Below are 50,586 nucleotides of genomic sequence, written 5' to 3'. Positions count from 1 at the left end.
GGCGGGACCGGCGGCGGCTCGGGGCGGGGTGCCTCGGCGGGGGGCTCCGTCGCGGCCTCGGCCGGGGCGGGCGCGGCGGCCAGCGGCTCCGCCGGGGCGGGGGGATCGGCCGGTGCCGCGGCGGGCGCCTCGGGCGGCGGCTCGGGCGGGGCCTCGGCCGGGGGCGCGTCGGTCCTGGGCGGGGGGGTGCTCGCCTCGGTCGCCGGGGCGGCCTGCTCGGCGAGCTCGGGCGCCCCTTCGGCGGCGCCGACCGGGCCTTCCCAGACCAGCGGGGTTCCCTCGACCACCGGGGGCTCGGGCAGGCGGGGCGGCGAGAGGTTCACGAGGATGGCGGCCAGCGCCGCGCCGTGCAGGGCGGCCGCCAGCCACCAGGGCCAGGTCCGGGCGCGCTGCCGGCGGCGGCGGGGGCGCCAGGCGGGCGTGGCGCGGGGCACGGCCGGGCCCCCGGCGGCGGCGCTCAAGGCCGGGGCCTCAGGGGCGGTTCACAGGACGACGACCCCGCTGTGCTTCGCCTTCCCCTCGGGCTCGACGTGGATGGTGATGACGGCGCTGCCGAGCGCCTCCTTCAGCGCCGCCTCGATCCGGTCGCAGATGACGTGCGCCTCGGCCACCGGCATGGCGCCGGGGACGACGAGGTGGAACTCGACGAAGGTGATGCGCCCGGCGCGGCGGGTGCGGAGGTCGTGGGCCTCGATCGCGCCCTCGGCCTGGGTGGAGACGAGGCCGCGGATGTTGGTGAGGTCGTCGGCCTGCACCGCCTCGTCCATCAGCCCGCCCACGCTCTCCCGCAAGAGGCGGGCGCCGGAGAAGAGGATCATCACGGCCGTTGCCGCGGCCAGCAGGGGGTCGAGCCAGAGGATCCCGGTGACGGTGACCAGCCCGACGCCGATGATCACCCCCGCCGAGGTCACCACGTCCGACATGAGGTAGTGGGAATCGGCCACCAGCGCCGGCGAGCCGAGGCGCTTGCCCCGCCGGCGGAGGATGGTGGCCCAGCTCGCGTTGATGGCCGTCGCCACCGCCGAGAGGGCGAGGCCGAGCGCCGGCTGGTCGGGCGGGCGCAGCTGGAACCAAGCCTGGTAGGCCTCCTGCAGGATCATCGAGGCCGCGACGAGGATCAGCGCCCCCTCCAGCACCGCCGAGAAGTACTCGACCTTGGCGTGGCCGTAGGGGTGGTTGTCGTCGGCCGGCATGGCGGAGTAGCGCACGGCGGCCAACGCGGCCGTGGCGGCGGCGACGTTCACCACCGTCTCCAGCATGTCCGCGAAGAGCGCCGTGCTGCCGGTCAGCCACCAGGCCGCGCCCTTGAGGGCGAGCACGGTGAGGCCGACGCCGAGGCTCGTCCAGGCGGTGCGTTCGGCCGACTTCATCGGGAGGGGGTCATCGGGGCGGGCTCATCCGCCCCGACATAGCCCGCCCGCCCCTAGACCGAGAAGTACTTCGCCCGCGGGTGGTGCAGCACGATCGCGGAGGTGGATTGCTCCGGGTGGAGTTGCCATTCGTCGGAGATCGTGACTCCCACCCGTTCCGCCTTCAACAGGCGGAGCAGCGGCTCCTGGTCCTCCAGCTTCGGGCAGGCCGGGTAACCGAACGAATACCGGCCGCCGCGGTAGCCCTGGGAGAGCATCTTCTCCATGTCCCGGGCGTCCTCGCCGGCGAAGCCCCATTCGGCACGAATCCGCTTGTGGACGTACTCCGCCATGCCCTCGGCCATCTCCACCGAGAGGCCGTGGAGGTAGAGGTAGTCCTGGTAGCGGTTATCCTCGAACCACTCGCGCGCCATGTCGCTCGCCTTCTGGCCGACGGTGACGACCTGCAGGCCGATGACGTCTCGTGCCGCCGGCCCGTCGTCGATGTCACGCACGAAATCGGCGATGCAATCGCCATCGGCCTTGGGCTGGCGCGGCAGGGTGAAGCGGGCGGCCTCGGTCGCGCCGTCCTCCTCGAAGAGCACGAGGTCGTTTCCCTGCCCCGCGCATTTCCAGTAGCCGTAGATGGCCTGGGGCCGGAGGATCTCGCCCTCCTCCGCGATCGCCAGCATCCGCCGCAGCACGGGACGCAGCTCCTGCTTCGCCCAGCCGATGAAGTCCTCGAGGCTCCGCCCCTGCTTCCGGAAGCCCCACTGGAATTGGTAGAGGCTGCGCTCGTTGATGAAGGGAACGATGGCCTTGGGCGGGGCCTCGATCACCTTGGCGCCCCAGAAGGGCGGCACGGGGACGGGCTCGCTGGCGGTCTCGCGCCGGCGGCGGGTCTGCGCGTAGCCGATCTCGACGGGGGCGAAGCCGCGGGCGTCGGCCACGCCGAGCGTGCGGCGCTCGCTGCGGCCCTTGCCGGAGCGCTTGGCCTGGAGGGCGGCCAGGTAGTCGTCGAAGCCGTTGCCCATGACGCGGTCCATCAGGTGCAGCCCGTCGAAGGCGTCCCGCGCGTAGGCCACGCGCCCGCAGGCATAGGCCTTCACGCAGTCGTCCTCGACGTAGTTCCGCGTCAGCGCCGCGCCGCCGAGCATGACGGGGATGTCGACGCCCTGGCGCGACATCTCCTCCAGGTTCTCGCGCATCACCACCGTGGACTTCACCAGCAGGCCGGACATGCCGATGGCGTGCGCCTTGTGCTCGCGGGCGGCGGTGACGATGTCGGCCAGCGGCACCTTGATGCCGAGGTTGACGACCTTGTAGCCGTTGTTCGTCAGGATGATGTCGACGAGGTTCTTGCCGATGTCATGCACGTCGCCCTTGACCGTGCCGAGCACGATCGTGCCCTTCTCCTGGCCCTCCACCTTGACCATGTGCGGCTCGAGATAGGCGACGGCCGCCTTCATCGTCTCGGCGGACTGCAGCACGAAGGGAAGCTGCATCTTGCCGGCGCCGAAGAGCTCGCCCACGACCTTCATGCCGTCGAGCAGGATGTCGTTGATGATGGTTAAGGGCTCGATCCCCCGCGCCAGCGCGTCCGCTAGCTCGTCGTCCAGCCCCTTGCGGTCGCCGTCCACGATGCGGTCCTTGAGGCGCCCCTCCACCGTCTCGGCCTTGGCGCGCTTGGCGGTGTCGGCGGCCTTCCGGCCGGAGAAGATCTCGAGCAGCTTCTGGAGGGGGTCGTAGCCCTCCGCGCGGCGGTCGAAGATGAGGTCCTCGGCGACGCGCACCTCCTCCTCGGGGATGAGGTGAAGCGGCTTGATCTTGGAGACGTGGACGATCGCCCCCGTCATGCCCGCGCGGACCGCGTGGTCGAGGAAGACGCTGTTCAGGACGTGCCGCGCGGCGGGGTTGAGGCCGAAGGAGATGTTGGACAGGCCGAGGATGATCTGGATGTCCGGGAAGCGCTCCCGGATCATCCGGATGCCCTCCAGCGTCCAGAGGCCGAGCTTGCGGTCGTCCTCGTTGCCGGTCGCGATGGTGAAGGTCAGCGGGTCGATCATGAGGTCGGACTGCGGCAGGCCGTGCTTGTCGCAGGCGAAGCTCACCAGGCGCTCGGCGATGCGGAGCTTGTCCTCCGCGGTCTTGGCCATGCCGACCTCGTCGATGGTCAGCGCGATGACGGCCGCGCCGAACTTCTTCGCCAGCACCAGGCGGTCCCGCGCGTGGCCCTCCCCGTCCTCGAAGTTGATCGAGTTGATGATGGGCTTGCCGCCGTGCAGCTTCAGCGCCGCCTCGATCACCGGCGTCTCGGTGGAATCGATGACGAGGGGGGCGTTCACGCTGCTCGTGAAGCGCGTGACGACCTCGTTCATCTCCGCCACCTCGTCGCGCCCGACGAAGGCGGTGCAGATGTCGAGCGAGTTGGAGCCTTCCGAGACCTGCTCGCGCCCGATGGCCACGCAGCCGTCCCAGTCATGCGCCTCCTGACGCTGCCGCCACACCTTCGACCCGTTGGCGTTGCAGCGCTCGCCGATGGAGAAGTAGGCGTTCTCCTGGCGGAGCGCCGTCGCGCCGTAGAGGCTGGCGACGGAGGGCACCCAGACGGGCTTGCGCGCGACCGGCGCCGGGCGGGCCTTCGCGCCGCCGAGGCGCCGCAGCATCGCGTCCAGCGCCTGGATGTGCGGGATGGAGGTGCCGCAGCACCCGCCGATGAGGTTCAGCCCGTCCTCGGTGACGAAGCGCTCCATCCAGCTCGCCATCTCGGCGGCGCCGAGCGGGTAGTGGGTGTGGCCGTCCACCAGTTCCGGCAGGCCGGCGTTGGGCTGGACCGAAAGAAGGCCGCGCCAGTTCTGCGAGAGCCAGCGGACGTGCTCGGCCATCTCCTGCGGCCCCGTCGCGCAGTTGAGGCCGATCAGCGGCACGTCGAGCGCGTCCACCACCGTGGCCGCCGCCGCGATGTCGGGGCCGACGAGCAGCGTGCCGGTCGTCTCCACCGTCACCTGCACGAAGATGGGGATGTCGGCGCCGGCCTCGGCGATCGCGCGCTTGGCGGCGTTGACCGCGGCCTTGATGAAGAGCGTGTCCTGGTTCGTCTCGGTCAGGATGGCGTCGCAGCCGCCCGCGATCAGCCCCTGGCACTGCCCGAACAGCGCGGCCTCCAGCGTGTCGTAGGCGATGTGGCCGAGGCTCGGCAGGCGCGTGCCCGGGCCGATGTCGCCGATCACCCAGCGCGGGCGCCCGTCCGAGAAGCCCTCGGCGGCCTCGCGCGCGAGCTCCACCGCGCGCTTGTTGATCTCGTGCGTGCGCGCCGTCAGGTCGAACTCGCCGAGCGTGACGGGGCTGCCGCCGAAGGTGTTCGTCAGCACCATGTCGGCGCCGGCCTCGAAGTAGCCGCGGTGGATGTCGCGCACCATGTCGGGGCGGGACAGGTTGAGGATCTCGGTGCAGTTCTCCTGCCCCCAGTAGTCCTTCTCGATATCGAGGGTGAGCGCCTGGACGCGGCTGCCCATCGCGCCGTCGCAGAGGAGGACACGGTCGCGCAGCGCGTCGAGGAGGTGCGGTCGGGGCATGGGGCGTTCTCTCAGGCGGGCTGGGCCGCGGTCGCGCGATGCGCGGACCAGAGGCGGACGTTCAGGGGGCCGGGCACGTCAACGGGAGGCGAGAGGGAGCAGCCGGCGGCGCCGAGCCAGCCCGCGAGCTGGGCGTCGTCGAAGCCGGGCCAGCGGTGGGCGTGGCGCTCCATGAGGTCGGCCCTGGCGTGGGGGGCGAGGTCCACGACCAGCAGCGCGCCCTCGGGCGAGAGGACGCGGGCGGCCTCGGCGAGGGCGGCGGCGGGGTCCTCGGCGTAGTGGAGCACCATCTGGAGCGTCACGGCGTCGAAGGAGGCGTCGGCGAAGGGGAGCCGGTACATGTCGGCCTGGCGGACGGCGCAGCGGGACGCGAGGCCGCGCTCGGCCAGGCGGCCGCGGGCCAGCGCCAGCATGTCGCGGCTGGCATCGACGCCGAGCGCGTTGTCGCAGCGGTCCGCCACGAGCTCGAGGAGCTGCCCGGTGCCGGCGCCGATGTCGAGCAGGCGGGCGATGCGGGGCGGCAGGGCGTCGCGGAGCGCCGCCTCGACGGCGGGGGCGGGCAGGCCGAGGGCGCGCATCTCGTCCCAGTCGGCGCCGGCGTTCTGGAAGGCTTCCGACGCCGCGCGCGCGCGCTCGGCGCCGAGGCGCGCGGCGAGGCGGCGGTCGGCGGCCAGCAGGGGGTCGTCCTCGGGCAGGCGGGCGAGGATGGCGTGGGCCAGGCCGCCGCGGGGCGAGAGGGAGAAGTAGACGTTCGGCCCCTCCGGCATGCGGTCCAGCAACCCCGCCTCCACCAGCAGCTTGAGATGGCGGGACAGCCGGGGCTGGGACTGGCCGAGGGCCGCGCAGAGGTCGGTCACGCAGAGCGCCCCCCGCGCGCAGAGGGCGAGGAGGCGGAGGCGCGTGGGCTCGGCGGCGGCGCGGAGCTGGGCCAGGATGTCGTCCATAGCCTTGATCATGACATAACGATATCTTTATGTCTATCTTGAAGGAGCAACCCGCCATGCCTGTCTTCGCCGATGGCCGCATTCCCGTCCTGCCGGTGGCCGACGAGGCGGCGATGCGCGCTGCCCTGGCCGCGCGCCCCGGCGCCGCGGTGCTGGCGGAGGCGCCGCCGCCGGAGATGCCGGCGGGCGCAGTCGCGGTGGCGAGCTTTGACCTCTACCTTTCCTCTCATCCCCAGGCCTGCACCTGCTGCGGCGGGCGCCCGCCGCTGGCCGCGGCGCTCGACCGGCTGTTCCTGGCGCGGGTGAAGGGCCAGGCGCCCTGGTTCGACCGTGTGGTGGCCCTGGTTCCCGGCGAGGACGCCCGCGCGGCCCTGGCCCGGACGCTCAAGGAGGACCCCATGGCCTCCAGCCGCTACCGCCCGGAGGCCCCGGGCGGGCGGCCCGGGAGCGTGTGCTAGAATCCCGATTTCGCGCCGCGCAAAATCTGATACTGTATTGAATCTCCGCTTTCATGCCTGTTTGATGCGGAAAGAGATGGTTTCATGCTCGAATCCGCGGCTCCTGAGACCGTTCCCACGGTCGTCCTGTTCACGTCCCATCTCGTCACCCCCGGCATCGTCCGGCAGTTCCAGGCCCTTCGCCGTGCCTGCCCGCCGCACATCACGGCCGTCTGGCTCATGCACGCGCCCCCGGGGGCGAAGCGGCCCCGGTTCCTGCGCAACACCCCCCTGCACTTCGTGACCACGACGGAGATCCGCACGCCCGAATACCCCGCGAAGTCGGCGGGCGGACCGGAGTGGATCTTCCACTCGGGGGGCCATACCGACCTCCCGGTGCTGCATTTCTACCGGCAGCACCCGAACTACGAGCGCTACTGGTACATCGAGTACGACGTGCGCTTCAGCGGCCGCTGGGAAACCTTCTTCGCGGCCTTCGAGAACAGCAAGGCCGACCTTCTCACGACCACGATCCGCAGCGCGGCGGCCGATCCGGACTGGTGGATCTGGTTCAAGTTCGGCACCCCCGAGGGCCCGAGCGCGGTGGTGCCGGGATTCCGCTGGGAGCAGCGCATGGGCGCCTTCATGCCGGTCTTCCGCGCGAGCCGGCGGGCGATGGAGACCATGGACGCGGCCTATCGCGAGGGGTGGTCCGGGCACCTGGAGGTGACCTGGCCGACGATCCTGCACAATGCCGGCCTCCTCCTGGAGGACATCGGCGGCGCCGGCGCCTTCACGCCGCGCTACCGGCGGACCCACTTCTACAGCAACACCCTTCTCGAGCCCTCCTACTACCCCGGCAGCTTCGTCTACCGCCCCCTGAAGTGGCCCGTGTTCCGGCTCAAGCGGAACTACCTCTGGCACCCCGTGAAGACCTTCAAGGACAGCCTGAAGGAGAGCTACTGGGCCATGCGCAGCGCCCTCACCCGGTGGCGGTACGGCGACGTCGTGGCCTACAAGGCCCTGCCGGAGAGCCTCAACCCCTACTACCTCGAGTTCATGGAGGAGACGGACGACCACCTCGCCTACCGCGAGGGCCGCAACCCCACCGGCCCGCTCTCGGTGCTGGGCGAGCACGTCATGTGCAGCCTTCTCCGCGCGGGCATGACGGACGAGCAGGTCGGCGCCCAGATGAGCGTTCCCGTCGAGGACGTCGCCCGCCGGCGCGCCCGCTGGGGACGGGAACAGGCGGCGCTGGGGTGAGCGCGGGCGGGGCCCGCCCCGCCGCTAGGCCGGCAGGGTGCGCTCGCCCTCGCCGAGGGCCTTCTGCATGTAGACCACGTCCACCCAGCGGCCGAACTTCAGCCCGACGGCGCGCAGCAGGCCGGTCTGCTTGAAGCCGAGCGAGAGGTGCAGGCCGATCGAGCCGACATTCTCCGAATCGCCGATCACCGCCACCATCTGGCGGAAGCCTGCGGCCTCCGCGCGCGTGAGCAGCTCCGCCACCAGCGCCTTGCCCACGCCCTGCCCGCGCACGTCGTCGCGCACGTAGATCGAGTTCTCGACCGTGTGCCGGTAGGCGGAGCGGGGATGGAAATTGGCGTAGTACCCATAGCCGAGGACCGTCCCGCCCTCCTCGACGACCAGCCAGGCGTGGCCGGCGGCCTGGATGCGGGCGAGGCGGGCCGCAACCTCCTCCGGGGCGGGCGGGGCCTCCTCGAAGGTGCCGGTGCCGTGCAGCACGTGGTGGGCGTAGATCGCGGCGATGGCGGGGGCGTCGTCGGGCGTGGCGTCGCGGATGGGCATGCGTCGTGCCTAGAGCAGATCGGGCGAGGAAGGGAACACCCCGCCGGAAAAATGTTGCCTACGTGGAAAGTTCGAGGGCCGCGGCAAGCCGCTCGGCCAGGGCCAGCAGCGCCCGGTCCCGTCCCGGTGCCGCGAGGATCGAGAGTCCGACCGGGGCGCCCTCCGCCTGCGCCGCGGGGATGGAGACCTCGGGCAGCCCCGCGAGGCCGGAGATGGCGGTGACGCCGATCGTCCGCTCGCGCACGCGAAGCTGCTCGGCCTGGCTGGCCTCGAGCGGCGGGGAGATGAGGGGCGAGGTCGGGTAGGCGAGGACGGCGCCTCCCCCGAGCAGTCCCAGGAGGCGGCGGCGGAAGCCCTGGCGGAAGGCGCGGCCGGCGGCGCCGAGGCCGGGCGGCAGGTCGCGCGACATCGCGAATCGCTCGCCGACGCCCGGGCCGAAGGCGGGGGAGGTCGCGGTGATCCAGTCGCCGAGCGTGGCCCAGGCCTCCTCCGCCTGGGCGCGGCGATAGGCCTCGTAGAGGGCCGGCAGCCCCTCCGGCACGAGGGAGACGGACAGGGCGGGGCCGAGCAGCGATTCCAGCGCGCCGGCCGCCGGGCGGAGCGCCGCGGCCACGGCGGGGTCGGCGTTGTCCCAGGCCTCGCCGACCAGGAGGAGGGGGCCGAGGGGCCCCTCCCCGCCCTCGGGCAGCAGCGCCTCGCCCGCGCGCCGGAGGACGGAGGCGCGGGCGGCGAACCAGCCGGCCGTGTCGTAGGAGGGCGCGAGCGCCCGCGCGCCGACGAGCGACACCGCGCCCCAGGTGGGCCGGATGCCGAAGATGCCGCAGTAGGAGGCGGGGATGCGGACCGAGCCGCCCGTGTCGGAGCCGAGCGCGATGTCAGCCTCGCCCAAGGCCACCGCCGAGGCGCTGCCGCAGGAGGAGCCGCCGGGAAAGCGGCCGGGCGCGCGGGGGTTAAGGGGCGTGCCGTACCAGATGTTCTCGCCGGCCATGCCGAAGGCGAGCTCCACGGTCTTCGTCTTGCCGACGAAGCGCGCCCCGGCCTCGGCGAGGGCGAGCACGGCGGTCGCGGTCGCGGCCGGCACGGGGTGGGTGCGGGCCCAGTCGGGGTTGCCGTAGGTGGTGGGCGCGCCGGCGACGTCGTAGAGGTCCTTGGCGGCGAAGGTGAGGCCGTCCAGCGGCCCCGTGCCGGAGGCGAGCGCGGCGCGGGGGCCGGGCATGAAGCCGCTGAGGCGCTCCGCCTCCGTCAAACCCTCGGCCGCCATGCGGACTCCCCCTTGCTGCGCGGGCGGATGCTGCGGCAGCGGCGGCGTCCTGTCCAACCGGGGGCGGTCAGGCCAGCGCGGCGCCGACCAGCAGGCAGGCGCCGGCGCCGAGGCTGAGGACCCAGCGCAGGCGGAGATAGGCGGCGGGAAGCAGGCCGCGCCGGGTGGCCAGGGTCTCGACCGCGGCCGTCGCCACGAGGATCGCGGCCAGCGAGACCAGCCCCGACCGCAGCGGAACCAGCAGCGCGACCCAGGCGAGGAGGGAGGGCACCACCCCGAGCCCGATCCGCCCCCAGGCCGCCCCCTCCTCGCCGGGCGCGGGGCGCAGGGCCAAGCCCCAGTGCACCGCGCCCAGGAAGGCCGCGATGGTGGCGCCGTAGGCGAGCAGCGCCACAAGCAGCAGCGGCCGCCATGACGGCGAGAGGGCGGCGAGCAGGGCCAGGCCGGCGAAGGGGATGAGCCCGGCCGGGCCGAGGATCCGGGCCGGGCTGGGCAGGGGAAGGTTCGGCGTGTCGGGCATGGCGGGCAGATCGTGCGCGGTGGCCGAGGGGCAAGGCCGCGCCGCCCGGGACGCGGCCCCGACCCTCCATCACGCCGCCCGGCGGAACCCCGCCGGGCGACGCCCCGTTCAGCCCCCGAAGATGAAGTCCGCGCTCGAGAGCGAGGCCTTCGTGATGCCGACCAGCGTGAGGGTGTCGGTGCCGGAGAAGGTGATCACGACGTTCCCGCCCACGTCCTGGCTCGCGTTCTGGACGGCCAACAAGTTGGCGAAGGTCCCGGTCTGAAACTGGATCTGGTCGCGGTTGCCCGCCGCGCGGCCGAAGTCGGTGATCACGTCCGCCCCGAAGCCGGTCCCGAAGATGAACAGGTCGTTGCCGACGCCGCCGGTGAGCTGGTCGTTGCCCGCGCCGCCGACGAGGCGGTCGATGCCCTCGTCGCCGAAGAGGGCGTCGTTGCCGATTCCGCCGAAGAGGATGTCGTCGCCCGAGCCGCCGGACAGGGAGTCGTTGCCGGCGTCGCCGTTCAGCGTGTCGGCCTCGCTGCCGCCGAAGAGCGTGTCGTTGCCGTTGCCGCCGGTGAGGTTGTCGGCGCCGGCGTCGCCGGAGAGATCGTCGTCGCCGTCGTCGCCGCTGAGGAAGTCGTCCTCGGTGCCGCCGGAGAGGATGTCGTTGTCGGCGCCGCCGTAGAGGCTGTCCCGGCCCGCCCCGCCGGTGAGGCGGTCGATGCCATCCTCGCCGTAGAGGACGTCGTCGCCGTTCTCGCCAAAGAGAGCGTCGCCCCCCGTGCCGCCCGCGAGGGTGTCGTTGCCGTCCTGGGCGTAGACGACGTCGTTCCCCTCCTCGCCGAAGACGAGGTCGTCGTCGTAGCCGGCGATCACGAGGTCGTCGCCGATGCCGCCCGTGATGGAGTCGTTGCCCGCGCCGCCGAGCAGCGTGTCGTTCCCGGCCGCGCCGCTGAGGTTGTCCGCGCCGTCCTCGCCGTCGAGGTAGTCGTTGCCGTCCTCACCCAGGATGATGTCGTTGCCGGCCCCGCCGGCGAGGGTGTCGTTGCCCTCCCGCCCGTAGAGGATGTCGATCCCGTCCTGCCCGTAGATGAGGTCGTCGCCGCCCTCGCCGACGAGGAGGTCGTCGTCCGCGCCGCCGGTAATGGAGTCGTTGCCGGCGCCGCCGAAGATCGAGTCCCGCCCGGCCACGCCGTTGAGGTTGTCGTCGCCGTCCTCACCGATAAGGAGGTCGTCGCCGTTCTCGCCGAAGAGGACGTCGTTGCCGATGCCGCCGGCCAGGGTGTCGTTGCCGTCCTGCCCGAAGAGGAGGTCGCGGCCGGCCTCGCCGTAGACGACATCGTTGCCGAAGCCCGCCACGACGATGTCGTCGCCGTCGCCAAGCGCGATCGTGTCGTCGCCGGCGCCGCCGTCGATCCCGTCGTCGCCGGCGCCGCCGCCGATGTTGTCGTTGCCGTCCTGGCCGTTGATCTGGTCGTTCCCGTCGCCGCCGGCGATCGTGTCGTTGCCCAGTCCCGCGAGCACGTTGTCGTTGCCCGCGCCGGCGAGGATGAGGTCGTCCCCGCCCAGGGAGAAGATCACGTCGTCCCCGTCCCCGCCCTCGATGCGGTTCGCCCCGTCGTTGCCCTGCAGCAGGTCGGCGAAGGCCGAGCCGCGGACGTGGTCGATGTTGACGAGGGTGTCCATGCCGCCGAACCAGCCGTCGTCGCTGGTGAGGCCGATGTTGAGGCGGACCGCCACCCCGGAGAGGCTGTTCGCGTAGTCCGCCGTGACCAGCGTGCCCGCCACCGGCGCGCGGAGGGTGTCCGTCCCGCCGGCCCCCTCGATGTAGGAGACGAGCGACCCGTTCACGGCGCCGATGATCGTGTCCGCGAACTGGGTGCCGCGGGCGTGCTCGATCGAGATGAGGGTGTCGGTCCCGCCCCAGGCGTTGGTGGCGGCGCCGTTGATCCCGTTGCCGAGGTTGATGAAGGCGCCCGCGGTCGGCGCGGTCCCGCTGTAGGAGCCGGCGCGGTAGGTGTCCTGCCCGTCGCGCCCGTCGATCCGGTTGTTGCCCTGGCCGCCGCTCAGCTGGTCGTCGCTGGGCGTTCCGTAGATCGTGTCGTTGCCGGCGCCGCCGGTGGCGCCGTTGAGGTTGTAGAGGCTGTCGGACCCGGCCGCCTTGAACAGCCCGCCGCCGTAGCCCTGCCCGGGCCCGATCGGCGTGGTGCCGAGGTCGATGGTGACGGACTCCGTCCCGCTGAACACGACTGTGTTCAGCCCGCCGCGCCCGTCGATGAAGTGCTGCCCGGCGCTGCCCACGCGGAAGACGTCGCCGCTCGCGCCGCCGAGGAGGGTGTCGTTGAAGTCGGAGGCGCCGAGGCTGCGGACGTTCACCAGCGTGTCGGTCCCGCCGTCGCCGTCCGAGGCGACGCCCGTGGCGAGGTCGGCGTAGACGGCGGAGGAGGCGCCCGCGTAGTCGGCGCGGTTGAGGATGCTGCCCTGGCCGTTGATCGTGTCGTTCCCGGCGCCGCCGCGAAGGTTGACGCTGTACCAGCTGTAGGCGGCGTTCGTGCCGATCAGGACGTCGTTGAAGTCGGTCCCGCGGATGCTGTTGACGTCCCAGATGAGGTCCTGGGTAGTGTTGGGCTTGAGGACGATGAGCTCGGGCAGCTCGAAGAGGCCGGTCTCGATGCTCGAGACGTAGCCGATGATCCCCGCGGAGGTGGTGGTGTAGGAGACGGTGTTGAAGCCGGGGCCGCCGAAGTAGATGTCGTTGCCGGTCGTGGCGTCGAAGAAGTCGTCCCCGCTGCCGCCAGAGACGAGGTCATCGAAGGAGGAGCCGGCCACGCGGCGCACGCCGACGAGGGTATCGTTGCCGCGCCCGCCGCCGGACGCCGTGCCGGCCGTGAGGTTGATGGTGACGCCGCCGGTGGCATCCCGGTAGGAGACGAGGTTCAGGAGGCTGCTCCGGCCGTCGATCCGGTCGTCGCCGGGGCCACCGATGAGGGTGACGGCATAGGGCAGACCGGCGGTGGTGTCGGCGGTGCCCGTGAGGATGTCGTTGCCCGAGCCGCCGATGATACGCTGAATGTCGACGTAGGTGTCGGTCCCGATGCCGGCCTTCACGACGGTGCCGCTGTAGGCCGAGGCGGAGACGGTCAGCTGGATGGCGTAGGTCTGCCCGGCGTAGCTGATCTCGTTGTAGCCGCCGCCGCCGTCGATCGTGTCGCTTCCGTTCGACGCCAGGAAGGTGTCGTCGGCGATCGTCCCCGTCAACGCGTTGTTGGCGCTTGTTCCAACGATCTGTGCCATTTGCAGAACCCTAATGATCGACGCGCGGGAGCAGCCCACCGGATGGATCAGTTATGCAACTGATACGATACGATTGCGAAGCGCTTAACGGCGCGGGATCCTTCAAGCTACTGTGAAAAAACGAAGAAACGGCGAAGTATTCACGGGAACTTGTGGCGCCCGCCCGGCTGCTGGCGGCGAAGTGCCGTTGACACGGGTTCGAATCGACCGGCTGGCGCCCGCGCGGCCGGGTTGGCCGCCTTTGGGCGCTCCCCCCGGCAGCCTCGGGACGGCGGCTGCGGCCCCAGGCGGACCGGCGTCCAGGCCGCGCGCATGCCCTGGCCACCGCCTGGGGCGGAGGCCTTCACGGAGGGCCGTTGCCTGGCCTTGCCGCGCTCCGCGCCCCGGTGGGGGCGCGGGCGGGGCGCCTCAGCCCTCGTGGACGTACCAGTCGTCCCACTGGCTGAGCTCCTCCAGCTTCCGGCCGTAGCCGGCCGCCGCCAGGTGCCGCCGAAGCTCCTCGCGCTGGCCCTCGTTGTGGTTGTGCTCGACGGTGATGACCTTCGGGCGGTAGGCGCCGAAGTCCAGGCCGCGCAGGATTTCGAGCTCGCTCCCCTCCGTGTCCACGGAGAGGTAGTCGAAGTCCGGGGGGGCGCCGTGCTCCCGCAGGAGATCGTTCAGCGAGACGGTCTCCACCTCGAAGGTCGCCCCGGCGCTCTCGCGGATCTCCTTGTGCATGTCGGCGTCCTTGAAGGCCGCGATGGTGGCGTATTCCGGGAACTCCGCGGCACCGGCGAAGGGCAGGCGCTCGCCCGTGGCGGACCAGACGCAGCGGTGCTCGATGATGCAGCCCCGGTTCCGTGCCAGCGCCTCGTGCCAGAAGGGGAAGGGCTCGGCGAGGATGCCCCGCCAACCATAGGCCTTCTCCAGCATGTGGGTGTTGCTGATGGTCAGCCCGTCGGTCGCCCCGAACTCGACGAAGAAGCCGTCGCGCCGCCAGCCGAGGGACTGGAGGACGAACACGTCCTGGAAGAGCTGCGCCTTCGATTCGTTGAAGTGGCGGGCGCAGGCGTTCAGGAAGGCCCGGGACGGCGTCTCCACCGGGTTGACCTTCAGGTCGGCCATCTTCAGCAGGAGCCCGGCCTCCTCCGCCGTTCCCGGGGGCGGCGGGGCGGCCTCCGCGGGCGGGGGCGGCGCGGCGCCGGCATGGGACCGGGCGTAGAGGCCCGCCCAGGCCTCGAAGACCGCCCGCTGGCCGGCCGGCTCGGCCTCCGGCCAGGCGATGCCGTGGTGCGAGAGGACGGCGGGATGGACCGGGAGCGCCGGCCCCATGACCTCGCCCTCCCCGAAGATCCGCCGGGAGGCGTGGGCCGTCTCCTCGCCGAGGTCGAAGGCCTGGATGAGGGCGTCGACGATCGGCCGGAGAAGAAGGTTCGCCGGCGCGTAGACGGAGTGGAAGAGACGGCGGGACGAGAGGTTGGCCTCGACGAGCGCGGCCAGGGGCACGTCGGTCAGGCGGTCGAGCTCCCGCCAGGCCTCGGCCTCCGCCGCGCGGCGCGCGTCGAGGTCGACCATTTCCGGGACCTCGGCCGCCAGGTAGGCCGCGGCTGCCCCGCCGGGCTCGCCGCCCCCCAGGAGGTAGTCCCGCAGGAAGGCGTCGCCGCGCAGCCGCGACGGGCCGGGGATCAGCCCGGGGTCGGCGGCGTCGAGGGGCCACAGCAGGGTCGAGGCCGCCATGGGGATCACGACGAGCCGCTTCGCGCGGACCTGGCGGAGAAGACGGATCGCGCCCCGTCCGGTCAGGGGACCGTCGAGGCCCACCTGGAGCACGAGGCCGTCCATAGCGCCGAGCCGCCCAAGCAGGGTTTCCTCGCCGTCCGGGGCGTTGACGTCGCAGAAGTGGAATTCCGCCTGGGGCTGCCCGCCACGCTGCTGGGCCTCGGCGAGGTGACCGCAAATGGCGTTCGCTTGGCTCTCTCCGTAGATAAGAACTTGAGCAAGCATGCGGGTTACCTCGCCAATCACGTCGCGGTAAGAGAGGGATGAAAAAGGAAATCTATTTATATAATATAACACATTCTCAAATTTGCGTAAAGTTGCGGCAATCTGGAAGCATCGTTCAAAAACCGGGACGAACGCTGCCTCGTCTTTCCCGCTGCCCGTTGCGGGCCAAGCGGTCCCGCCGCCCTCGATCCGCGGTCACGGCCTGTCCGCGCCTCCCCCCTGCCCGTTCCGCCCGGGCCTGGCTATCCCTGCTACCGCGTAGCGGCCGGCCTTGTGCCGGGGCCCTCCTCCTTTGCCACGACCTAGGGTGACCGGTCGCCGGCTCAGGGCCGGGCCAAGATCGCGGTTTCCAGACACGGAAAGTTGCACTAAGAGCCCGCGGCAGGTCGGGCGGCCGCCGGCCGCAAGCACTCCGCATTGATTATGGAAAAACTCTCGATGATTCAGCGCGCCTTTGCTCTGCTTCGGAAAGAACTCGAGCAGGCCATTGATCAGGTCGACGTCGTGTCCTTCGATATCTTCGAGACGCTGATCTGGCGCGTTTACGAGAAGCCGACCGATCTGTTCAAGCATATCGAGCTCGGCGCGAAGGCGAAGAACTTCGCCGCCCTCCGCTCGCAGGCGGAGTTCAAGGCACGCGACGAGGGGCGCCTGCAGGGCCGCCAGGAAGTCACGCTGGACGACATCTACGCGCATCTCCCGGCCGACATGCAGCGGCTGAAGGAGGTGGAGATCCGGCAGGAGCTTCTCACCTGCCGCCGCGACGACTTCATGTTTGGCCTCTACCAGCACGCGCTCGAGTGCGGAAAGAGGATCGTCCTTGCCTCCGACATGTATCTTCCCCTCGCCGTCATCGAGAAGATCGTCGGGAACGCGGGCTACCAGGGCTACGAGAAGCTCTTCCTGTCCTCGCACACGCATAACCCGAAGGCGACGGGCGCGATGTTCGCCGACATCTCTGCCTTCACCGGCGCGGCGTCGGACCGCATCCTCCATGTCGGCGACAACCACCACTCCGACTACCTCATGCCGCTCAAGGCGGGGCTGCGGGCCTTTCACTACGTCTCCGCGCTCGAGGTCGCCGGGGGCATGGCGGAGGCGCCCCTCTTCGAGCGCCTCGCGCGCGAGCCCTACGCGAGCTCGCCGGCCACCTCCCTGCTGAAGGGGCTGGTGGCGCACGAGAACATGGCGAACCCCGGGGCCGACTACTGGGAGCGGTTCGGCTTCACCTATGGCGGCCTCATCGCCTGCGGCTTCGCCGCCTGGATCAAGGAGCGATGCGACGAGAAGGGCCTCGAGGGGGTCTTCTTCCTCGCGCGCGACGGCTTCCTGTTCCGGGAGGTGTTCGAGCGCCTGTACCCGGGCATGTCGGCCCGCTACCTCTTCGCGTCCCGCCGCTGCTACCTGCTGGCGGCCCTGAAGGAGGTGGACGGGGACTTCCTCTCCCTCGTCGCGAACGACCTCTTCATCTCCGGCCACCACGCGCCATGGACCTACCGGGACTTCCTCCAGCAGCTCGCCCTCGACGCGCCCGCGCTCGAGGAGGCCTTCGCGGCGGAGTTCCCGAACCAGGACGAGCCGGTGACGACCGCCGAGCAGCTCGACGACATCCGGTTCTTCTTCAAGGCGCACCGCAAGCTGCTCCTGGTCGAGGGCGCGAAGGAGCGCGACGTCCTCCTCCGCTACTTCGGGAGCGAGGGCCTGCTCGGGCGCAAGGTGGGCGTGGTCGACCTCGGCTGGAAGGGCACGCTGCTCCGGAGCCTCGCCCGCGTCTGCAAGCTGGCGGGGGCCGAGCTGAACGCCCTCGGCCTCTACTTCGGCACGCACAAGCACGAGGCGACCGGCGTCGAGATCCTCAGCTACGCCCTCAACCGGGGAATGCCCGAGGAGAGCGTGCTGAACGGCAACCTGGCCATCGTCCTCCTCGAGATGATGTTCTCGGCGCCCCATGGCAGCGTCCTGAAGGTCGTCGAGCGCGACGGCGGCTTCTCCGCCCTCCACCAGGACGACGACGGGAGCGAGGCCGAGCGGATCGCGGTCTTCGAGAAGCTGCGCCGCGGCGTGCTCCGCTTCGCCGAGCAATACGCCGGCGTCACGGCCGACCTGCCGCTGCCCGTGCCCGGCCCCGTCTCGGTCGGGCCGCTCGACGCCTTCTGCCACAACATCGGCCCCGCGGACCACGAGCGCTTCGCGCGCCTGAGCTACGTGCCGGGCGTCGGCAACGTGCAGCGGCACGAGCCGGTGCTTCCCGGCGCCGGGAAGAAGCGCTTCGCGATCGTCTCCCCCTGGCCCGGCAGCAAGTGCGCGGAGTTCGAGCTCGTCCTGCGCATGGTGCGGGCGGCAGAGAACATCGGCGCCGAGCCGGTGCTGATCTCGCGCAACGGCTACCTCCTCACGCGGATGCAGGAGCAGACGGGCAACGTGGTGGACCCGCGGACGCTCGAGTTCGCCATCTCCATCCACTACGACCTGCCGAAGCTGCTCGACACCTTCTACTACTTCACGCTCTGGAACCCGCCGGAGATCCCGACGGGCGTGCCGACCTACGCGCGCTCGGCCGAGAACTACGTCTCCTTCGACGACTACCTGACCGCCGGCTCGGGCCGCATCGAAAGCCACCTGCGCTCGGTCCTCGACAACAGCCCGCGCCGGCTGGAGGGGATGTCGGAGCTCTACACCTCCTTCCCGCTCGACGCGATGATGCCGCCGAACCTGGCGAAGCCGACGCTGTTCTACTGCGGCATGAATTGGGAGAAGGTCGTCTACCAGGGCGGGCACCGGCATGAGGGGCTGCTGCACCTCCTCGACAAGACCGGCAAGATCAAGTTCTTCGGCCCCGACAAGGTGGCGGAGTGGGGCGGCATCCGCGCCTGGGAGGGCTTCGAGGCCTACCAGGGCCCCATTCCCTTCGACGGCTTCTCCATCGTCAAGGAGATCAACGACTGCGGCATCGTGCTCGTCATCTCCTCCGACGACCACCGCCGCTCGGGCATGGCGACCACGCGGCTCTACGAGGCCTGCGCCGGCGGCGCGGTGATCATCGCCGACGACAACCCCTTCGTGCAGGAGCACTTCGGCGACGCGGCGCTCTTCATCGACTACAACACGAACGACCCGGCCGACACCTTCCGCCAGATCATGGAGAAGTACGACTGGATCGTGGCGAACCCGGAGGCGGCGCTCGCGCTCGCCCGGCGGGCGCAGGAGGTCTTCCGCGAGAAGTTCGCGCTCGAGACGCAGCTCCAGCGCATCTTCGACCGCCACGAGGAGCGCCGCCAGGCCGTCGCCGAGGCGCTCTACGCCCGGGGCGACGAGGCCGTGCTGGCGATCTACGTGATCGACGCGCCTGCCTTCGGCCATGCCCAGAAGACCGCGCTCGACAACGTCCTCGAGAACGTCCGGCGCCAGGCGGAGCGGAACATCACCCTCGCCGTCGCCTGCGACGCGAAGATCGGCGACGCGGTCCGCCTCTTCCTCGAGGCGCGGGGGGACGGCGTGGCGTCGCGGGTGTTCCCCTACGCCATGTTCACCCGCAAGGGCACGCGGATCGTGCCCGAGGGGCGCATGGTCCACGAGATCACGCGGGCGATCGACCACGGCTACCTGATCTTCGCCGCCCCGAACGAGGTCTGGTACAGGGACCACGTCACGACGCTCAAGCGCGCGCTCGAGAACGATCCGAAGGCGGCGGCGGCGCACAGCGGCAAGGCGAACGCGGAGTACAACAACAGCCGCACGCTGAACGCCTTCGCCCCGCTGCCGGTCGCCGGGCTGCTGGAATGCGCCGGCGTCTCCCCCGGCGAGGTCCTGTTCCGGCGCGAGGTCGAGGACTATCTCGGCGTCCATCTCTACGAGTGCCTGGACGGGCTCGAGCACTACGCCTTCCTGCTGCTGGCGGAGTTCCGAGAGCGCCGGCGGATCGTCTTCTCGAAGAGGATCAGCTTCGCGGTCGCGGCCCACCTGCCCGGCAAGGGCGAGCCCGCCTTCCGACGCGCCTCGCAGGTCCGCTTCATCCAGGACCTCGTGCACTACGACGTCGAGCTTCGCCGCAGCCGCTCGCTGCAGCCGCTCGCCCTGCCGGGGGCGGCGCCCGCAGCCGACGCGCCGGCGGGCGGGGAGCTGGCCGGCGCGAGGGCGGAGCTGGTCGCCCGCACGGAGGAGCTGGTGCGCACGCGGGCGGAGCTCGTGGCCCGCACCGAGGTCGCGGAGGGGCTCCAGCAGGAGCTCGCCGCGCGCACCGAGGACCTGGTGGCGACCCGGCAGGAGCTGACCGACCGGACTGAGGTCGCCGAGCAGCTCCAGGCGGAGATGCTCCGCCAGGCCGGTCTGGCGGAGGCGGCGCAGGCGGAACTGCTGCGCCGGACCGAGATGGCGGAAGGGCTGCAGGCGGAGCTGGTGCAGCGGACCGGGGTGGCCGAGCGGCTGCAGGCGGAGCTGGTCGACCGGACCCGGGTGGCCGAGGGGTTGCTCGCCGAGCTCGAGGCCCGCACGGCCGAGCTGGCCCGGGCGCGGCGCGGCCTCGTGCAGCAGGGCGGGCGGCTGGTCGCCAAGGTCGCGAGGGTCGCGGGGCTGCGCCGCTGATCCCCCTGGGCGGGAGGGGGGCCGGCCGGCGGCCCTCTATCCCGCCGGGTTGATCCAGGGGAGCGGCGGGAGCGCGGCGCGGGCGAGGGAGGCGCGGGGCCGCCCGGCCTCGTCCCAGTTCGCGTCCGCCAGCCAAGCCGCGATGGCGTCCCGCCGGGCCGGCCACTCCTCCGCGAGGAGGGAGAACTGGGCTGTGTCGCGCAGGCGCCCCTTGATGACCTTGATGGCGCGCAGCGTGCCCTCGTAGCGGAAGCCCAGCCGGCTGGCCGCGGCACGGGAGGGGGCGTTGAGCGCGTGGCACTTCCAGACGAGGCGCCGGTAGCCGAGATCGTCCATGGCGTGCCGCATGAGGAGGAACATGGCCTCCGTCGCCGCGCGGCTGCGCTGCATCCGGGGCGAGAACCAGATGTGGCCGAGCTCGATTGCCGCGTCGGCGGGGGCGATCTCCATCAGCGTCAGCCAGCCGTCGGCCGTGCCGCTCCGGCGCGGTCGGACGGCCCAGGCCATGGGGTCGTGCTGGGCGGCGAAGGCGGCGACGTGGCGGCGCATGGCGTCCTCGTCGGCGAAGGGCCCGTAGCCCAGATAGGCCCAGCCCGCCTCGGCGCCGGGCGACCGGGCGGCGGACCAGAGCTCTGGCGCGTGGCCCGTGTGGAGCGGCTCCAGCACGACGCTGCGCCCCTCGTGCGGCACGCGGGGCGGCAGCGGGCGGGGCGTGGGATCGAGCTCGGGGCCGAGGGGGGGCGTGTCGGGCATGGCTGCGATGCTGCCGGGAGCGGGCCCGCGCCTCAAGGAGGGGCGGTTACCGCATTGCACAAGCCGCGCCTCCACCCCATACGGTCCCGCCATGCCGACCGCCGATCCCACACGCCCCGCCATGACCGCCTTCCTGACCGAGACGGTGCTGGAGGTCCGCCACTGGACCGACCGGCTCTTCTCCTTCCGCTGCACCCGCGACCCGGGCTTCCGCTTCGAGGCCGGGCAGTTCGCGATGATCGGGCTGATGGTGAACGGCAAGCCGCTCGTGCGCGCCTATTCCATGGCCTCGCCGCCCTGGGAGGAGACGCTCGAGTTCCTCTCCATCAAGGTGCAGGACGGGCCCCTGACCTCCCGCCTCCAGAACATCGTGAAGGGGGACGAGGTGCTGATCGGGCGCAAGCCCGTGGGCACGCTGCTCCTCGACAACCTGCTGCCCGGCCGGAACCTTTGGTTCCTCTCGACCGGCACGGGCCTCGCGCCCTTCATGGCGCTGATCCGGGAGCCCGCGGCCTATGACCGCTTCGAGCGGATCATCGTGACCCACACGGTGCGGCAGGTGGAGGAGCTCGCCTACCGCGACTACATCACGAAGGAACTGCCGAGGAACGAATTCCTTGGCGACATGGTCGCGGAGAAGCTCGTTTATTACCCGAGCGTCACGCGCGAGGAGTTCCCGACGCGCGGGCGGATCACGGAGCTGATGGACAGCGGCAAGGTCTACGCCGACCTCGGCCTGCCCCCGATGTCCCCCGAGAACGACCGGGTGATGCTCTGCGGATCCCCGGAAATGCTGGCTGACGCGCGCGCCCGGCTCGAGGCGATGGGGATGAGGGAGGGCAGCCAGCACGAGCCCGGCCATTTCGTCATCGAGAAGGCCTTCGTCGAGAAGTAGCGCCGCCCGAAGAGGTTACCCGGCAGAAACGGGTTGCCGAATCGTTAGAATTATCGCAGCCTTCCCGGTGAGCCGGCCCGCCAGAGGCCGACCAGCAGGGAAGGTTTCTCATGTCCGAGAAGGAAAAGGCGGGCCGCCGTGGCCTGCTGCGCGCGGCGGCCGTCGGCGCGACCGCAACGGCCGTGCTCGCGACGCCGGGCGTCAGCCGGGCCCAGACCACCACGCTGCGCTTCCAGTCCACCTGGCCCCAGCGCGACATCTTCCATGAGTTCGCCCAGGACTACGTCGAGCGAGTGAACCGCATGGCCGGCGGCCGCCTGCGGGTCGAGCTGCTGGCCGCCGGGTCGGTCGTCGGCGCCTTCCAGGTGCTGGACGCCGTGCACGCCGGCACGCTCGACGGCGGCCACGGCGTGGTCGCCTACTGGTTCGGCAAGAACAAGGCCTTCTCCCTGTTCGGCACCGCGCCCCCCTGGTTCGGCGACGCCAACCAGATGCTCGGCTGGTTCTATCACGGCGGGGGCGAGGCGCTTTACAAGGAGCTTCTCGGCGAGATCCTGAAGGTCAACGTCGTCGGCTTCCTCTCCGGCCCCATGCCCACCCAGCCCTTCGGCTGGTTCAAGCAGCCGATCGAGCGGATCGACCAGATCCGTGGCCTGAAGTACCGCACCGTCGGCCTGGCCGCCGACCTCATGGCGGAGATGGGGGCGGCGGTGGTCTCGCTGCCGGGCGGGGAGATCGTGCCGGCCCTCGAGCGCGGCGTGATCGACGGGGCGGAGTTCAACAACCCCTCCTCCGACCGCGTCCTCGGCTTCCCCGACGTCGCCAAGACCTACATGCTCCAGAGCTACCACCAGCGGGTGGAGAGCTTCGAGATCCTGTTCAACAAGGGCAAGTACGAGAGCCTGCCGGCCGAGCTGCAGGCCATCATCCGCCACTCCGCCGAGGCCGCCTCGGCCGACATGTCGTGGAAGCTGCAGGACCGCTACTCCAAGGACCTGCTGGAGATGACCCAGCGCCAGGGCGTGCAGGCGCGCCCCCTGCCCCGCGCCATCCTCGACGCGCAGCTCGCCGCCTGGAACAACGTGATCGTGCGGCTGGAGGGCGACAACTCGAGCCCCTCCAACGGCCCCTTCTTCAAGAAGGTCTGCGACAGCCAGCGCGAGTGGTGCCGGCGCGTGGGCAACTTCTTCCTTCGCTACGAGGCCAGCCAGGTCGCCGCCTACAACCACTTCTTCGCCAGCCGCTGATCCGCGCCGGCGGGGCCCGCGCCCCGCCGGCCGGCCGCGGCGCAAGGGGACCTCATGCAGCGCATCCTGCTGGGCATCGACCGGCTCTCGACCCTCGTTGGCCAGACCTTCGCCTGGTGCATCGTGGGGCTCACCGGCGTCGTCACCTACGAGGTCGTGGCCCGCTACGTGTTCCGGGCGCCGACCACCTGGGGCTACGACGTCACCTACATGCTCTACGGCACGCTGTTCATGATGGCCGGCGCCTACGCGCTGTCGCGCAACGGGCATGTGCGCGGGGATTTCCTCTACCGGAAACTCTCGGAGCCGCGCCAGGGCTGGCTCGACCTCGTCCTCTACCTGCTGTTCTTCTTCCCCGCGATCTTCGCCTTCATGATCTCCGGCTGGCACTTCTTCGAGGAGAGCCTGCGGCAGAACGAGCGCTCGATGTTCTCGCCGTCGGGGCCCGTGATCTGGCCCTTCAAGTTCCTCATCCCGCTGGTCGGCGTCCTGCTGCTGCTGCAGGGGCTAGTGGAACTGGTGCGCTGCGTCCAGTGCATCCGGGAGGGCCGCTGGCCGAAGCGGCTGTCGGACGTGGAGGAGCTGGACCAGATCATCCTCGCCCAGGCCGAGACCATGGGCGCCGAGGCGCTGGCCGCCGCCATCGGCGGCGGCACCGGCCTCTCCCCGCCCGCCGAGGCCGCCCGGCGCGAGCGCGCCGGCGACCAGCAGGACGGGCGCTGAGCCCGCGCTGCCCCAACCCCGATCCCGCGCGAGAAGACGCCCGACCATGAGCGACCCCGCCCTCGGCCTGACGATGCTCGCCCTGTTCCTGGGCTTCATCCTGCTCGGCTTCCCCATCGCCTTCACCCTCATGGCGATGGGCCTCTTCTTCGGCTACCTCGGCATGGGCGACCGCATCTTCGACCTGCTGGTGCAGCGCACCTACGCGGTCATGTCGAACGACGTGCTCATCTCCGTGCCGCTCTTCGTGTTCATGGGCTACGTGATCGAGCGCGCGAACATCCTCGAGCGCCTGTTCCGCTCGTTGCAGATGGCCGCGGGCGGCCTTCCCGGCAGCCTCGCCATCGCGACGCTGGCCACCTGCGCGCTCTTCGCGACCGCGACGGGCATCGTCGGCGCGGTGGTGACGCTGATGGGGCTGCTCGCCTTCCCCGCCATGCTGAAGGCCGGCTACGACGTGCGGCTGGCGGCCGGCGTCACCTGCGCCGGCGGTTGCCTGGGCATCCTCATCCCGCCCTCGATCATGCTCATCCTCTACGGCGCGACCGCCGGGGTCTCGGTCGTGCAGCTCTACGCCGCCGCTTTCATCCCGGGCGTCACGCTGGCCCTCTGCTACATGCTCTACGTCATCATCCTGGCGATGCTGAAGCCGCAACTGGCGCCCCCGCTGCCGCGGGAGCAGCGCAACATCCCCTTCGCCAAGGTCGCCTGGGCGCTCGTCTCGTCCTTCGTGCCGCTGGCGCTGCTGATCGCCTCGGTGCTCGGCGCCATCCTGCTCGGCCTGGCCACGCCGAGCGAGGCGGCCGCCATGGGCAGCCTCGGCTCCATCATCCTCGCGATCGTGTACCGCGCCTTCACCTGGGCCAAGCTGCGGGAGAGCGTGTTCCTGACGGCGCGAACCTCGGCGATGGTCTGCTGGCTCTTCGTCGGCTCCTACATCTTCTCCTCGGTCTTCGGCTATCTGGGCGGCCAGTCGGTGGTCGAGGAGTTCGTGAAGTCGCTGCCGCTGAACTCCTTCACCTTCATGATCCTCGCCCAGGCGATCATCTTCGTGCTCGGCTGGCCGCTGGAGTGGACGGAGATCATCGTCATCTTCGTGCCGATCTTCCTGCCGCTGCTGGACGACTTCGGCGTCTCGCCCCTCTTCTTCGGGGTGATGATCGCGCTCAACCTGCAGACCTCCTTCCTCTCGCCGCCGGTCGCGATGGCCACCTTCTACCTCAAGGGGGTCGCGCCGAAGCACGTCCGGCTGGAGGACATCTTCGCGGGCGTCATGCCCTTCATCTACATCGTCGTCGCGACGATGGTCGTCATGTACTTCGTGCCGGAGCTGGTGACCTGGCTGCCGGAGAAGCTCTACGGCGGCACCGTCGCGGCCGAGCCCGGCCTCTCGCTGGAGGCGCCGCCCGCCGGCGGCTTCACCGAGGAGGAGACCCTTCGCTAGTGCCCCGCCGCACCCGCGCCGACCGCGCCGCCGGATGGCTCGCCGAGGCCATCGCCACCGGCAGCCCCCTCGCGCCCCTTTCGGCGGACGCCGCGCCTCGGAGCCGCGCCGAGGGGGAGCGGGCCGCGCTGCTCGCGCTCGCCGAACTGGGCCTCGCCCCCTGCGGCCTGCGCACGCTCGGCGGCCTCGCCGGGCCGATGGTGGGAGGGCGCCTCCTGCCGGACGGGGCAAGCGTCCTCGGCGTGCGCCACCCCGTCGCGACGGCCGCGCTGGTCGCGGTGCTCGCCGAGCCGCTGGAGGAGGGGGAGACGGCGCCGCCGGTCCTCTCGGCCGTCCACCCCGCCCTCGACGTCGCCGGCAGCCGCTTCACCACCGCGCCCGCCGCGGCGGCCCTGCGCGCCGCGGACCTGGCCGGGCTCGGGATGGTCGTCGCCGGCCCTGCCGCGCCGCCGCCGGCGGACGGCGTGATGATCGAGACCGCCGCCGGCGCGCGACGTACCGACGCGTCGAGCGCCTTCCTCGCGGCCGCCGCCGCCGCCCGCCGCCTCGGCGGGCTGCCCGCGGGGGCGCTGCTGGTGGTGGCCGGACTTTCGGAACCGATCGCGCCGGACGCGGACGGCCGGATCAGCGCGGGCTTCGGCGCGCTCGGACGAGTCGGCGCGCAAATCCTTTGATGTTCCTTGCATCATTTTCATCACAGTCTTGTAGATGATTGCCGTGTCGTTAATTGGACGCTGGCCGACCGTTGATTCGGCGCGGTATCGTATTGTCGGCTGCCCGCCGCGACGGGCGGCCCCGCCGCGCGGTGCCCCCGGTTCGGGACCTGCGCGGGGGATTCATCGAGAAGTCCGGGGAACGTCGCGCCCCGGGGGGGAAAGCAGGGTCCGAGAAGCATGAGTACAGCCTATTCAACCGCGGCCGCTGCCGAGAAGCAGCGACCCATGAGCAAGGAGGAGCGCAAGGTCATCCTTGGCTCCTCGCTCGGAACCGTCTTCGAGTGGTATGACTTCTATCTCTACGGCAGCCTCGCCGGCCTGATCGGCACCCACTTCTTCAGCCAGTACCCCGAGGGCACGCGCAACATCTTCGCGCTGCTCACCTTCGCGGCCGGCTTCCTCGTGCGGCCCTTCGGCGCGCTCGTCTTCGGCCGCATCGGCGACCTCGTCGGGCGCAAGTACACCTTCCTCGTGACCATCCTGATCATGGGCGCCTCGACCTTCATCGTCGGTCTGCTGCCCGGGTCGGACACGATCGGCATCCTCGCGCCGATCCTGCTCATCGTGCTGCGCTGCCTCCAGGGCCTGGCACTGGGCGGCGAGTACGGCGGCGCCGCGACCTACGTGGCCGAGCACGCGCCCAACGGCCGCCGCGGCTTCTACACCTCCTTCATCCAGGTGACGGCGACGGCGGGCCTCTTCCTCTCGCTGCTGGTCATCCTGGGCGTCCGCACCTGGACCGGCGAGGCCGAGTTCGCGGCCTGGGGCTGGCGCATCCCCTTCCTGCTCTCGGTCGTGCTGCTCGGCATCTCCGTCTGGATCCGCTCGACGCTGCACGAGAGCCCGGCCTTCCAGAAGATGAAGACCGAGGGCACCGGCTCCAAGGCGCCGCTGTCGGAGGCCTTCGGCCAGTGGCGGAACGCCAAGTGGGCGCTGCTCGCGCTGCTCGGCCTCACCATGGGCCAGGCGGTCGTCTGGTACACCGGCCAGTTCTACGCGCTGTTCTTCCTCGGCTCGATCGCCAAGGTGGATGGCCCGACGACGAACCTGCTCATCGCCTGGTCGCTGCTGCTGGGCTCGGGCTTCTTCGTCTTCTTCGGCTGGCTGTCGGACAAGGTCGGCCGCAAGCCGATCATCCTCGGCGGCTGCCTGCTGGCCGCGCTGACCTACTTCCCGCTCTTCAAGCTGCTGACGGCGGAGGCCAACCCGGCGTTGCACCAGGCGCAGCAGACCATCCCGGTGACGGTGCTGACCGACCCCGCGAGCTGCTCCTTCCAGTTCAACCCGGTCGGCACGGCGCGCTTCACCCAGCCCTGCGACATCGCCAAGGCCGCCCTCGCGCGCGCCTCGGTGAAGTACAGCGTCGAGGCGCTGCCCAACAGCGGCGGGGCGGCCGCGACCGCGGTCCGCATCAAGGATGCGGCGCCGATCGTCGCGACCGACCCGACCTTCCAGCAGCAGCTCTCCGCGGCGCTGACCGCGGCCGGCTACCCGGCGGCGTCCAACCCGACGGTCGTGAAGATGTCCGGTCCCTTCGACATCTTCCGCGAGCAGCCGGCGGTGCTGATCGGGGTGCTGACCATCCTCGTGATCTACGTGACCATGGTCTACGGCCCGATCGCGGCCGCGCTGGTGGAGCTCTTCCCGACGCGCATCCGCTACACCTCCATGTCGCTGCCCTACCACATCGGCAACGGCTGGTTCGGCGGGCTGCTGCCGGCGACCTCGCTGGCCATGGTGGCGCAGACCGGCGACACCTATTTCGGGCTCTGGTACCCCGTGGTGATCGCGCTCGTGACGGTCGTGATCGGCGCCCTCTTCATCCCGGAGACGAAGGACCGCGACATCTTCGAGGCCGAGGAATCCGGCACCAACGCGCGGGCCTGACACCGCCCGCCAGGAACGGGGAAGGGCGCCGGGAGGGATCCCGGCGCCCTTTCTCATGGGCGGCACCCCGCCTCGGATCGCGGCCGTGACGGGTCTTGCGCAGGCGGCCCGCCGCATCCCAATCTGCGGCCCGCCGGAGAAGGGGAGGAACCATGCCGGACGGCACTGCCGGGACCGTTGCGCCGATCCTGGTCCGCGAGGACCGCGACGCGGTCGCGACCCTCGTCCTCAACCGCCCCGCGGCGCGCAACGGCCTCTCCGTCGCGCTGCTCGACGCCCTCGCGGTGGAGCTCGCCGCCATCGCGGACGACGCCGCGGTGCGCTGCGTCGTCATCGCGGCCGCCGGCCCGGTCTTCTGCGCGGGGCACGACCTGAAGGAGATCACCGCGCGCTTCGCGGATGCCGACGGCGGGCGCGCCTTCTTCGCCGACGCGATGGCGCGCTGCGCCGCCGTCATGGGCTCCCTCCCCGCCCTGCCCCAGCCCGTGGTCGCCGCGGTGGGGGGCCTTGCCACCGCCGCCGGGTGCCAGCTCGCCGCCGCCTGCGACCTCGTCGTGGCCTCCGACGCCGCGCGCTTCTGCACGCCGGGCGTGGACATCGGCCTCTTCTGCTCCACCCCCGCCGTCGCGCTCTCGCGCGCCGTGCCGCGCAAGGCGGCGATGGAGATGCTGCTGACGGCCGAGCCCATCGGGGCGGAGGAGGCCCGGCGGATCGGCCTCGTGAACCGCGTGGTGCCGGCGGCGAGCCTGCGGGAGGAGGCGCAGGCGCTCGCCGCCCGCATCGCCGCGCGCTCCGCCCTCGCGGTCCGGCTCGGCAAGCGGACCTTCCACCGGCAGGCGGGGCTGCCGCTGGCCGAGGCCTACGAGGTGGCCGCCGCCGCCATGGTCGACAACCTTCTCGCGGAGGACGCGGCCGAGGGCATCGGCGCCTTCCTCGCGCGCCGCACGCCCGAATGGAGGCACCGCTGATGGACACCCTGCCCCGGGAGGGAGAGCCCGCGCCGCTCTCGGCTAAGGCCGCCTACGACGCCCTGCCGCGCGACCCCGCCAACCACCGCGCCCTCACCCCGCTGCTCTTCGTCGAGCGCGCGGCGGCGGTCTTCCCGGACCGCGTCGCCGTCATCCACGGGGCGCAGCGCATGACCTGGCGCGAGCACCGCGACCGCTGCGTGCGCCTCGCCTCCGCGCTCGCCGCGCGCGGCATCGGGCGCGGCGACACCGTCGCGGCGATCCTGCCGAACACGCCGGCGATGATCGAGTGCCACAACGGCGTGCCGATGACGGGCGCCGTGCTGAACACGATCAACATCCGCCTCGACGCCGACACCATCGCCTACATCCTCGACCACGGGGAGGCGCGCGCGGTGGTGGTGGACCGCGAGTTCGCCCCGGTCCTCGCCCGCGCGCTGGAGATCGCGACGGTGAAGCCCTTCGTCTTCGAGGTGGACGACCCGGAGGCCCCCTTCCCCCACACGGCGGGCGGCGAGGACTACGACGCCTTCGTCGCCTCCGGAGACGCCGCCTACGCCTGGGAGCCTCCCGGTGACGAGTGGGACGCCATCGCGCTGAACTACACCTCCGGCACCACGGGACGGCCGAAGGGCGTGGTCTACCACCACCGCGGCGCCTATCTCGGCGCGATCGGCGACCTGCTGGCCTGCGGCATCGGCCCGGCGCCGGTCTATCTCTGGACCCTTCCGATGTTCCACTGCAACGGTTGGTGCTTCCCCTGGGCGGTCGCCGCGGTCTCGGGCACGCATGTCTGCCTCCGCGCCGTGCGCGGCCCCGCGATGTGGGAGAGGATCACCGCGCACGGCGTGACCCACATGTGCGGCGCGCCGATCGTCCTCCAGATGCTGGTCAACGACCCCGCGCGCGTGCCGGGCACGGGGCTCGTCTACGGCGTGGCCGGCGCCTCCCCGCCGGAGGCGGTGCTGGCCGCGGCCGACGAGGCCGGCGTCACCGTGCGCCACATCTACGGGCTGACCGAGTGCTACGGCCCCTCCGTGGTGAACGAGTGGCACGCCGAGCACGACGCCCTCCCTGCCCCCGAGCGCGCGGCGCTGATGGCGCGCCAGGGCGTGCGCTACGTGACGCTCGAGGCCTTCGACGTGCTCGACGCCAACGACAACCCCGTCCCTGCCGACGGCGTGACGATGGGCGAGGTGGCCATGCGCGGGAACACCGTGATGAAGGGCTACCTCAAGGACGAGGCGGCGACCCGGAAGGCCTTCGCCGGCGGCTGGTTCCGCACCGGCGACCTCGGCGTGAAGCACACCGACGGCTACGTGCAGCTCAAGGACCGGGCGAAGGACATCATCATCTCCGGCGGCGAGAACATCTCCTCCATCGAGGTGGAGGACGCGCTCTACAAGCACCCGGCCGTCGCGGTGGCCGCCGTGGTCGCCGCGCCCGACGAGAAATGGGGCGAGGTGCCCTGGGCCTTCGTGGAGCTGAAGCCCGACGCGCTGGCGACGGAGGCGGAGCTGATCGCCCATGCCCGCGGCCTGCTGGCCGGCTTCAAGGTGCCCAAGCGGGTCGTCTTCCAGGAGGTGCCCAAGACCTCCACCGGCAAGCTCCAGAAGGTGCCGTTGCGGAAGGCGGTGCGCGAGGGGACGGCCGCGGGCTGAGCGGCTTGCGGCACGCCGCCCGGCGCTGCATGAGGGTCGCATGACCGCGCCCGTCATCCGCGACAGCCAGCCCGGCGACGTCCCCGCCATCGCCGCGATCTACGCCCATTGGGTGAGGACCGGCCGCGCCTCCTTCGAGCTCTCCCCGCCCTCCGATGCCGAGATGGCCGGGCGGCGGGAGGCGATCCTCTCAGGCGGCTACCCCCACCTCGTCGCGGTGGACGGGGCCGGCGCGGTGCTCGGCTACGCCTACGCCTCGGCCTACCGCCCGCGCCCGGCCTACCGGCACACGGTGGAGAACTCGGTTTATGTCGCGCCGGACGCCGCCCGCGGCGGGGCGGGCCGCGCGCTGCTGGCGGCGCTGATCGCACGCTGCGAGGCGGCGGACTTCCGGCTGATGGTCGCGGTGATCGGCGACTCCGCCAACGCCCCCTCGATCCGCCTGCACGAGGCGCTCGGCTTCCGCCACGCGGGGGTCATCCCCTCCATCGGCTGGAAGCACGGGATGTGGCTCGACACCGTGCTGATGACCCGCGCGCTCGGCCCGGGAGACACCACCCCGCCGACCCGCCCGTGACGCCCGCCGGCGAGCCCTCCCCGGGCCGGGCCGACCGGGACACGCGGAACTCCGCCCTCACCCTCGCCCTCACCCTGCCGGGCGACACGGTGCTCTACCTCCTGCTGCCGCTGCACGCCGCGGTCTTCGGCGTCACCCTGCCTGAGGCGGGGCTGCTGCTGGCGGCCAACCGGCTGGTGCGGATCGCGGGCTACGGCTGGATCGCGCGCGTCTACGCCGAGCGGGGGCCGCGCGCCGCCTGCACCGTCGCGGCCGCTGCGGCGGCGCTGGCGACCACGGGCTACGCCGTGCTGTCCGGCGTCTGGGCGCTGCTCGCGGCGCGGCTGCTCTGGGGCCTGGCCTATGCCGCGATGAACATCGCGGTCCAGGCGCTGCCGACCGCCCGGGCGGAGGGGGCCGAGCGGCGCAGCGGCTGGTCGCGCTCCATCGTCGCGGCAGGGCCGATGATCGGCCTCGCCGGCGGGGCGTTGCTCGCGGAATGGGCGGGGCCGCGGGCGGTCTTCCTCGCGCTCGGCCTCGTCTCCCTGCCCGCCATCCTCTTCGCCGCCCGCCTGCCGGTCGCGCCGGAGGGGCGGGCGGGCGCGGGGCCGCGCTTCAGCCTGCCGGGCGCGCTCGACCTCTGGGCCTTCACCTTCGGCCTGGCGATGGACGGGATCTTCATCATCGGCCTGGCGGTGCTGGCGGCGGAGGCGCTGCCGCAGGGGGCGACGCTCGCGGCCGGGGGTGCGCTCGCCCTGCGCTACGCCGCCGAGATCCTCCTTTCCCCGCTGGCCGGGCGGCTGGCGGGGCAGTGGGGGGCCCGGCGGGCGCTCGTGCTGCTCTCCCTCGGCTCGGCGGGCGGGCTGCTGCTGCTCGGGCTCGGGGGCGCACTGCTCTGGGTGGGCGCGCTGGGCACCGTGCTGCTGCGGGCCATCGTGCAGCCGCTGGCCGGGCCGATCGTCGCGGCCGAGAACCCGGGTGGGGCGCGGGTTCCGGCGCTGGCGCGGCAGGCGACCTGGCGCGACATCGGCGCGGGCGCCGGGCCGCTGCTGGCGGGCATCCTCTTCCCCCTGCTGCCGGCGCTGCTCGTCTACGGCGGCGCGGCGGCGATGCTGGCGGCGGCCAGCCTGGCCGTGCGGCGCCGCGGCGGATAAGGCGCGGCGCTGAACCACCGCGCGGCGCCGGCGTTCCTTCCCCGTAGAAGGGGAGCCGCCGCATGCCCGACCAGGCCATCGCGCCGCCCACGACGGGCCACGCGTCGTCTCAACTGCCCCACGTCATCCTCGACGCCTACAACGCGGAGCTCCGCGACAAGGACGGCTTCGTCGGCGACCGCGCGAGCAAGCGCGCCTTCCGCGCCATTCTCGACGACTGGCGGGAGCGGCTGCACAAGCTCGGCGACGAGGACCCGCTGGGCGACACGGAGACCGAGGAGGTCTCCAACCGGCGCCTCGAGAAGCTGCTGGCCGACGAGCGGCCGGAGGCGGCGGCGCTCATCCATGGGGTGCTCGAGGAGTTCGCCCAGGAATTCGCGACCGTCACCCGCCGCTTCCTGCGCCACAAGGGCTGGAAGGACACGCAGCGCATCGTCGTCGGCGGCGGGCTGAGCGGCAGCCGGATCGGCAAGCTCGCCATCGCCCGCGCCTCGCTGCTGCTGAAGGCCGAGGGCCTCGGCGTCGATCTGGTGCCGATCACCCACGAGCCCGATGAGGCCGCGCTGATCGGCGCCGCGCAGCTCGCGCCGAGCTGGGTCTTCTCCGGCCATGACAGCCTGCTGGCGGTGGACATCGGCGGCACCAACATCCGCGCGGGGCTCGTGGACCTCAACCTCAAGAAGGCGCCGGACCTCGGCGCCGCCAAGGTCGTGGGACTGGAACTGTGGCGCCACCGCGACGACGAACCGACCCGCGAGGAGGCGGTGGCGCGGATCGTCGCCATGCTGCGCGGGATGATCGACCTCGCCGAGGGCAAGCACCGCTCCCTCGCGCCCTTCATCGGCATCGGCTGCCCCGGCATCATCCGCGAGGACGGCTCGATCGACCGCGGCGGCCAGAACCTTCCGGGCAACTGGGAGAGCAGCCGCTTCCACCTGCCGAGCGCGATCGCCGAGGCCATCCCGGAGATCGGCGGCCACCCCACCGTCGTCATCATGCACAACGACGCCGTGCTGCAGGGGCTGAGCGAGATCCCGAACATGACGGACGTGGAGCGCTGGGGCGTGCTGACGATCGGCACGGGGCTCGGCAACGCGCGCTTCACCAACCGCAGGTCAGGCTGAGGGCGGCTCCCAGAGACGGGGCTCGGTGTCGCTGGCGATGTAGAGGGGATGGCCGGGCTGCCCGTCGGCCGTGACCTTGAGCGCGAGCGGCCGCGCCCCCGCCCGCGCCAGGATCGCCGCCAGCGCCCGCGCCCGCCCGCGCAGCGGCTTTGTTGCATCGATCGGAGCGTTGGACACATCTCTCCCAATGGCCCTGACAATCAGGTGGTGCGCACGTACTCCGGGCGACCCAGGTCCAACATGCGGTTCAGCACCTCGGCGGCGAGGACCATCTCGGTTGCTTGCCGTCCGTCCATTTGCGAGCGTAGGCCATCCCCAATGACGCGTTTCCAGCGCGACACGTCAGCCTCGACCAGGGCACGCCAGTTGTAGCCAGACGCTCTCTGCCAGCCCATGCGGCCGCGCTCGGCAATGGTCTGCAGGTGTTGATCACGCGCTGTTGGATCAGTCTCAGCTGACGCGCTTGGCACGGCGCTGGACCGCGGTGGCACGATGACCTCCGCCTCTGGGTGACAGGCCGTGACTTCGGCATAGACGTCGTCACGGTCGTAAGCCCCATCAGCGGTGAAGGACGCGACGGATCCCTCCACGCTCTCGAGCAGCAGACCAACTTGCCCGCCATCATCGGCATCGTGGCCCGTCAGTACCGAGGCGACGATGCGCCCCGTGTCGGCGTCGGTGGCAAAGTGCAGTTTGCGCCACGACCAGCGTCGTCGTGTCCCGTGCTTCTCGGTGAGCCACTCGCCAGGCCCGCAGAGCCTCAATCCCGTGCTGTCCACCAGCAGGTGCACGGGCGCTTGCCCGCCACGTGCACGCGGCACCTCGAGCGTCTCCGCACGGCGGCTCAAGGTTGTGTGGTCGGGCACGGGAAGGTCCAGGCCAAGCAGCCGCAGGACCGAAGCGATCAGGCCCGCCGTCTGGCGCAGCGCTAGATGGAACACGGCACGCAAGGTCAGCGCAGTGGCGATCGCCAAGTCCGAATAGGACCGCTGCCCGCCGCGGTTGGTCCGGGGCGCCGCCCGCCACCCCTCCATGGCCTCCTCAGTAAACCACACCGTCAGGCTGCCACGAGCACGAAGGCCCGCCTCATACGCGGGCCAGTTCGTGACCCGATGCCGCTGCCGCGGGATCCGGTGGCGCCGGTCCTTGTTCACCTTGAAGGGCAAGGGCGGTGTCCCCTATCGATCAGTGGGGCGCTCTGGCCCTATCCTACCCTACTTTGGACTCAGATCTGATCCATGCACCAAGGTCGGTTGGCGTCAGTGACCAGCCCCCACGAGGTGGCCCAGGCCGATTTTTAGTGGAGCATGGCCTTGGTCTGCGCCCCAACTCTGGTCCGGGCTCTATGCAAGTTCTCGGGCTGGTTGAGCTTGGTTAGCGAAGGCGTTCGGGGTCAAGTTCCCGAGCGCCGAGTGGGGTCTCTCCTGGTTATAGTGGCACCTCCATTCCTCGATGCGGGCCCGGGCATCGGCCAGGGACAGGAACCACGAGGCGTTCAGGCACTCGGCCCGGAGGCGGGCGTTGAACGCCTCGATAAACGCGTTGTCTGTGGGTTTACCGGGGCGCGAGAAGTCGATCTCGACCCCGTTCAGGTAGGCCCAGTGGTCGAGCAGGCGACCGGCGAACTCCGGCCCATTATCAACCCTCAGGCTCTTCGGCTTGCCCCGGAGCCGCACGAGCTGATCCAGAACCTCGACCACCTGCGCTGCCCTGAAGTTGGCTCTCGGATGCGCTGAGAGCCCCTCTCGCGTATGGATGTCCACCACCGTCAGGATCCGGATCGGGCGCCCGTCGAACAGCTGGTCCGACATGAAGTCCATCGCCCAGATCTCGTTCGGCACCGTCGCGCCCGGCCGCCCTTGCCGGTAGCGCCAGGCCCGCTTGCGGCGGGGCAGCGTGGTGCGGATCGACAGCCCTTCCTCGGCGTAGAGCCGGTGGACGCGCTTATGGTTCACCGGCTACCCCTCGCGCCGCAGCAGCACATGCAGGCGACGGTAGCCGTACCGGACCCTCACGGCAGCCAGATCGCGCAGACGCATGCGCAGTTCGACCTGCGGGTCACGCCGGGACCGGTAGCGCTGCGCAGATCGATGGAACCCCGTCGCCGAGCAGGCCCGACGCTCGCTGATCCGGTAGCTGCCAAGCAGCACAGCCACCACCTCGCGGCGCAGCGCGGGCCTCACCATTTTTTTCGCAGCACCTCCTGCAGCATCGTCTTGTCGAGGCTAAGGTCGGCGACCAGTCGCTTGAGCTTGGCGTTCTCCTCCTCAAGCTGCTTCAGCCGCCGGATCTCCACCGTGCCCATCCCGGCGAACTGCTTCTTCCACCGGTAGAACGTCGGCTCCGAGATCCCGAGCTTGCGGCAGATCTCGGCTACTGCCGTGCCGCTCTCCGCCTGCCTCAGGGCAAAGGCGATCTGTTCGTCCGTGTACCGTTTCTGCTTCATGGCACCGCCCCCCTCCTCGGGGGCTTACAGTGCCCGAAAAACTTGCGCTCCCGCCGGACCAGTTTCAGGGGTCAGGACCACGAGAACCGGCCGGGAACCCCTTCGACCCGTCGAAGAGGTGCCTGTCACCGAGCAAGGTACGAGATCCTTATGGCAGGCGGGACCTCAGGCCCTCGCCGTTGCCCGCGACTTGGATGCTGGCGGCTTGGCGGCAGCGCGCCGGGGCGCCTTCTGCACCTCCTCCACCTCTTCACCCTCGCTACCCTCGTCAGGTGCATCGAGGCCCTCGGCTATCTCGCTGAGCAGGGCGTCCGTGCGCTTCTCCTCGTCCAGGGTCTCCTCCAGAAGCTCCTCTGCATCCTCATGGCCAAGCTTGCGCGCCCAGGTCTTGAGCAGGCCGTAGCGGGCGATCTCGTAGTGCTCAATGGCCTGCGCACAGCCGATCAGCACGTCGTCCGCCGCCTCAGTGCCACCGAAATCCTCCAGGTCCTTCTCCATCTCTGCAATCAGGCCCTGCATTGCCTCGCAGGTCTTTGCGCGAGGCGGCTTGCCGATGATCTCGAACACGCGGACCAAGCGCTCGACCTGAACGGCACTCTCCTCGGCATGCTTTGTAAAAGCGTCCTTCAACTCGGGAGAGCGCGCGGCCTTGGCGGACTTCTTCAGTCCCCGTACCGACTGCTTCTCGGCGTAGTAAACGTCCTTGAGGGTCTCGTGAAAGGCATCAGCAAGGGTCTTCTCGGCCATGGTCGTCTTTCCTTCTCACACGGAACCTAGTGCTGTTCTTTTGGTAAGGGTGCAACGCACCAAACGGGCAAGTGGTCGAAGGGACCGGCGTTCAGAGGCGCCGCTCCGCAACGCTGGCCAGCGGAGCTCCGATGAGGCAGTGCAACTCCGTTACGTCAAAAGGCAATCGCGCCTGCCTCGCAGTTTTTGCACCAACACCTCTTCGATAAGGTGCAGGCCAAAGCGGCGGTGGACTGACGCCCTCACGGCGGCTCTTTCGGTCTCCTTCAAGTCCACACGAGAACTAGCGCCGCCGATGCTGGGAGCGAGGGTCCGGTCCATCCCGACGCCACCAGCGCCCCACGCCAGGATGTCCGGTCATGTGCGAGGCAGGAAACTAGCGCTACTCCCACTCGATGTGTTGCATTCTTCCGGGTCAGGAACGCGGCCCATGTCGGACCAAACGAAGACCATCAACAACTTGTTCCAGCTTCCGACCTTTGACCCGGAAACGGGGGAGATCATGGCCGTCGTGGAAACCCCGAAGGGAAGTCGAAACAAGTACAATTACGACGACCGGTGGGGCGCTTTCCGGCTGGGTGGCGTGCTCTCCGAGGGTATGTCGTTCCCCTACAGCTTTGGCTTCATCCCCTCCACCCTGGGTGAGGATGGCGACCCCGTTGACGTGCTGATCCTACTGGATGTCCCAGTGGTGGTTGGATGCTTGTTAACTGTGAGGCTTCTTGGCGTGATCGAAGCTGAGCAGCAAGAGCGGGATGGAGCGCATTCGCAACGACCGGCTGATTGCGGCAGCGACCCATGCACACACCCACGAACACATCAAAACGGTCGAGGATCTCCCTGGCTATCTCCTGCGCAAGATCGAAGGTTTCTTCGCGCAGTACAACCAGCTTCGGGGCAAGCAGTTCGAACCCCTGAGACAAGGTCGCCCGGAACGGGCACGAATTGTGTTGGAGCGCGACATGGAGGCGTTCCGCAGCAAGGCCAACTTACCCCCCCGTGAGAGATGATGGGGCAGGACGGGGCCGCTAGAGACGTTGGCACTGGATGGGCTCTCCACAGTCCGACATCGCGTGGCTTCGATTCCGCTGGACGTATTTCTAAACAGAGACACTACCCACTTGTAGTGAAGGTACAGCCAAAAGCGTGTACGCTGTAGGAGCAGTATGGTGCGGACCCATGATGGTTCCGCCGTAGGAGCCCGCCGTGACGAGCCAGTCGCGAATGACCTCCAACGAGTTCCTCCAAAGCCAGGACACCGTCGGCCATGTAGACACCCTCTACCAGGATGGCATCACCGGCCTGAAAGGCGCTTTCTCCCGCGAGTGGGCCGAGCGGATGCGTGAGGACATGATGACCGCTTTCTGGGCGGCAATTCAGCGCCCGGGCGGCGCGGTCGGCCGAGGTCCCCGGCGCTGGTACGTCGAGATCCACCCGCAGGACTTCAGTGGCTTCGTAGACCTCGTGACGCACCCATGGGTTACGGGCTTATGCGAGGCGGTTCTCGGTCCGCGATACGAGATTGTCGAGATCGGCTTCGACACCCCCTTCCAGGGCGCCAAGAACCAGCCCTGGCACCGGGACTTCCCCTCCCCTCCCGAGACCTACGGGCAGCGCCGGATCACCTCGCTAGCCTTCAACCTTACGGGCGTCGATGTGACTTCGGACATGGGCCCATTCGAGGTCGCGCCCGGCACGCAATGGTTAGACGGGCGCGAATGGAAGCACGAGATGTTCCCGCCTCAGGAAGTCTGGCCGCAGTTCGCCGAAAGGGCCGTGCGCAAATACCCCCAGATGGGCGACATCTCCTGCCGCTCGGCGGTGACGATGCACCGTGGCACCACGCACCTCTCGCCGATCTCGCGCCCGGTTCTGGTGCTCGGCGTGGACGCCCCCGGTGCCGGCCACGCTGCCCTGCATGACCTGATGGTCACGCAGGACTACCACGATACCCTGCCGGGATCCGTGCGCGACCACCTTGTCTGCCGGATCGTCGACGAGCTCGTACCCGTCACTCAGAAGCACGACATCGAAGGCTTGGTGATGGGCGTCGAGTGACACTGCTTCGACGGTCAGCGCCGGCGAGAGGGGGTGACACTCCGTCGTCGGCCACATGCGCAAGCTGTCGAAGCTGTTCGACCGCGTCTGCAGCTTCTTCGGGCACAGGTCTGCACGCTCGCCTCCGGGAACACAGCCAGGATGGCATCAGGAAAGCCATTCAGCCCATCGACGACGGCCAGCAGGGTTTGGGGGCACTGCCACAAACCGCGACACCACGGTTCTTGAGCTCGTTCATCACCTGGAGCCAGAACTTGGCGCCCTCGTTCTGCTCGAGCCAGAGGCCGAGGGTCTTCTTGCCCCTGTCGGCCCGTACGCTGAGGGCGATGTGCACGGCCTTGTTGCGGACCAACCCTTCGTCCTTGATCTTGACCCTAAGCGCATCGACGCACACCAGCGGCTTGGGGCAGTGCCCCGAGCCGGTTCCAGCGGCCGGGCCTGCCAGACGGTGACGTCCTCCAGCACCGCGTCCGTCACTGCGCTGATCAGGTCCGGCGAGACCTCGATGCCATACGGGTCGCGCAGGTGCCCCGTGTTCTCGCGGGAGCTCATGCCGGGCGCGTACATCGAGACCGCTGTTCATCAAAGCCGGGGAAGCGGCGTTGCTACTTGGCGATGAGCTGCGGATCGAAGCTCGCCGGCCGGCCCCGGGGCACCTCGCGCGATCCACCCGGTGTCGGTCACCACCGACTTGCGACCGTGCCTGTTCCGGCGGTTGCCCTCCCCAGCCTCGCCAGCCAGGTGGTGGTCCATCTCCGCGTTCGGCACCCGCTCGGCGAAGGCCCTCTTGAGCTCATCCAGCAGGCCGCCCTGGTCGAAAGCCGTTCGGGCATCCGAGCTGCCAGCAACTGGTCCAGAACAGCATCCGGCATCCGAGGCTCTTTGCATCGAGGCATGGGGAAACACATCGCCCCACAATGCCCAAACACACACGAGATTTCTGACAGCACCCCTAACTGGAACAAGGGGATGAGTGTGACTACTTGACGGTGCTTGCCTCCAGGCCCCGCTTTCCTTGCACCACCTGCATGGTCACCACCTGACCTTCTGTGAGTGGTCCTAAGCCGCTCCGTTCCAGAGCTGTGGCGTGCACGAACACGTCCTTTTCCCCGTCGTCTCGTGTGATGAAGCCGAAGCCCTTCTCGGCATTGTACCACTTCACCGTGCCGCGGACTTCCTCACCTTGGCCAATCTGCTGCGTCGGGGAGCCCAGTGCGGCCCGAGGCTCGCGAGACCTCGCCGCCTCTATACTTCCAACCTCAAGCACTTCGGTAACCTGCGGCCCCCGCTCACCTCCACCCACCCTCACCCTGAGCCGAGTGCCCGGGGTCACCGCATCGGCGCCAGCCTGCTGGAGGATCCTGATATGCAGGAAGGCGTCACCGGAGCTGCCGTCCAGTGAGACGAAGCCAAAGCCTCGCTCGGCATCGAACCTCTTCACCACCGCGCCAAACTCCGGATCTGACGAGGTGGAGGGCTGCCGTGAATAAGCCTGGCGTTCAGGTGGTGCATAGCTAGGCGCCGCCCAGCCGGCGTCCGAGGACATGTCATCATCGGATCCGCGCTTGCGGGATTTACGGTCACGTCGCCAGTCAGACATCTCTTGAGCTCGATCTTGAAAACGGGGGAAGCAAACCGGCCAGATCTGCTCCAGGTGGAGCTTCGCACTTGCCAATGCCCCAAGGTGGCATCCACCATCCTGGAGACAAGGACGAGTTATCCACATTCCCCGGGGACAGCTCTGTGGGCATCTTGCAGGAGCCATCTGAACGTCACGGTTCCGGTTCGTGCCGAAGGAACAGATAAAGCTCCCTACCGTCAGGGTTCTCCGCTGGTGCAGTGGCACTCCACCCGATCCGCTGATGCTCCGCACACGTCGCGCTGTGCGCCTCCCCCGGCGATCTCTGGCGCAACAATCCGACCAAAGTTGTTCCTGATCGCGCGGAAAACTCCGCCAGTTTCAGCACGCGATACAGCATCGGTGAGGATCGTGCAGCAGCTGTGGCGAAGCGCGGCGATCGTGCCACGCGGCGTGGTGTAGGAGCGGTGCTCCTCGGCGGGCTGAGCCGCCGTGTCAGGCTGCCGCGGCGGGTAGGCTGACGAAGGCAGTGTCGCTCACGGCGCCGATGGTCTCCAGCGTCATATAGCGCGAGCGCTGGGTCGTGTCGCCGTTGGTGGTGTAGGAGGCGCCGCCCGGGTTAGGGCGGCCATCGTGGTGACCCTCGGTAGGGTTGGGTTGTCGAGACCTGACCTGAACCTTGGAGGCCACGATGACCGACGAGAGGATTGCCCCTCGCGAGCTTTTGGAGAAGGGCTCCGACGCGACGTTTCTGCATGAGATGATCGGCTCTGCCGCTCATCGGCTGATGGAGCTGGATGCGGAAGGGGCTTGCGGTGCTGGCCATGGCGAGTGCAGCCCTGAGCGGGTGAACCAGCGGAACGGCTATCGGGAGCGGGACTGGCAGACCCGGGCCGGGCCGGAACGGTGGAGCTCAGTATCCCGAAGCTTCGGCGCGGCTCCTACTCCCCGGCTTTCCTGGAGCCCCGGCGGCTGGCGGAGAAGGCGCTCACGGTGGTGATCCAAGAGGCCTACGTCCAAGGCATCTCCACCCGCTCGGTGGACGACCTGGTCCGCGCCATGGGGATGGAGGGGATCAGCAAGAGCCAGGTGAGCCGCCTTTGCGGCGAGATCGACGGGCGGGTGCAGGACTTCCTGAGCAGGCCAATCGAGGGCGACTGGCCGTATCTCTGGCTCGATGCGACCTACGTGAAGGTCAGGGAGGCGGGCCGGATCGTCTCGGTGGCGGTCACCATTGCGGTGGGCGTGAACAGCGACGGCAGACGCGAGGTGCTCGGCATGGCGGTGGGCGCCTCCGAGGCGGAGACCTTCCGGACGGAGTTCCTCCGCGGCATAGCCCGTCGAGGGCTGCGCGGCGTCAAGCTCGTCATCTCCGACGCTCACGAGGGCCTTAAAGCCACCGTCGCCAGGGTGCTCAGGGCCACATGGCAGCGGTGTCGCGTGCATTTTGGCCGCAATGCGGCCGCCCACGCGGGCAAGACCCAGCGCCGCATCGTCCCCGCCTGGATCGGCACCGCCTCCGCCGCCGGCTTGCCCTGCGCTGTCAGCACCTCGACATGCCGGAGATTGGCCACCGTCTCCTCGGGCTTATGCGTCCTCCTCGGGCCCATACTCAGCCTTCTCAAAACAACGACCGGACCAGATAACCTGCGGACCGCTTCTACGGGGGCATGTCACTCGCGCAGCATCGGAAGGAGGTCTGCAGTTACTGCTTCTACGGAGGCCCTGAAAAGCACACTCCGCTGATCTGAGCGCCCTGTGTAGGTCTTCGCGTCCTCCGCTCTGCGGGCGTCACCCAAGGCGCTGCCCCTGCCTGTGGGCGAAACACTCGGAGTTGAGACGCTTTGTCCTGTCAGGTTGATAGGCTGCTCTGCTGGCATTTGCCGGCAAGGAGAAGTGCCGTGTTGGGACAGGGAATTTTTGGGGGCCGCGATCAAGCATTGCCTACAGAGGTAGCTGTTTACCTGTCAGAGGCCGACGGAGGAGCATTGATCGGTGTCGTGGTGGCACCCGATTTGAAACGAGAAGCTCCGCCGCCCGGCGATCTTCCAACAGGTCCGGGGCTTGTGTGCCGCCCAGCCGAAGCAGCGATCAACGATGGCATCAGGAAGTCCCAGCAACTCCAGGCACCGCTCGTTATCGTGGATCCCTACGGCGTATGGAACGCAACATGGGGAGAACTACGCTCTCACTGATGTCGGCGAGGCAAAACATGGCGCACACTAGCTCGCAAGAGCCAGTAGGCACGCCAATAGACAAGCCTTGCAAAAGGGAGTGCCGACCTTGCCGCGTGACAAGGTCGGCTAGGCGTCTAGTCGTCGACTGAGCCTGAGACCCCCCAAGCTTGGCCCAGCCTATCGGTAGCTTCGCCGACCATGGCCTCGGTGGTGATCAGCAGCCCGGCCACCGATGCTGCATGCTGGAGCGCGGCACGGACGACTTTTGTCGGATCGATGACACCCGCCGCGACCAGGTCCGTATAGGTGCCGGTCTGCGCGTCGTAGCCAAAGGCGTAATCGGCATTCTCCAGCACCTTACCGGCGACCACCGCACCATCCTCTCCGGCGTTCTCGGCAATCTGGCGCAGCGGTGTGCGCACCGCCCGTCGCACGATTTCGATGCCAAAGCGCTGGTCACTGTTCGCCGGATTTAGGGCAGCAAGGACGGAGCCAGCGCGGGCAAGGGCGACGCCACCCCCTGGAACAATCCCTTCCTCCACCGCCGCACGGGTTGCGTGGAGTGCGTCATCGACCCGGTCCTTACGTTCCTTTACCTCAACCTCGGTGGATCCACCGACACGAATTACCGCAACGCCGCCCGCCAGCTTAGCGAGACGCTCTTGCAGCTTCTCACGGTCGTAATCCGAGGTCGTCTCCTCGATTTGCGCCTTGATCTGGCCGATGCGAGACACGATGGTCGCTTTATCACCGGCGCCATCAACGATCGTTGTGCTCTCCTTTTCAATCCGCACGTTCCGAGCCGTACCGAGCTGGGCAAGGGTGACGTTCTCAAGTTTGATGCCGAGGTCCTCTGCGATGACTTCGCCTCCGGTGAGTGCCGCGATGTCTTCCAGCATGGCCTTGCGGCGGTCACCGAAGCCCGGAGCCTTGACGGCGGCGACCTTCAGCCCTCCGCGCAGCTTGTTGACCACCAGTGTTGCAAGCGTCTCCCCCTCGATGTCCTCTGCGATGATGAGCAGTGGGCGCGCCGATTGGACAACAGCCTCGAGCAGCGGCAGCAATGCCTGCAACTGCGAAAGCTTCTTCTCGTGGATTAGGATGTAAGGGTTATCCAGGTCGACGATCATCTTCTCGGCGTTGGTGATGAAGTAGGGGGAGAGGTAGCCGCGGTCGAACTGCATGCCGTCGACCACCTCGAGCTCTGTCTCGATGCTCTTGGCCTCTTCGATCGTGATGACCCCTTCCTTGCCAACCTTCTCCATCGCAAGGGCAATCATCTCGCCGATTTCGCGCTCACCATTGGCAGAGATCGTACCGACCTGTGCCGTCTCGGCCTTCGTCGTGATCGTCCTAGTGCGCGCCGCCAACTCGGCGACGACGGCTGTCACACCAAGGTCAACACCACGCTTAAGATCCATCGGGTTCATCCCGGCGGCGACAGCCTTTAAACCCTCGCGAACGATCGCCTGACCGAGCACGATGGCGGTTGTTGTGCCGTCTCCAGCAACATCGTTCGTCTTCGAAGCCACCTCGCGCAGCATTTGCGCACCCATATTCTCGAACTTGTCAGCCAGTTCGATCTCTTTGGCGACGCTGACACCGTCCTTCGTAATGCGAGGAGCGCCATAGCTCTTGTCGAGAACCACGTTGCGGCCCTTCGGCCCCAAGGTGACCTTCACGGCGTCTGAAAGAGTATTAACGCCGCGCAGCATGCGCTTACGCGCGTCTTCGCCGAAACGAACATCTTTGGCGGGCATGGGTCTGGTATCCTGCTAAACTGATCGGATCGGTATTGCGAAGGTGGGTTTCAAGCGGCCTTGCGGAGCACGGCAGGGGCGCCATCAAGCACGCCCAGCAGATCGGACTCCTTCATGATCAGAAGGTCCTCGCCCTCGACCTTGACCTCCGTGCCAGACCACTTACCGAAGAGCACGCGATCGCCGGGCTTTACATCCAACGCTCGGAGCACGCCCTTCTCGTCTGCGAGGCCAGGGCCAGCGGCGACGACTTCCCCCTGCTGCGGCTTGTCCTGAACCGTGTCAGGGATGATGATCCCGCCCGAGGATATTGCCTCGGCCTCGATGCGGCGAACGACGACACGGTCGTGCAATGGGCGGAAGTGCATAAGAAAGGTCTTTCTCGAACCAGCCGTGACTGGTCTGCTTGCCCGATCTCGTGTCGCAAGCCGGTCAACAGCTTGGCACTCTACCCCGGGGAGTGCCAACACCCTAGGAGCCTCTCCCTATTTTTACAAGGAGAAAGCAAGCGGGAGAGGTAGGTCTTCCTCATCCCGGCAACCGTTCTCACCGTGGGGGGGGACAAAGATGGCCTTGATGCTCGTTTCATCGGGTGACGGAGCGGCGCTGGCGATCCGTGACCATTTGCTGCCGCTTGTGCGCGAGCGCGGTGCACTTGAGCTACAGAGAGACACCGTCCGGTTGGTGGTACTGCGAACCGGTGTTTGGGCTATTGAACATTGGACGCCGTTCAACGAATTGAACTCGGGCGAGGGTTCATCGCCCGGCTATCGCCACGCCCTCGAGCGGCAGCACACAACTTCGGATCTGCTCTACGGGCTCGACGTCTGGCATGCGCGGACAATGGTGCTGCGCGTTCTATGGGCGGACGACAAGCCCCCAGAGGTGTCGTATTTCAGCCGTGGAATGTGGGAGACCGAAGCTTTCCTGCTGTGACTTCATCGTACGCGCCTGGCGAGGACCGCACGCTGCGGCGCGGCTGAAGCCGTCCTGTGTTCGTGCGTGCGCTCCTCTGAGTGTCGGGCAGAGTGGGGATGTGGGTGGAGATCAGGGCCATGGTCGAGCGTTGACGGCGCCGGCGATCGGAGCAGACGTTGCGGATCCCGGTTATCATCAGAATGCCTAATGCCGATCCACTCTGTGCCCCATTCCATGCCTTTCAGCCCCATCCGACACTTGCGCCGAAGCGGCCGCTCGCACGAAGCCAGGACCAGAATGGAACTCCAGTGCGTCCTTACACGAATGACAAGGATGCGCTAACCGTACGTTGGCCCACCGGATGGCACAGCCTGCCCGGCATAGACAAGGCGAACCGACCTATGTTCGACGAACCCGGCTTTCCAGGCGACGCAGAATTCGACCACACTGCGCCCACTCTAGACACTTTCGTATACTGCAGTCGGGCCGCCGAAGGCGTGGACGATATCGAGGTCGACCGCATCATTGAGCGGTCTCAGCGCCGCAATGTCGACCGCGACATCACCGGGGTGATGGTTTTTGGCAGCGGCGTCTTCTTCCAGTGGATCGAGGGGCCGCCTGCCCAGGTGGAGAACCTGATCGCGAGCCTTCATGGCGACCCGCGCCATTACGACATCGTCACACTGAACCGGGGTGTGGAGAAGCGCGAGCGCCTGTACCCGAACTGGGAGATGGAGCGGGTCGGAGCCGACGACATCCGCGCGGTGTTGCAGGAGGCGCTCGAGAGCGCCGAAGACGAAAACAACATCGCGGCACTAAAGCGTATCCTCGAGCATCTCGATTCGGGGCCACTGAATACCCTTCATCCTTCTGCCACGAAGTGGAGAGACACGGACAACTCTAAGCTGGGGCCTCGGTAGGGGCGTTGAAGCTCCCATAGCAGCCAGGAGCTCGCTGGAGCTGTCTGGAGTGAACAGTGCGGGCGCCAGAGAGAGCCAGCTTCGGGCTGCGGCGCGGAGGCGAGGGCCACCGGCAACGCGCCTGGCCGAAGCTCACCGCGGTTCATCCCTGACCGCGCGGGGTGATGCGTCCCAAGCCCGCGAACTCGCCCTCCGCGTCTTCACACACAACCTCATGCTCCTCGCCGAAGCGGTATAAGCATTTCAACAGACCAAACACCTAACAAAACGGGTTCCTGAGCGTTCTGAGGTGCATGGCGAATCCCTGGTTCCGGATGATCTCTGGGCGACGATCGAGCTTCGGGTCGCGTGACCATAGAACTGCCGCTAGCCGACTGCGTCTTCACACTGTTCCGTGCAATGAAGTCCCTCGCCGACTGTCTTCATGCCCTGCACCATGTAACGGTCAACGTTCAGCGACGTGCGGCTGACAATATCTGCGCCGACCGCCGTGCCGACACCTTCCACCTCGACAAAAGTCCGGCCACCGACGAGCACCAGAAGCGCTGGATTGAGCGAGGCTCGGCGTGCCTGTTTGATGGTCTCGGTCAGACGCACCAAGCTATCCTTGCGCCGGAACGCTGCGCTCAACGACAGGTCGAGAACGTCGATCCAGCTTGCTGACAGGAGATCTCCCAGAGCCCGATCGGTGGCAGGGAACTCAGACTGCGGCGACCACCCCTCGCTCCACAGCCACTCAGAGTCGAGCACCGCCACGAGCTGATGCAGCTCGCCCGGCGCAGGCACAATAAGGACCTTCGGTTGTACACTACTCACCACCGACCGGCGGGTATCGGCACCGAGCAGCCGGACTGCGGTCTGTATGCGGCAGAGGCCAAGCGTCACCTCGACCTCGCTGCAGAAATCATCACCCCATAGGTCACCCAGCGCCCGAGCCGCGGGCTCGAACAGGGGCGCGAAGAGGTGCCGGCCTTCAACGTCCTTGCCGCGCAGCTCTCTTATCAGGCTCAGCGACGCTGCCTGATCCGACGCCACCAGGAGTTCTGCGAGTTCGGCCGCACGAGGGTTCACCGGCACGTCCTCGGCATCTGCCGCAGCCGGTTCGTGGTGATGCAGCAACGGAATAACCGTCTTCAGCAGCACGTCCTTCAGAATTGACACGGTGGTGTTGCCGAGCGGCTTACCCGCCAGTGACGTGGCGAGTGGGCTGTCGCCTGCGGCGACCGGCAGCGGCATCAGCTTTGCCAGAAGACTTGGAGCGGAAGCGGGCCGGCGGCGCAGGTCGTCGATGATCGCGCGCGGCGGTTCAAGGACGTCGCTCTGCCAGAGGGCAGGATTGGCCCCTCGCGCAGCAAGCTTCATGTCCCAACCGCTGAAACGGCGCGTCGGCGATGCGTAGTGGGTGAGCACCTCGAGATCGGTGTGCCGGCGGTCGTTCTGGATCGATCCCATCACTCGCTTGACGCCCTCTTCCGGCCCTTCGAGCCACTGGAAGAACTGGCGTTCATCGTAGAGGACCACGCCGGTGATGCCTTCGCGTCCGTTGCGCGCCTGTGCCGTTCGCATGAGACGCTGTAGATCTTGATCGGAAAGGGGCGCTACGGCGCGGCTGCGGTACACGATGGTCGATACGTCTCCGGCCGTTGTTGCAGGTGCGAACGGGCGCTCGGCCACGGAACTCGACGCAAACGCCATGTCTTCAGCCCTTTCTGGCTTTGCTTCCCAAACGAGGTCGACAGGACACGGACGCCAAGTCACGGCTGGAGGTAGCTAATTACAGAACCTTACTAGAGCACACCGCCCGGTAACCTCCGCAAGAAGCGGTCTCTGGGTTCGTCATAATCCTTCGCATGCGGATCTCACGAACCGGACGGCCCGGGTGACGCGCATGCATTCCGCCCGCTGCTCCCATCCCGTCGGCAGGCCCCCTCAGGCCACCGCCTCGGCGACCTTCCTCACCAATTCATGCGTGGCTCGCTTCAGCAATCGGAGCTTCCGGTTCAGCAAAGCTGCTGTCAAGAACGATCCTCACTGACTTTATTTGGTGTTGCTCTGATCGGGCAGGGTACGGGAACGCTTAGGATTGAGACGGACGAACTCAGGGGTGAGCGCATTTGTAAACCTTGTATTGGTGAAGCATGCCGGCATCTCGAGATGCAGCGCTCGAGGAGCAGGACCTTGTGGACCTGGGCAGAATCAACTCCTACGGCGTGGTGACCCTGATCACGGAGGTCAAGCGGCGGACCAACTTCAGCTTCATCTGGGACGTGTCCAACGCCGAGAACGGCCTCAGCGTCTCCGCCCTCGCCACGGGTTCGCAAGGCAAGTGAGCGCGGGGATCAAGCCGCAATCCTGATTAGGCCGAGGAAGCGGGATCAGGAGCTAAGCGGAGGCCTGACGCACGCAAGACAATGTGGTACTAGCGTGTACAATGAACTCCATCGAACAAGCTGCCAATGCCATTCGAGATCTGCTTGGAAGCACCCTGGACGATTGCGCCAGGGCTCTTGCCCGCGGCGACGTGCAGGTGGCTCAGCGCGATCTTCATGCGGCAATGGAGCAGCTACGCCGAATCCGGCGCGATCTGGCTGAGTAGCCGCTGCAACAAGGGCACGGCCGTCAGTTGGACGTGGACGTGGACGTGGACGTGGACGTGGACGTGGACGAAGAAGGTTGGGTTCAGTGTCGAAGCGTTCCAACCAAGCGGAACGCAACTCCAGGTCATAGTTCGAGTAGCGACCCTGTTGCACGAATCGAGGGCTTGGAGGGACTGCGTTGTAAGGATCGGCTTGCAAGCGCAGTGAGCCCCAGGAGCATTTCGGTCACGTGATGCGGACATACTCCGGACGTCCAAGCTCAAGCATGCGGTTCAGCACACCCACAGCGACGGCCATCTCGGTCGCACGGCGGTCGTCGGTGCGCGAACGCAGCGCGCTACCGATGACCCGCTTGAACCTGCTGATGTCTGCCTCGACCAGAGCACGCCAGTTATAGCCCGAGGCCTTCTGCCAGCCCATGCGCCCATGTTTCGCGATGGCCTGAAGATGTTGGTCCCGCTGGGTTGGCGCCGTCTCGGCCGTGGCGCTCGGCACCGCACTGGAGCGGGGCGGAACGATCACGGTAGCTGCGGGATGCCGCGCCACCACCTCACAGTAGACGGCGTCCTGGTCGTAAGCCCCATCGGCGGCGATCGAAGCGATTGGGTCCACAACCTGGTCGAGCAAAGGCCCAACCTGCGAGGCGTCAACAACGTCGCTTGCCGTCAGGGTAGACGCGACGATCCGCCCGGTGTCGGCGTCCACGCCGACGTGCAGCTTGCGCCACGACCGGCGCGTCCTGCTCCTGTGCTTCTCGACCAGCCACTCCCCAGGCCCGCACAGCTGCAGCCCCGTGCTATCCACCAGTAGGTGCACAGGGCAGCTGCCGGGGTAAGGCCGCGGCATCTCGAGTGTCTCGGCCCGGCGACTGAGCGTGGAGTGGTCCGGTACGGCCAGATCGAGACCGAGCAGGGCGAGGATGGAGCCAATCAGGCCCTCGGTCTGGCAGAGAGCCAAGCGGAACACCGTGCGCAAGGTCAGGGCCGTGGTGATCGCCAGGAAGGAGTATCGCGGCTGCCCGCCCCTCGTGGTCCGAGGTTCTGCCTTCCAAGCTGAGATCGCCGCTTCCGTGAACCAGATCGTCAAACTACCGCGCCCGCGCAGAGCAGCGTCGTACCCGCTCCAGTTCGTCGCCCGGAACCGCTGCTTAGGAATGCGATGGCGGCCGTCGGCATTCGCCTTGAAAGGCAAGCTCAGGTCCCTTCGAGGATGGCAGGGCATCGTTCCCTACCATCCTACCTCGGGCGCATCGCCAAGCCGACCGGTGCAACACACCCTGCCACAGTCCCTGTCGAGCACCCGCCCCAACCACCGGCGGGTGGACAGTACGGGGTTGAAGCTGAGTGGAGCGGGCGATTGGCTCGTTGAGAAGCACGGGAGCAGGGCACGCAACATGCGCAATCACTTATTTCGCTGCAGGCGCAGCGCTACTTCGGTCATTGGCTATGCGCCTTTGCATGTCCAGGGACGAGCAACGGTGTGATACCCAAATATCAGGCGAGTTGGCGCGAACAAAGCCACAGCATAGATGCTTCGGCTGTTGCATCAGCCGCGATGCTGAACCTCCCGCCTCCGTTGAAACGGGGTGAGCAGCGAGTGCGTCAAGCATCGCTGCCTTGCGCCGTCTCATACTGCCGAGCAGATGTTCCGATCCGTCCAGACCCGCCACAGGCGAAGGACTGAAGCCGTGTCTGCAAGGCAGGGACCAGCTGACGATGTGTCAGGACATAGGCGCGCCGGTATCAGAGCGGCTTGAGTGCGCGGGAAGGATCGAAATGCCAGTACAAATTTTCGACGTGAAGCCTGAGATCGCCGCTGGTTCGCGGGTGGACGAGGCGCGGCGTCGTGCGATGGTGGAGGAGGCGGGTCGGGACCCGGAGGGGTTCTGGCGTCGCGAGATGGGGCGGATCGCCTGGATGCGGGCGCCTCGTCGCATCAAGAACACGAGCTTCGAGGGCGACGTCTCGATCCGCTGGTTCGAGGACGGCGTGCTCAACATCAGCGAGAGCTGCCTCGACCGGCACGTGGAGGGCGGGCGCGGCGACCAGGTGGCGATCCTCTGGGAGGGCGACGACCCGAACGCGGACGCGCGCGTCACCTACCGCGACCTGCTCGCCCGCGTCTGCCGGCTGGCCAACGCCATGAAGGCGCTCGGCGTCCGGCGCGGCGACCGGGTGTCCATCTACCTGCCCATGATCGTCGAGGCGGCGGTGGCCATGCTCGCCTGCGCGCGCCTGGGCGCCGTGCACTCCATCATCTTCGGCGGCTTCTCCCCCGACAGCCTCGCCAGCCGCATGCAGGACTGCGAGAGCACSCTGCTGATTACCGCCGACGAGGGCCGCCGCGGCGGGCGCACCGTGCCGCTGAAGGCCAACGCCGACGAGGCGCTCCGCTCCTGCCCGACCGTCAAGGCGGTGATCGTCGCCCGCAACACCGGCGGTGCGGTCACGATGCAGGAGGGGCGCGACCACGACTGGGCGACGCTGTGCGACGCGCAATCCGCTGAGTGCGCCCCCGAGCCCAT

At 68.9% G+C, this 50,586-nt stretch carries 37 protein-coding genes and 5 pseudogenes; 22 read left to right on the top strand and 20 right to left on the bottom strand.

Features of this window, described 5'->3' with window-relative positions:
- From EAH89_RS24765 to EAH89_RS24750, 4 genes and pseudogenes are all read right to left on the bottom strand, one after another.
- A pseudogene (locus EAH89_RS24765) lies at positions 1-461 on the bottom strand (hypothetical protein); the annotation flags it as partial.
- Between the two features lie 21 nt (positions 462-482).
- Entirely contained in the window at positions 483-1,370 is an 888-nt protein-coding gene (locus EAH89_RS24760; RefSeq protein WP_140886387.1) for a cation diffusion facilitator family transporter, read from the bottom strand.
- Between the two features lie 53 nt (positions 1,371-1,423).
- Positions 1,424-4,924, bottom strand: coding sequence for a methionine synthase (metH, locus tag EAH89_RS24755; protein WP_140886386.1), 3,501 nt, complete (start codon positions 4,922-4,924; stop codon positions 1,424-1,426).
- A gap of 11 nt (positions 4,925-4,935) precedes the next feature.
- On the bottom strand, positions 4,936-5,868 hold the full coding sequence (locus EAH89_RS24750) for an ArsR/SmtB family transcription factor (RefSeq protein ID WP_140886390.1): 933 nt from the start codon (positions 5,866-5,868) through the stop codon (positions 4,936-4,938).
- 56 nt (positions 5,869-5,924) lie between these two features.
- Between EAH89_RS24750 and EAH89_RS24745 the strand changes: the two genes are divergently transcribed.
- Together EAH89_RS24745 and EAH89_RS24740 are read left to right on the top strand one after the other, a co-directional pair.
- A complete protein-coding gene (locus EAH89_RS24745; RefSeq protein WP_140886385.1) occupies positions 5,925-6,326 on the top strand; it encodes a hypothetical protein in 402 nt (133 codons plus the stop codon).
- 84 nt (positions 6,327-6,410) lie between these two features.
- Positions 6,411-7,568 (top strand): DUF3405 domain-containing protein, encoded by a 1,158-nt coding sequence (locus EAH89_RS24740; protein ID WP_140886384.1) that lies wholly within the window; start codon positions 6,411-6,413, stop codon positions 7,566-7,568.
- A 24-nt stretch (positions 7,569-7,592) separates the two neighbouring features.
- Here EAH89_RS24740 and EAH89_RS24735 read toward each other — a convergent pair whose 3' ends face one another.
- The 5 genes from EAH89_RS24735 to EAH89_RS24715 form a co-directional block, all read right to left on the bottom strand.
- Positions 7,593-8,111 (bottom strand): GNAT family N-acetyltransferase, encoded by a 519-nt coding sequence (locus tag EAH89_RS24735; RefSeq protein WP_140886383.1) that lies wholly within the window; start codon positions 8,109-8,111, stop codon positions 7,593-7,595.
- 58 nt (positions 8,112-8,169) lie between these two features.
- Positions 8,170-9,372 (bottom strand): amidase, encoded by a 1,203-nt coding sequence (locus tag EAH89_RS24730; RefSeq protein ID WP_140886382.1) that lies wholly within the window; start codon positions 9,370-9,372, stop codon positions 8,170-8,172.
- A 67-nt stretch (positions 9,373-9,439) separates the two neighbouring features.
- Entirely contained in the window at positions 9,440-9,892 is a 453-nt protein-coding gene (locus EAH89_RS24725; RefSeq protein ID WP_140886381.1) for a DUF3429 domain-containing protein, read from the bottom strand.
- 108 nt (positions 9,893-10,000) lie between these two features.
- On the bottom strand, positions 10,001-13,168 hold the full coding sequence (locus EAH89_RS24720; protein ID WP_140886380.1) for a calcium-binding protein: 3,168 nt from the start codon (positions 13,166-13,168) through the stop codon (positions 10,001-10,003).
- A 408-nt stretch (positions 13,169-13,576) separates the two neighbouring features.
- Positions 13,577-15,151 (bottom strand): FkbM family methyltransferase, encoded by a 1,575-nt coding sequence (locus EAH89_RS24715; protein ID WP_140886379.1) that lies wholly within the window; start codon positions 15,149-15,151, stop codon positions 13,577-13,579.
- Positions 15,152-15,589: 438 nt separating this feature from the next.
- Here EAH89_RS24715 and EAH89_RS24710 point away from each other — a divergent pair, with 438 nt between their 5' ends.
- Positions 15,590-19,732, top strand: a complete 4,143-nt coding sequence (locus tag EAH89_RS24710) for a glycosyltransferase family protein (RefSeq protein ID WP_140886378.1) — start codon at positions 15,590-15,592, stop codon at positions 19,730-19,732.
- Positions 19,733-19,768: 36 nt separating this feature from the next.
- Here EAH89_RS24710 and EAH89_RS24705 read toward each other — a convergent pair whose 3' ends face one another.
- Positions 19,769-20,485, bottom strand: a complete 717-nt coding sequence (locus EAH89_RS24705) for a GNAT family N-acetyltransferase (RefSeq protein ID WP_140886377.1) — start codon at positions 20,483-20,485, stop codon at positions 19,769-19,771.
- A 91-nt stretch (positions 20,486-20,576) separates the two neighbouring features.
- Between EAH89_RS24705 and EAH89_RS24700 the strand changes: the two genes are divergently transcribed.
- The 11 genes from EAH89_RS24700 to EAH89_RS24650 all read left to right on the top strand — a co-directional run bounded on the left by EAH89_RS24700 (position 20,577) and on the right by EAH89_RS24650 (position 32,860).
- Positions 20,577-21,380, top strand: coding sequence for a ferredoxin--NADP reductase (locus EAH89_RS24700; RefSeq protein WP_456306533.1), 804 nt, complete (start codon positions 20,577-20,579; stop codon positions 21,378-21,380).
- A 110-nt stretch (positions 21,381-21,490) separates the two neighbouring features.
- Positions 21,491-22,627, top strand: a complete 1,137-nt coding sequence (locus EAH89_RS24695; RefSeq protein ID WP_140886376.1) for a TRAP transporter substrate-binding protein — start codon at positions 21,491-21,493, stop codon at positions 22,625-22,627.
- A 54-nt stretch (positions 22,628-22,681) separates the two neighbouring features.
- The gene (locus tag EAH89_RS24690; RefSeq protein WP_140886375.1) at positions 22,682-23,350 is read left to right on the top strand and encodes a TRAP transporter small permease subunit; all 669 of its coding nucleotides are present in this window, start codon (positions 22,682-22,684) and stop codon (positions 23,348-23,350) included.
- A gap of 46 nt (positions 23,351-23,396) precedes the next feature.
- Entirely contained in the window at positions 23,397-24,794 is a 1,398-nt protein-coding gene (locus EAH89_RS24685; protein ID WP_140886374.1) for a TRAP transporter large permease, read from the top strand.
- On the top strand, positions 24,794-25,468 hold the full coding sequence (locus EAH89_RS24680) for a hypothetical protein (protein WP_140886373.1): 675 nt from the start codon (positions 24,794-24,796) through the stop codon (positions 25,466-25,468). Before EAH89_RS24685 ends, EAH89_RS24680 begins: the two co-directional genes overlap by 1 nt.
- A 267-nt stretch (positions 25,469-25,735) precedes the next feature.
- On the top strand, positions 25,736-27,397 hold the full coding sequence (locus EAH89_RS24675; RefSeq protein ID WP_140886372.1) for an MFS transporter: 1,662 nt from the start codon (positions 25,736-25,738) through the stop codon (positions 27,395-27,397).
- A 152-nt stretch (positions 27,398-27,549) separates the two neighbouring features.
- Complete coding sequence (locus tag EAH89_RS24670) at positions 27,550-28,365, top strand: enoyl-CoA hydratase (protein ID WP_140886371.1); 816 nt, start codon at positions 27,550-27,552, stop codon at positions 28,363-28,365.
- Entirely contained in the window at positions 28,365-30,026 is a 1,662-nt protein-coding gene (locus EAH89_RS24665) for an AMP-binding protein (protein ID WP_140886370.1), read from the top strand. The genes EAH89_RS24670 and EAH89_RS24665 overlap by 1 nt, the downstream gene beginning before the upstream one ends.
- Before the next feature lie 40 nt (positions 30,027-30,066).
- Complete coding sequence (locus tag EAH89_RS24660) at positions 30,067-30,603, top strand: GNAT family N-acetyltransferase (RefSeq protein WP_140886369.1); 537 nt, start codon at positions 30,067-30,069, stop codon at positions 30,601-30,603.
- Positions 30,600-31,736, top strand: coding sequence for an MFS transporter (locus EAH89_RS24655; protein WP_140886368.1), 1,137 nt, complete (start codon positions 30,600-30,602; stop codon positions 31,734-31,736). The genes EAH89_RS24660 and EAH89_RS24655 overlap by 4 nt, the downstream gene beginning before the upstream one ends.
- 62 nt (positions 31,737-31,798) lie before the next feature.
- Complete coding sequence (locus tag EAH89_RS24650; RefSeq protein WP_140886367.1) at positions 31,799-32,860, top strand: ROK family protein; 1,062 nt, start codon at positions 31,799-31,801, stop codon at positions 32,858-32,860.
- Here EAH89_RS24650 and EAH89_RS24645 read toward each other — a convergent pair.
- From EAH89_RS24645 to EAH89_RS24630, 4 genes and pseudogenes are all read right to left on the bottom strand, one after another.
- Positions 32,852-33,037, bottom strand: a complete 186-nt coding sequence (locus tag EAH89_RS24645) for a hypothetical protein (protein ID WP_140886366.1) — start codon at positions 33,035-33,037, stop codon at positions 32,852-32,854. The genes EAH89_RS24650 and EAH89_RS24645 overlap by 9 nt on opposite strands.
- A gap of 23 nt (positions 33,038-33,060) precedes the next feature.
- Positions 33,061-34,026: an IS5 family transposase gene (locus tag EAH89_RS24640; RefSeq protein WP_140886365.1), complete on the bottom strand. Its 966-nt coding sequence runs from the start codon at positions 34,024-34,026 to the stop codon at positions 33,061-33,063.
- 177 nt (positions 34,027-34,203) lie between these two features.
- Positions 34,204-35,306, bottom strand: a pseudogene (locus tag EAH89_RS24635) (IS3 family transposase).
- Positions 35,307-35,471: 165 nt separating this feature from the next.
- Positions 35,472-36,053, bottom strand: coding sequence for a YciE/YciF ferroxidase family protein (locus EAH89_RS24630; RefSeq protein WP_140886364.1), 582 nt, complete (start codon positions 36,051-36,053; stop codon positions 35,472-35,474).
- Between EAH89_RS24630 and EAH89_RS33550 the strand changes: the two are divergent.
- The 3 genes and pseudogenes from EAH89_RS33550 to EAH89_RS24620 form a co-directional block, all read left to right on the top strand.
- Positions 36,052-36,792, top strand: a pseudogene (locus tag EAH89_RS33550) (inorganic diphosphatase); the annotation flags it as partial. The gene EAH89_RS24630 and the pseudogene EAH89_RS33550 sit on opposite strands and share 2 nt — an antisense overlap.
- Positions 36,793-36,808: 16 nt before the next feature.
- Positions 36,809-37,063, top strand: coding sequence for an inorganic diphosphatase (locus tag EAH89_RS33200; protein WP_161993740.1), 255 nt, complete (start codon positions 36,809-36,811; stop codon positions 37,061-37,063).
- Positions 37,064-37,259: 196 nt separating this feature from the next.
- Entirely contained in the window at positions 37,260-38,111 is an 852-nt protein-coding gene (locus EAH89_RS24620) for a phytanoyl-CoA dioxygenase family protein (RefSeq protein WP_206667669.1), read from the top strand.
- A 104-nt stretch (positions 38,112-38,215) separates the two neighbouring features.
- Here EAH89_RS24620 and EAH89_RS24615 read toward each other — a convergent pair.
- Both EAH89_RS24615 and EAH89_RS33195 read right to left on the bottom strand, forming a co-directional pair.
- A pseudogene (locus tag EAH89_RS24615) lies at positions 38,216-39,007 on the bottom strand (IS256 family transposase); the annotation flags it as partial.
- An 83-nt stretch (positions 39,008-39,090) separates the two neighbouring features.
- On the bottom strand, positions 39,091-39,657 hold the full coding sequence (locus tag EAH89_RS33195) for a cold-shock protein (RefSeq protein ID WP_277753890.1): 567 nt from the start codon (positions 39,655-39,657) through the stop codon (positions 39,091-39,093).
- Positions 39,658-40,381: 724 nt separating this feature from the next.
- Here EAH89_RS33195 and EAH89_RS24605 point away from each other — a divergent pair.
- Positions 40,382-41,214 (top strand): annotated as a pseudogene (locus tag EAH89_RS24605) (IS256 family transposase); the annotation flags it as partial.
- Positions 41,215-42,001: 787 nt separating this feature from the next.
- Here EAH89_RS24605 and groL read toward each other — a convergent pair.
- Together groL and EAH89_RS24595 are read right to left on the bottom strand one after the other, a co-directional pair.
- Positions 42,002-43,627 (bottom strand): chaperonin GroEL, encoded by a 1,626-nt coding sequence (gene groL / locus EAH89_RS24600; RefSeq protein ID WP_140886361.1) that lies wholly within the window; start codon positions 43,625-43,627, stop codon positions 42,002-42,004.
- A gap of 50 nt (positions 43,628-43,677) precedes the next feature.
- Entirely contained in the window at positions 43,678-43,995 is a 318-nt protein-coding gene (locus EAH89_RS24595) for a co-chaperone GroES (RefSeq protein ID WP_140886360.1), read from the bottom strand.
- A gap of 199 nt (positions 43,996-44,194) precedes the next feature.
- Between EAH89_RS24595 and EAH89_RS24590 the strand changes: the two genes are divergently transcribed.
- Positions 44,195-44,563, top strand: a complete 369-nt coding sequence (locus tag EAH89_RS24590; RefSeq protein WP_140886359.1) for a hypothetical protein — start codon at positions 44,195-44,197, stop codon at positions 44,561-44,563.
- Between the two features lie 383 nt (positions 44,564-44,946).
- The gene (locus EAH89_RS24585; RefSeq protein ID WP_140886358.1) at positions 44,947-45,465 is read left to right on the top strand and encodes a BLUF domain-containing protein; all 519 of its coding nucleotides are present in this window, start codon (positions 44,947-44,949) and stop codon (positions 45,463-45,465) included.
- A gap of 366 nt (positions 45,466-45,831) precedes the next feature.
- Here the strand turns inward: EAH89_RS24585 and EAH89_RS24580 are convergent, their stop codons facing one another.
- Positions 45,832-47,160 carry a BLUF domain-containing protein gene (locus EAH89_RS24580; protein WP_140886357.1) on the bottom strand — a complete coding sequence of 443 codons (1,329 nt, stop codon included), beginning with the start codon at positions 47,158-47,160 and terminating at the stop codon, positions 45,832-45,834.
- 485 nt (positions 47,161-47,645) lie between these two features.
- On the opposite strand from EAH89_RS24580, the gene EAH89_RS31510 reads away from it, so the two are divergent.
- The gene (locus EAH89_RS31510; RefSeq protein ID WP_161993739.1) at positions 47,646-47,795 is read left to right on the top strand and encodes a hypothetical protein; all 150 of its coding nucleotides are present in this window, start codon (positions 47,646-47,648) and stop codon (positions 47,793-47,795) included.
- Between the two features lie 492 nt (positions 47,796-48,287).
- Here EAH89_RS31510 and EAH89_RS24575 read toward each other — a convergent pair whose 3' ends face one another.
- Positions 48,288-49,253, bottom strand: coding sequence for an IS5 family transposase (locus EAH89_RS24575; RefSeq protein WP_140886356.1), 966 nt, complete (start codon positions 49,251-49,253; stop codon positions 48,288-48,290).
- A gap of 584 nt (positions 49,254-49,837) precedes the next feature.
- On the opposite strand from EAH89_RS24575, the gene EAH89_RS24565 reads away from it, so the two are divergent.
- Positions 49,838-50,586: AMP-binding protein (locus tag EAH89_RS24565; RefSeq protein WP_140886354.1), on the top strand; the 749-nt coding region annotated here is incomplete at its 3' end.

Source organism: Muricoccus nepalensis, assembly GCF_006438825.1.
In the GTDB taxonomy this organism is placed as follows: domain Bacteria; phylum Pseudomonadota; class Alphaproteobacteria; order Acetobacterales; family Acetobacteraceae; genus Roseomonas; species Roseomonas nepalensis.
The sequence above is the reverse complement of the archived record's forward strand: the minus strand, read 5'-3'. Positions and strand labels throughout refer to the sequence as shown.

Coding starts and splice junctions, on each gene's coding strand:
- EAH89_RS24760 (WP_140886387.1), bottom strand. CDS start 1,370: ATGAAGTCGGCCGAACGCACCGCCTGGACGAGCCTCGGCGTCGGCCTC.
- metH (WP_140886386.1), bottom strand. CDS start 4,924: ATGCCCCGACCGCACCTCCTCGACGCGCTGCGCGACCGTGTCCTCCTC.
- EAH89_RS24750 (WP_140886390.1), bottom strand. CDS start 5,868: ATGGACGACATCCTGGCCCAGCTCCGCGCCGCCGCCGAGCCCACGCGC.
- EAH89_RS24745 (WP_140886385.1), top strand. CDS start 5,925: ATGCCTGTCTTCGCCGATGGCCGCATTCCCGTCCTGCCGGTGGCCGAC.
- EAH89_RS24740 (WP_140886384.1), top strand. CDS start 6,411: ATGCTCGAATCCGCGGCTCCTGAGACCGTTCCCACGGTCGTCCTGTTC.
- EAH89_RS24735 (WP_140886383.1), bottom strand. CDS start 8,111: ATGCCCATCCGCGACGCCACGCCCGACGACGCCCCCGCCATCGCCGCG.
- EAH89_RS24730 (WP_140886382.1), bottom strand. CDS start 9,372: ATGGCGGCCGAGGGTTTGACGGAGGCGGAGCGCCTCAGCGGCTTCATG.
- EAH89_RS24725 (WP_140886381.1), bottom strand. CDS start 9,892: ATGCCCGACACGCCGAACCTTCCCCTGCCCAGCCCGGCCCGGATCCTC.
- EAH89_RS24720 (WP_140886380.1), bottom strand. CDS start 13,168: ATGGCACAGATCGTTGGAACAAGCGCCAACAACGCGTTGACGGGGACG.
- EAH89_RS24715 (WP_140886379.1), bottom strand. CDS start 15,151: ATGCTTGCTCAAGTTCTTATCTACGGAGAGAGCCAAGCGAACGCCATT.
- EAH89_RS24710 (WP_140886378.1), top strand. CDS start 15,590: ATGATTCAGCGCGCCTTTGCTCTGCTTCGGAAAGAACTCGAGCAGGCC.
- EAH89_RS24705 (WP_140886377.1), bottom strand. CDS start 20,485: ATGCCCGACACGCCCCCCCTCGGCCCCGAGCTCGATCCCACGCCCCGC.
- EAH89_RS24700 (WP_456306533.1), top strand. CDS start 20,577: ATGCCGACCGCCGATCCCACACGCCCCGCCATGACCGCCTTCCTGACC.
- EAH89_RS24695 (WP_140886376.1), top strand. CDS start 21,491: ATGTCCGAGAAGGAAAAGGCGGGCCGCCGTGGCCTGCTGCGCGCGGCG.
- EAH89_RS24690 (WP_140886375.1), top strand. CDS start 22,682: ATGCAGCGCATCCTGCTGGGCATCGACCGGCTCTCGACCCTCGTTGGC.
- EAH89_RS24685 (WP_140886374.1), top strand. CDS start 23,397: ATGAGCGACCCCGCCCTCGGCCTGACGATGCTCGCCCTGTTCCTGGGC.
- EAH89_RS24675 (WP_140886372.1), top strand. CDS start 25,736: ATGAGCAAGGAGGAGCGCAAGGTCATCCTTGGCTCCTCGCTCGGAACC.
- EAH89_RS24670 (WP_140886371.1), top strand. CDS start 27,550: ATGCCGGACGGCACTGCCGGGACCGTTGCGCCGATCCTGGTCCGCGAG.
- EAH89_RS24665 (WP_140886370.1), top strand. CDS start 28,365: ATGGACACCCTGCCCCGGGAGGGAGAGCCCGCGCCGCTCTCGGCTAAG.
- EAH89_RS24660 (WP_140886369.1), top strand. CDS start 30,067: ATGACCGCGCCCGTCATCCGCGACAGCCAGCCCGGCGACGTCCCCGCC.
- EAH89_RS24650 (WP_140886367.1), top strand. CDS start 31,799: ATGCCCGACCAGGCCATCGCGCCGCCCACGACGGGCCACGCGTCGTCT.
- EAH89_RS24630 (WP_140886364.1), bottom strand. CDS start 36,053: ATGGCCGAGAAGACCCTTGCTGATGCCTTTCACGAGACCCTCAAGGAC.
- EAH89_RS33200 (WP_161993740.1), top strand. CDS start 36,809: ATGGAGCGCATTCGCAACGACCGGCTGATTGCGGCAGCGACCCATGCA.
- EAH89_RS33195 (WP_277753890.1), bottom strand. CDS start 39,657: ATGTCCTCGGACGCCGGCTGGGCGGCGCCTAGCTATGCACCACCTGAA.
- groL (WP_140886361.1), bottom strand. CDS start 43,627: ATGCCCGCCAAAGATGTTCGTTTCGGCGAAGACGCGCGTAAGCGCATG.
- EAH89_RS24595 (WP_140886360.1), bottom strand. CDS start 43,995: ATGCACTTCCGCCCATTGCACGACCGTGTCGTCGTTCGCCGCATCGAG.
- EAH89_RS24590 (WP_140886359.1), top strand. CDS start 44,195: ATGGCCTTGATGCTCGTTTCATCGGGTGACGGAGCGGCGCTGGCGATC.
- EAH89_RS24585 (WP_140886358.1), top strand. CDS start 44,947: ATGTTCGACGAACCCGGCTTTCCAGGCGACGCAGAATTCGACCACACT.
- EAH89_RS24580 (WP_140886357.1), bottom strand. CDS start 47,160: ATGGCGTTTGCGTCGAGTTCCGTGGCCGAGCGCCCGTTCGCACCTGCA.